This window comes from Streptosporangium jomthongense (genome assembly GCF_042650425.1).
GTDB lineage: Bacteria > Actinomycetota > Actinomycetes > Streptosporangiales > Streptosporangiaceae > Streptosporangium.
The window spans coordinates 97393-138476 of sequence record NZ_JBHSBC010000002.1 but is presented as its reverse complement, the minus strand read 5'-3'; the positions used below and the strand labels follow the sequence as shown (position 1 = coordinate 138476).

39 protein-coding genes are annotated in these 41084 nt (G+C 70.9%); 19 read left to right on the top strand and 20 right to left on the bottom strand.

What is annotated here, in order from left to right; all coding sequences use genetic code 11:
* Both ACFOYY_RS03880 and ACFOYY_RS03875 read right to left on the bottom strand, forming a co-directional pair.
* Nucleotides 1-310, bottom strand: a 310-nt coding sequence (locus tag ACFOYY_RS03880) for an ATP-binding protein (RefSeq protein ID WP_386187887.1), incomplete at its 3' end; no start/stop codon positions are given.
* Nucleotides 311-431: 121 nt separating this feature from the next.
* Nucleotides 432-1208: a SigB/SigF/SigG family RNA polymerase sigma factor gene (locus ACFOYY_RS03875; RefSeq protein WP_386187884.1), complete on the bottom strand. Its 777-nt coding sequence runs from the start codon at nt 1206-1208 to the stop codon at nt 432-434.
* Between the two features lie 191 nt (nt 1209-1399).
* Here ACFOYY_RS03875 and ACFOYY_RS03870 point away from each other — a divergent pair, with 191 nt between their 5' ends.
* Nucleotides 1400-1771 carry an STAS domain-containing protein gene (locus tag ACFOYY_RS03870; RefSeq protein ID WP_352011950.1) on the top strand — a complete coding sequence of 124 codons (372 nt, stop codon included), beginning with the start codon at nt 1400-1402 and terminating at the stop codon, nt 1769-1771.
* Nucleotides 1772-1801: 30 nt separating this feature from the next.
* Here ACFOYY_RS03870 and ACFOYY_RS03865 read toward each other — a convergent pair whose 3' ends face one another.
* Complete coding sequence (locus tag ACFOYY_RS03865) at nt 1802-2506, bottom strand: ANTAR domain-containing response regulator (RefSeq protein ID WP_352011949.1); 705 nt, start codon at nt 2504-2506, stop codon at nt 1802-1804.
* A 133-nt stretch (nt 2507-2639) separates the two neighbouring features.
* On the opposite strand from ACFOYY_RS03865, the gene ACFOYY_RS03860 reads away from it, so the two are divergent.
* The 3 genes from ACFOYY_RS03860 to ACFOYY_RS03850 all read left to right on the top strand — a co-directional run bounded on the left by ACFOYY_RS03860 (nt 2640) and on the right by ACFOYY_RS03850 (nt 6511).
* On the top strand, nt 2640-4499 hold the full coding sequence (locus ACFOYY_RS03860; RefSeq protein WP_386187880.1) for a SpoIIE family protein phosphatase: 1860 nt from the start codon (nt 2640-2642) through the stop codon (nt 4497-4499).
* A 148-nt stretch (nt 4500-4647) separates the two neighbouring features.
* The gene (locus ACFOYY_RS03855) at nt 4648-5799 is read left to right on the top strand and encodes a glycosyltransferase (protein WP_352011947.1); all 1152 of its coding nucleotides are present in this window, start codon (nt 4648-4650) and stop codon (nt 5797-5799) included.
* Between the two features lie 94 nt (nt 5800-5893).
* Entirely contained in the window at nt 5894-6511 is a 618-nt protein-coding gene (locus tag ACFOYY_RS03850; protein ID WP_386187876.1) for an FMN-binding negative transcriptional regulator, read from the top strand.
* A gap of 10 nt (nt 6512-6521) precedes the next feature.
* On the opposite strand, the gene ACFOYY_RS03845 is transcribed toward ACFOYY_RS03850, so the two are convergent.
* Nucleotides 6522-6938, bottom strand: coding sequence for a glyoxalase/bleomycin resistance/extradiol dioxygenase family protein (locus ACFOYY_RS03845; protein ID WP_386187873.1), 417 nt, complete (start codon nt 6936-6938; stop codon nt 6522-6524).
* A 57-nt stretch (nt 6939-6995) separates the two neighbouring features.
* Here ACFOYY_RS03845 and ACFOYY_RS03840 point away from each other — a divergent pair, with 57 nt between their 5' ends.
* Nucleotides 6996-7460 (top strand): MarR family winged helix-turn-helix transcriptional regulator, encoded by a 465-nt coding sequence (locus ACFOYY_RS03840; protein ID WP_352011944.1) that lies wholly within the window; start codon nt 6996-6998, stop codon nt 7458-7460.
* A gap of 74 nt (nt 7461-7534) precedes the next feature.
* Here the strand turns inward: ACFOYY_RS03840 and ACFOYY_RS03835 are convergent, their stop codons facing one another.
* Nucleotides 7535-8602, bottom strand: coding sequence for a PucR family transcriptional regulator (locus ACFOYY_RS03835; protein WP_386187869.1), 1068 nt, complete (start codon nt 8600-8602; stop codon nt 7535-7537).
* Between the two features lie 93 nt (nt 8603-8695).
* On the opposite strand from ACFOYY_RS03835, the gene ACFOYY_RS03830 reads away from it, so the two are divergent.
* Nucleotides 8696-9622, top strand: coding sequence for a proline dehydrogenase family protein (locus ACFOYY_RS03830; RefSeq protein ID WP_352011942.1), 927 nt, complete (start codon nt 8696-8698; stop codon nt 9620-9622).
* Nucleotides 9622-11247, top strand: coding sequence for an L-glutamate gamma-semialdehyde dehydrogenase (pruA, locus tag ACFOYY_RS03825; protein ID WP_362912139.1), 1626 nt, complete (start codon nt 9622-9624; stop codon nt 11245-11247). Before ACFOYY_RS03830 ends, pruA begins: the two co-directional genes overlap by 1 nt.
* A gap of 92 nt (nt 11248-11339) precedes the next feature.
* Here the strand turns inward: pruA and ACFOYY_RS03820 are convergent, their stop codons facing one another.
* Both ACFOYY_RS03820 and ACFOYY_RS03815 read right to left on the bottom strand, forming a co-directional pair.
* Nucleotides 11340-12764: an MFS transporter gene (locus ACFOYY_RS03820; RefSeq protein ID WP_362776099.1), complete on the bottom strand. Its 1425-nt coding sequence runs from the start codon at nt 12762-12764 to the stop codon at nt 11340-11342.
* 62 nt (nt 12765-12826) lie between these two features.
* The gene (locus ACFOYY_RS03815; RefSeq protein WP_362911712.1) at nt 12827-13438 is read right to left on the bottom strand and encodes a TetR/AcrR family transcriptional regulator; all 612 of its coding nucleotides are present in this window, start codon (nt 13436-13438) and stop codon (nt 12827-12829) included.
* Nucleotides 13439-13519: 81 nt separating this feature from the next.
* On the opposite strand from ACFOYY_RS03815, the gene ACFOYY_RS03810 reads away from it, so the two are divergent.
* Nucleotides 13520-14824: a M14 family zinc carboxypeptidase gene (locus ACFOYY_RS03810; protein ID WP_386187863.1), complete on the top strand. Its 1305-nt coding sequence runs from the start codon at nt 13520-13522 to the stop codon at nt 14822-14824.
* 46 nt (nt 14825-14870) lie between these two features.
* On the opposite strand, the gene ACFOYY_RS03805 is transcribed toward ACFOYY_RS03810, so the two are convergent.
* The 3 genes from ACFOYY_RS03805 to ACFOYY_RS03795 all read right to left on the bottom strand — a co-directional run bounded on the left by ACFOYY_RS03805 (nt 14871) and on the right by ACFOYY_RS03795 (nt 17168).
* Entirely contained in the window at nt 14871-15914 is a 1044-nt protein-coding gene (locus ACFOYY_RS03805; RefSeq protein ID WP_386187861.1) for a hypothetical protein, read from the bottom strand.
* A 183-nt stretch (nt 15915-16097) separates the two neighbouring features.
* Nucleotides 16098-16361, bottom strand: coding sequence for a hypothetical protein (locus tag ACFOYY_RS03800; protein ID WP_362776106.1), 264 nt, complete (start codon nt 16359-16361; stop codon nt 16098-16100).
* 30 nt (nt 16362-16391) lie between these two features.
* Nucleotides 16392-17168 (bottom strand): L,D-transpeptidase, encoded by a 777-nt coding sequence (locus ACFOYY_RS03795; protein ID WP_386187858.1) that lies wholly within the window; start codon nt 17166-17168, stop codon nt 16392-16394.
* 90 nt (nt 17169-17258) lie between these two features.
* Here ACFOYY_RS03795 and ACFOYY_RS03790 point away from each other — a divergent pair, with 90 nt between their 5' ends.
* Together ACFOYY_RS03790 and ACFOYY_RS03785 are read left to right on the top strand one after the other, a co-directional pair.
* Nucleotides 17259-17945 carry a response regulator transcription factor gene (locus tag ACFOYY_RS03790; RefSeq protein WP_352011934.1) on the top strand — a complete coding sequence of 229 codons (687 nt, stop codon included), beginning with the start codon at nt 17259-17261 and terminating at the stop codon, nt 17943-17945.
* A complete protein-coding gene (locus ACFOYY_RS03785; protein ID WP_386187854.1) occupies nt 17942-19729 on the top strand; it encodes a sensor histidine kinase in 1788 nt (595 codons plus the stop codon). Before ACFOYY_RS03790 ends, ACFOYY_RS03785 begins: the two co-directional genes overlap by 4 nt.
* A gap of 122 nt (nt 19730-19851) precedes the next feature.
* Here ACFOYY_RS03785 and ACFOYY_RS03780 read toward each other — a convergent pair whose 3' ends face one another.
* The 4 genes from ACFOYY_RS03780 to ACFOYY_RS03765 are packed head-to-tail and all read right to left on the bottom strand — an operon-like array spanning nt 19852 to nt 24688.
* Entirely contained in the window at nt 19852-20619 is a 768-nt protein-coding gene (locus tag ACFOYY_RS03780) for an SDR family NAD(P)-dependent oxidoreductase (protein ID WP_352011932.1), read from the bottom strand.
* Nucleotides 20616-21455 (bottom strand): aldose 1-epimerase, encoded by an 840-nt coding sequence (locus ACFOYY_RS03775; RefSeq protein ID WP_386187850.1) that lies wholly within the window; start codon nt 21453-21455, stop codon nt 20616-20618. Before ACFOYY_RS03775 ends, ACFOYY_RS03780 begins: the two co-directional genes overlap by 4 nt.
* Nucleotides 21452-23248, bottom strand: coding sequence for an ABC transporter permease (locus ACFOYY_RS03770; protein ID WP_386187848.1), 1797 nt, complete (start codon nt 23246-23248; stop codon nt 21452-21454). Before ACFOYY_RS03770 ends, ACFOYY_RS03775 begins: the two co-directional genes overlap by 4 nt.
* 39 nt (nt 23249-23287) lie before the next feature.
* Nucleotides 23288-24688 carry an extracellular solute-binding protein gene (locus ACFOYY_RS03765; protein WP_352011929.1) on the bottom strand — a complete coding sequence of 467 codons (1401 nt, stop codon included), beginning with the start codon at nt 24686-24688 and terminating at the stop codon, nt 23288-23290.
* Nucleotides 24689-24964: 276 nt separating this feature from the next.
* On the opposite strand from ACFOYY_RS03765, the gene ACFOYY_RS03760 reads away from it, so the two are divergent.
* Nucleotides 24965-26125, top strand: a complete 1161-nt coding sequence (locus ACFOYY_RS03760; protein WP_352011928.1) for an ROK family protein — start codon at nt 24965-24967, stop codon at nt 26123-26125.
* A 243-nt stretch (nt 26126-26368) separates the two neighbouring features.
* Entirely contained in the window at nt 26369-27508 is a 1140-nt protein-coding gene (locus ACFOYY_RS03755) for an ROK family protein (protein WP_352011927.1), read from the top strand.
* Nucleotides 27509-27605: 97 nt separating this feature from the next.
* Here the strand turns inward: ACFOYY_RS03755 and ACFOYY_RS03750 are convergent, their stop codons facing one another.
* From ACFOYY_RS03750 to ACFOYY_RS03735, 4 genes are all read right to left on the bottom strand, one after another.
* The gene (locus tag ACFOYY_RS03750; RefSeq protein WP_386187844.1) at nt 27606-28160 is read right to left on the bottom strand and encodes a hemerythrin domain-containing protein; all 555 of its coding nucleotides are present in this window, start codon (nt 28158-28160) and stop codon (nt 27606-27608) included.
* 284 nt (nt 28161-28444) lie between these two features.
* Nucleotides 28445-29401 (bottom strand): MBL fold metallo-hydrolase, encoded by a 957-nt coding sequence (locus ACFOYY_RS03745; RefSeq protein ID WP_352011925.1) that lies wholly within the window; start codon nt 29399-29401, stop codon nt 28445-28447.
* A 29-nt stretch (nt 29402-29430) separates the two neighbouring features.
* Nucleotides 29431-30516, bottom strand: a complete 1086-nt coding sequence (locus ACFOYY_RS03740; protein ID WP_386187841.1) for a mandelate racemase/muconate lactonizing enzyme family protein — start codon at nt 30514-30516, stop codon at nt 29431-29433.
* Nucleotides 30513-31655: an alpha/beta fold hydrolase gene (locus ACFOYY_RS03735; RefSeq protein ID WP_362776124.1), complete on the bottom strand. Its 1143-nt coding sequence runs from the start codon at nt 31653-31655 to the stop codon at nt 30513-30515. The genes ACFOYY_RS03740 and ACFOYY_RS03735 overlap by 4 nt, the downstream gene beginning before the upstream one ends.
* Before the next feature lie 179 nt (nt 31656-31834).
* Between ACFOYY_RS03735 and ACFOYY_RS03730 the strand changes: the two genes are divergently transcribed.
* From ACFOYY_RS03730 to ACFOYY_RS03705, 6 genes are all read left to right on the top strand, one after another.
* Nucleotides 31835-32491, top strand: coding sequence for a peroxiredoxin-like family protein (locus ACFOYY_RS03730; protein ID WP_352011922.1), 657 nt, complete (start codon nt 31835-31837; stop codon nt 32489-32491).
* 233 nt (nt 32492-32724) lie between these two features.
* Nucleotides 32725-33987 (top strand): ABC transporter substrate-binding protein, encoded by a 1263-nt coding sequence (locus tag ACFOYY_RS03725; protein WP_386187837.1) that lies wholly within the window; start codon nt 32725-32727, stop codon nt 33985-33987.
* The gene (locus tag ACFOYY_RS03720; RefSeq protein WP_352011920.1) at nt 33984-34787 is read left to right on the top strand and encodes an ABC transporter ATP-binding protein; all 804 of its coding nucleotides are present in this window, start codon (nt 33984-33986) and stop codon (nt 34785-34787) included. Before ACFOYY_RS03725 ends, ACFOYY_RS03720 begins: the two co-directional genes overlap by 4 nt.
* Complete coding sequence (locus ACFOYY_RS03715) at nt 34784-35593, top strand: ABC transporter ATP-binding protein (RefSeq protein WP_352011919.1); 810 nt, start codon at nt 34784-34786, stop codon at nt 35591-35593. The genes ACFOYY_RS03720 and ACFOYY_RS03715 overlap by 4 nt, the downstream gene beginning before the upstream one ends.
* Before the next feature lie 11 nt (nt 35594-35604).
* Complete coding sequence (locus ACFOYY_RS03710; protein WP_352011918.1) at nt 35605-36504, top strand: branched-chain amino acid ABC transporter permease; 900 nt, start codon at nt 35605-35607, stop codon at nt 36502-36504.
* 73 nt (nt 36505-36577) lie between these two features.
* A complete protein-coding gene (locus tag ACFOYY_RS03705) occupies nt 36578-37627 on the top strand; it encodes a branched-chain amino acid ABC transporter permease (RefSeq protein WP_362776130.1) in 1050 nt (349 codons plus the stop codon).
* A 125-nt stretch (nt 37628-37752) separates the two neighbouring features.
* Here the strand turns inward: ACFOYY_RS03705 and ACFOYY_RS03700 are convergent, their stop codons facing one another.
* Nucleotides 37753-38934: a homogentisate 1,2-dioxygenase gene (locus ACFOYY_RS03700; protein WP_352011916.1), complete on the bottom strand. Its 1182-nt coding sequence runs from the start codon at nt 38932-38934 to the stop codon at nt 37753-37755.
* 182 nt (nt 38935-39116) lie between these two features.
* Nucleotides 39117-39809, bottom strand: a complete 693-nt coding sequence (locus tag ACFOYY_RS03695; protein WP_352011915.1) for an IclR family transcriptional regulator — start codon at nt 39807-39809, stop codon at nt 39117-39119.
* Nucleotides 39810-39988: 179 nt separating this feature from the next.
* On the opposite strand from ACFOYY_RS03695, the gene ACFOYY_RS03690 reads away from it, so the two are divergent.
* On the top strand, nt 39989-41084 hold a 1096-nt coding region (locus tag ACFOYY_RS03690), incomplete at its 3' end, for an FAD-dependent monooxygenase (protein ID WP_386187831.1).

Sequence of the window (41084 nt, the reverse complement as noted above, 5' to 3'; positions counted from 1 at the left end):
TCCACCGCCCCTCGTCGTGCACCTCGACGACGAGGGTGCGGCCCGTGGACCATATCCGCATCACGGCCTTGGCGGTGGGGTGACCGTGTGTGACGGCGTTGGTGGCCACCTCGTTCACCGCCACGAGGAAGTCGGCCAGTCTCTCGCGGGCCATCCCGCCCTGTACGGCCTGCACGGCGGCGAAGTCCCGCACGTCGGGCAGGTCGGGCAGGCAGAAGGCCAGTTCCGCCACGGGGGCTCCGGCGGGGGGAAGCCGGGAACGGTCGCCGCTCGCCAGAAAGCGAGCCGGACGAACACCGTCCTCGTTCACGCGAGATCCGCCTCCCCTGTCCCACCGCGCCGTCTTTCTCAGCACCTGGGGATCATTTCAACCGCACCCTATGCCACATCGCTCCGTCGCCGGTTTGGGTGCCCGATGAGGGCCGGTGTATTCAGCATTCGGCGACCAGGTCGGCGCGAAGCCGGTCCAGAACCTTCCGCAGGATACGGGAAACGTGCATCTGGGAGATTCCGAACTCGGCCGCGATCTCCGCCTGGGTCATGTTCCCGAAGAAGCGCAGCAGCAGGATGTTCTTCTCCCGCGGCGGCAGCTTGTCGATCAGCGGCATGACCGCCTCGCGGTCGACGAGCATGCCCACGGCGTCGTCCTGGTCGGGGATGACGTCACCGAGCGCGGCGGCGTCGTCGTCCGCCCCGAGCGGCGCGTCCAGCGACAGCGCGCTGTAGGCCGCGGAGGCGTCCAGGGTGAGCAGGACGTCCTCCTCGGAGATGTTCATCTTCGCCGCGAGTTCGGCGACCGTCGGGGAACGGCCGAGGTCCTGGCTGAGGTCGGCGACCAGCCGGTTCAGCTCGGCCCTGCGCTCCTGGTAGACGCGCGGCACCCGGATCGCCCAGGTGCGGTCGCGGAAGTGACGCTTGACCTCGCCGGTCATCGTGACCACCGCGTAGCCGCGGAAGGCGTGGCCGAGGTCGGGGTCGAATCCGTTGATCGCCTTCATCAGCCCGACGTAGGCGGCCTGCAGAAGGTCTTCGAGCGGTTCGCCGCGGTAGCGGTAGCGGCGGGCGATCTCCATGGCGAGCGGCCGGTGCATCTCGACGAGGCGCTCGCGCAGCCGCTCGGCGCGGTAGCCGGAGACCTCCGGAAGCGCCATCTCGGCGAGGAGATCCTCGGCGGTCATCTCGGTGATTTCGAGGGCCTGGACAGACATCGCTGCTCCCTGGTGGGACTGTCGAACGACGCCACACGCGGAACAGCGTCCGGGCAGACGGCATCGCCTCGACGTTTCTCAAGGCGAGGCCCTCTGCTGGACCTCGGTTCTAGTATTACCCCGATTCCGGGAGTATTGCTCGCCCGCAGGTAACAGTAAGGTTGCTAATCGAACGGGCTAGGAGGACCTGAGTGACGGTGTCGGAGAACGGTGAGAGAGCGGCGGCGCTGACCCTGACGTCGGCGCTTGTCGGCGGAATCAACGTGATCCGGGTGACCGGCCTGCTCGACGCGACGACCAGGGACCAGTTCGCCGACTACCTGGCCGCCGAGGTGAGCGAGCACGGCCCCGAGATGGCGCTTGATCTGAGCGGGGTGACCTTCATGGACTCCCGCGCCCTCGGCCTGATCGTCCATCACTGGCAGCTCAGCACGAACGCCGAGGTCAGGTTCGCGCTCATCGGCGTCGAGTACGCCAAGACCAAGGTGATGTGGATCACCGGGCTGGCCCAGCGGCTGCCGCTCTACGACACGGTCGACGACGCGCTGGCCGCGTTCGGCTGAGGGTTCCCCGCCGTCGCGGGTCCTGGGACCTCATGAGGAGCGCTGGTTGCGCTGGTGCTCCTCGACCAGCAGCCTGGCCAGGTCGGCCACCTTCACCTGGTGGTGCTGGGAGATCCGGCGCAGCTCGTCGAAGGCGGCCTCGGCCGAGCAGCCACTGGACTTCATGATGATGCCCTTGGCCTGGTCGATGACCGCCCGGCCCGCCAGCGCCTCCTGCATCTGCGCCGCGTCGGTCCTGACCTCGTCGTAGTCCCACATGTTGGCCAGCGCCACGGTCACCTGCTCGGCGAGCATGTCCGCCAGCGGGGGGACGTTCCTGGCCGCGAACACCCCGGGGAGCACGCCGTACAGGCCGAGGACCAGGACGGAGCGCTCGACGGTGATCGGCATGGACAGCACGGTGCGGACGCCGCAGCGGACCGCCATCCCGGCGTAGGCGGGCCAGCGGGAGTCGCGCAGCACGTCCTGGACGATCACCGGGCGGCCGGTCTCACGGACCTCCGCGGAGGGCCCCTCCCCCAGGTCGGCCTCGCTGTCGACCAGCAGGATGAGCTCGCTGTGCGAGGCGGAGACGACCACGCGTTCCCCCCGCCACAGCTCGGCTGAGCCGCCCGCACATCCGGGGACCCCGCCTGCGAGCGTGGTGGTCAGCCCGCGCAGCACGCTCTCACTCGACGTCTCCTCGCTGACCCTGCCGAGGGCGGCGAGGTCACGGGCGAGAATGGGAGTGACCATGTCCATGGTGCGGGTCCCCCTATCTGTTTCGCTAACTTAATCACTATCCGACCGCGCATCGATCCGACCCCGCCGGGTGACGTACCGTCTACGACGGGACCGCCCGGTCCCCGGCCGCCGACGAGGACGAGCATTGACCGACGCCATTGGCCTCAACACGCTGGAGCAGGCGCTGAGCGCGCTCGCCTCCAGGGTTTCCTCCCTGCGCGAGGCTAGGTCCGCCTACCCCGCCGACCCCCGGTCCACACTCGACGCGGCCCTGGCGGAGCTCGACACCGCCCGTGAGCTGCTGGAGTCGGCCCTGCGTGAGCTGCGCAAGGCGCCCAGACGCTCCGGCGACCGGGAGAGCGGCTCGCAGCGGGAGCTCAAGCTGCTGCGGCAGGTCTTCCGCTCCTTCCCGGTGCCGGTCGTGGTGCTCGACGCCTCGGGGGTGGTCAGGCGGATCAGCGCGGAGACCTCGCGGATGCTGGGCAGCCCGGCGGGTTACCTGATCGGCCGGTCCTTCCCGCTGCTGGTCGACGTCTCGCGGCGGGCGGCCTTCCGCTCGCACCTGACGGCCGTGCAGCAGGGAGGGCAGAGCGCGACGTTCCAGACCCGGCTGACCCACCAGGGCCGCGCGCACACGGTGCAGCTGGCGGTCATCCGGCTGACCATGCCCGGCGAGCCGCAGGAGATGACCGCGGTCGTGATCCTGCCGCTGGAGGCGCACGTCGCGGGCGGCCCGCCGGGGCCGGTCGACCGTTCGGACGCGTCCCTGGTCATGGCCGCCGCGCGCCGCCAGGAGCTGCTGGCCAGGATGACCCGCCTGCTGCTCGACGAGGAGAGCCTGCGTCAGCCGGTGACCGTCACCAGGGCGGCGCGGCTGCTGGCCGCGGAGACCGCCGACTGGGTGATCGCCGACGTGGTCCGTGACGGGGTGCCCAGGCGCGCGGTCGTGCTGGGGCCGAGCGACAAGCCGGTGACCGAGCTGGTCCGCCTCGTCGAGGGGCTGACGCCGCTGGCCGCGCCCACCGTGGCCCACGTGCTGACCGGGGGTTCGGGCGTGGTCCACGAGATGCTTGAGGACGAGTCGCTGCTCGGCGAGGTCCCCGGCGGACCGCCGCTGCTGCGGGTCATGGGCGCGGCCTCGCTGCTGGTCGTGCCGATCCAGGGCGAGGCGGGCGCGCTGGGCGCCCTCACCCTGGTACGGCTGCGCGACCGCGAGCCGTTCTCCCTGGCCGACCTGGGGCTGATGGAGGAGATCGGCGCTCACCTGGGGCTCGCGCTGCGCGCCAGGCGCAGTTTCCAGACCCGTTCCCAGGCGGCCGACGCGCTGCGCACCAGCGTGGTGCCCAGGAGCCTGCCGGACATCCCGGGGGTCGAGGCGGCGGCGATCTACCACGCGGGGTCGAGCCCGGTCGGCGCCGAGTTCTACGACGTCTTCCCGGTGCGGGACGGGTGGGGCTTCGCGCTCGGGGGCGCCGCGGGCAAGGGTGAGGAGGCCGCCTCCGTCACCGCCATGGTGCGCAACGGGCTGCGGGTGCTGAGCGTGTGGGAGTCCGACCCCGTCGAGGCCATGCGCAGGCTGAACCACGCGCTGGTCGCGCAGAACAGCGGGATGTTCGTGATGGCCGTCGCGGGGTTCGTCAGGGCCCGCAGGATCATGCTGGCCGGGGCCGGGCACCACCCGGCGGCGTTGCTCCAGGCGGACGGCGGGGTGCGTTTCACCGCGGGAGGAGGCGTGCCGCTCGGCATCGCCCCGGAGGCGGAGATCCTCACCGAGGAGATCACGCTGACCTCGGGCCAGACCCTGGTGTTCTACTCCGACGGGCTGGTCGCCTCGCAGAACGACCAGGGGGAGGCCTACGGTGAGACCCGTCTGGCGGACGTGCTGGCGCGCTGCGCGGGTCAGGCGCCCGCGACCGTGGTCAAGGCGGTCGAGGAGGACCGGCATGCCTTCTCCGGCGGCCGGGTGTGGGACGAGATCGTGATCCTCGCGCTGCGCGTCGTATGACAACCCCATGGAATTCAGGGCAATTCAGAGGTTTGCCCGAGTCTGGGAGTTGGGTATGGTGATGGGCGTCGCAGATGAGTGCCTAAGAAGCAGGCACCCCTGAAGGATTCCAGGCTTTTCCATGCCTATCTCCTCCCAGAGGTGTGCCGTGAACATCGCATTCGTCTCCTCGGACACTCCCTCCGCCCCCCAGGGCAAGGACGACCTCGCCTCGCAGCGGGCCTACCTGATGGCCGTCGCCCGTGAGCTCGGCCGCGAGCACAAGGTCACGATCTACACCCGCAGGCACTCCGACGCCGACAGGCCGAAGGTCCGCCTCTCCCCCGGCGTCACGCTGGAGTGCCTTCCCGCGGGCCCCGCGCAGGACCTCCCCGAGGACGGCCTGCTGCCCTACCTGTCCGACCTGGGCGAGCAGCTCATGCGGCGCTGGGGCCAGGACCGCCCCGACGTCATCCACGCGCACTCCTGGACCGGCGGGCTGGCCGCCATCGCCGGGGCCAGCGGCCTCGGCGTGCCGTTCACCCAGACCTTCGGCGGCGAGGACGGCCAGGACGCCAGGAAGGTCAAGCTGCGGCGGGCGATCGGCCGCCGGGCGAGCGTGGTGATCGCCGGGTGCGGCGACGAGGAGTCGACGCTGATCCGCATGGGCGTGCCGCGCCGCAACATCGCGGTGATCCCCTGCGGCGTCGACGTCGAGCGCTTCCGGCGCCAGGGCCCGGCGGCGGCCAGGGGCACCCGGCCCCGGCTGCTGCACGTGGGGCCGCTGAGCCCGTACAAGGGCGTGCACACCGCGGTGCGCGCGCTGGCGGGGATCCCCGACGCCGAGCTGGTCGTCGCGGGCGGGTCCCCGGCCGGTGACCTGGAGCACGACGCCGACGCGCACCGGGTGATGCTGCTGGCCAAGGAGGTCGGCGTCGAGGACCGTGTCACCCTGCTGGGCCAGGTGCCGCACTCCTCGATCCCCAAGCTGATGCGCAGCGCCGACGTGGTCGTCTCGCTGCCCCGGGAGGCACCGTCCGGGGTCGTGGCGATCGAGGCCATGGCGTGCGGCGTCCCGGTCGTCGCCTCCGCGGTCGGCGCCCACCTGGACTCGGTCGTGGACGGGGTGACCGGGCTGCTGGTGCCCGCCGACCGGCCCGCGCAGGCCGCCCGCCTCACCCGTGAGCTGCTCGCCGACTCGACCCGCCGCACCGCGATCGGTTTCGCGGGGGCGGACCGGGCGCGCTCGCGTTACTCCTGGGAGCGGATCGGCCAGGAGCTGGTCCAGGTCTACGAGAACGCGATGGCCGTCCAGCGCTGAGGCCGCCGCCGTACGGCACGGGCCGGGAACCTCCGGAGGGGGAGGGTCCCGGCCCTTCTTGCCCCGCCCATTGGATAGGCATACGTTTATCCGCATGTTGATTCATCCATGGGACGCGGCGACCGAGGACGAGGCGCTGGAGTTCGTCAGGGCCAACGAGTTCGGCCATCTGATCGCCGCCGGGCGGGGGCGTGAGGTCCCGGTGGTCGTGCCGACCCAGTTCCTGCTCACCGGCGAGCGCACGGTCCTGCTCCATCTGGCCAGGCCCAACCCGATCTGGGCCGCCGTCGAGGAGAACCCCGCCGTGGTGCTCTCCGTCGCCGGCGACTGGGCCTACGTCCCCGGAGCGTGGAAGATCCTGCCCGAGGACGGGGAGGACCCCCGCATGGGCGTCCCCACCACCTACTACGCCGCCGTCCAGCTCGTCTGCGACGCCGAGATCGTCTCCGGCGCGGAGGAGAAGGCGGAGATCCTCAGGGCCCAGCTCGCCCGCCTTGAGGCGGACGGCGCGCTCGTGGACCCGTCCGTGCACGGGCGCCGCCTCAGGGGCATCCTCGGCCTGCGGCTGAGGATCAGGGAGGTCGTCGGCAAGTTCAAGTACGGCGGCAACGTGGACGAGGCGCACCGCCGCCACGTCGCCGAGCGGCTGGCCGAGCGGGGCGGCCCCGGTGACGCCCCCGCTCGCGCCCGCCTCCTGCGCGGACTCGGGTGACCCTCTCCGGTCAGTACGACTGGAGCTCGACCAGGTTGCCCTCGGGGTCACGCAGGTGGGCGGCGCGCAGTGTCGGCCCCCAGCCGGGGAGGGCGCGCGCGGCCGCCACGAGGGTGCCGCCGTGGCGCTCACCGGTCTCGGCGGCGGCCTCCAGGACACCCTCGCCCGCGGGCACCCGCAGCACCAGGACCGTCACGTCCTGCCCCGGGGATCGCGGCGCGGGGGCGGGGGCGCCGACGTCGGCCGCCATCGCCGCGCGGTCGTACAGCGAAAGGAGGGTCTGCCCGTCCAGGTCCCAGCTGGCGTAGGGACCCTCCTCCACACCCCTGGCCGGGGTCGCCCCGGCGACCCCCTCAAGGAGGCCCCGGTAGAAGCGGAAGGTCCCGGGGAAGTCGTCCACGAGCAGTCGCGGATGGAGTGCGTCCATGGTCGTGCCTCATTCGTTGGTAACTACCAATGATTGGAACTATCCTACGGTATGGGCATGACAGTTCCACCCTTCTCCCAGAGCCTCCTGGAGCAGGACGTCTTCGTCCTGTCCAACCTCGCCCTCGCCGTGCGCAGACGGCTGACGGAACGCTTCGCCGAGCTGGGCCTGAACCGCTGGGACGTGGCCGTGCTCGCGGTCCTGACCGACCACGGACCCATCGTGCAGCGGGCCGCGGGCGCCCTCCTGGGCGTCGATCCCAGCGACATGGTGGACATGGCCGAACGGCTCGTGGCGGCCGGATGGGCCGGACGGGAACGCGACCCCTCCGACCGCCGCCGCTACCTGCTCACCGTGACGCCCGAGGGGCGGGAGGTGTTCGAACGCGCCCGCCGGGAGGAACTGCGGGTGCGCGAGGCCCTGCTGGCACCGCTCGGCGAGGAGGACCGGGAGCGGTGGGCCTCACTGCTGCGCCTGCTCCACGGCCACGTGCGCTCGGGCTCCCTCGACGCCCTCCTGTGAGCGGCCCGGCCCGGTGGCGGGGCGAGCCGTCCAGGGTCGCGGCTCGACGCCCTCCCGTGGGCGGGGTCCGGGGCTCAGAGCAGGTGGGCGGCCTTGAGGGCGAGGTGGACCAGCAGCCGTTCCTGCCCGTCGGCCAGGTCACGGCCCGTGAGCCGCTCGGCCTTGCCCAGACGGTAGTAGAGCGTCTGGCGGTGCACGCCGAGCGCGGCGGCGGACTCCTGGACGTGGCCGGCCCGGTCGAGGTACCCCTCGACGGTCCTGGCCGCGTCCGCATCACCGAGCAGCCCGGTGACCTCCCCCGCCAGCTCCCCCAGTTCGGCCCGGGACAGGCGGGTGAGCATCCGGTAGACGCCCAGCCCGGACCAGGCCGCGACCGGGGCGAACTCGGGCACCCGCCCGGCGACCCTGAGCGCCCGTACGGCCTCCTGCCAGCTCCGCCAGGCCTGGGCCGGGTCCTCCCGCGAACCGCCCACCCCGGCGGCCGTGCCGTACATGACCTGGACCCTCGACGCCAGCTCGATCGCCTGGCCCGAGGGGACGAGCAGGGCGGCGGCGGGTTCCCCCGAGGTGAGCGGCCCCGGGTCGGCGAGCACGGTCCTCGGCAGCGTCCAGAGGGCGGCCACCCGGTCGGGCGAGGTCCTGACCGCGACCGCCGTCACCGGGCCCGTCACGTCGAGCCGCGCCAGCGCCTGCGCGCGCTCCTCGGCGTCGGAGGAGAACAGCTCCCGCAGACTCCTGCCCAGGTGCTGACGGCGGCGGGCGTCCTGGGCGAGCGTGGCGGCGGCCTGGGCCACGAGGCCGGAGATCGAGGCGAGCGTGCCGTCGTCGAGGGTGCCGTCGTCGAGCAGCCACAGGTAGCCGTAGGTCACACCGTGGTAGCGCAGCGGCACGCAGACCCTGGCCAGCACGCCGAGCTCGGCGTCGGCGGGGATGCGCACCGGCCCCTTCGCGCCCGCGATGCCGTACCCCTCGAAGTAGGCACGCACCTCCGAGGTCGCGCGGCGGCGCAGAATCGACTCCTGGCGGACCGTGTCGATGTCACCGCTCTGCGCGGCGTAGGCGAGAAGCTGCAGCGAGCGGTCCTCGATGGTGGCCGAGGCCCCGACCCGGTCGGCGATCTCGTCGACTGTCTCCTGTAGCACTCCCCCATTGTTGTACATCTGTATGAAATACGATCACACCGGTCGTGGCAGATGCACATGGGGTTGACGGAACGTCCGTTTTAGTCTAGAAGCATGCTCGGTTCCCTTCTTCTCGCCGGGTCGCGGATGCCGCTGGTACGGCGCGCGGTCTCCGGCGTTCCGCTGACCCGCAAGGTCGTCGACCGCTTCGTGGCGGGTGAGGACGTCCAGCAGGCCGTCAAGGCCATCCGGCGGCTGACCGACGCCGATCTCGCCGTCACCATCGACCATCTCGGCGAGGAGACCCGGGACGCCGACGCCGCGGCCGCGACCGCCAACGCCTATGTCGTGCTGCTCGACGCGCTGCGTGAACTCGATCTCGGCTCCCGCGCCGAGGTCTCCGTGAAACTCTCCGCCGTCGGCCAGGCGCTCGGCGCCGACGGTGACAAGATCGCCCTGGAGAACGCCCGCCGCATCTGTGAGGCCGCGGCGGGCGTGGGGTCGAGCGTGACCTTCGACATGGAGGACCACACCACGGTCGACTCGACCCTCTCCATCCTGCGGGCGGTGCGCGGGGACTTCCCGTCCACGGGGGTCGCCCTGCAGGCCTACCTGTTCCGCACCGAGGACGACTGCCGCGACCTGTCCCACGAGGGGTCGCGGGTCCGTCTGGTCAAGGGCGCCTACGCCGAGCCCGCCTCGGTGGCCCACCAGGACAAGGGCGAGGTCGACAAGGCCTACGTCCGCTGTCTTCGGATCCTGATGGCCGGGCAGGGATACCCCATGGTGGCCACGCACGACGACCGGCTGATCTCGATCACCGAGACGCTCGCCGACCGCTTCGGCCGCTCCCGGGGCGGCTACGAGTACCAGATGCTCTACGGCATCCGCACCGACAAGCAGCAGGCCCTGGCCGGCGCCGGGCACACCATGCGCGTCTACGTTCCCTACGGCGACGACTGGTACGGCTACTTCATGCGCCGCCTCGCCGAACGCCCGGCCAACATCGCCTTCTTCCTTCGCGCCCTTGGAGGCAAATGATGGATGCCATCTCCAACGTCCCGGCACCGGTCAACGAGCCCGTCCTCGGCTACGCCCCGGGAAGCCCGGAACGCTCCGCACTGGAGAACCGCCTCAAGGAGCTGACCGGGGCCCAGCTCGACCTGACCATGACGATCGGCGGCGAGCAGCGGATGGGCGGTGGCGCCCTCCTCGACGTGGTCCAGCCGCACAACCACGCCTCGGTGCTCGGCCGTACGGCTGAGGCGACCGCCGACGACGTGCGGGCCGCGATCGACGCCGCGCTGGCCGCCGCTCCCGCCTGGCGGGCCCTGTCGTTCGACGAGCGGGCCGCGATCTTCCTCAAGGCGGCCGACCTGCTGGCCGGGCCGTACCGCAAGACGCTCAACGGCGCCACGATCCTCGGCCAGTCGAAGTCGGTCCAGCAGGCCGAGATCGACTCGGCGTGCGAGCTGATCGACTTCCTGCGCTTCAACGTGGCCTACGCGCGTCAGCTCTACAGCGACCAGCCCGCCTCCTCGCCCGGGGTGTGGAACCGGATGGAGTACCGCCCGCTTGAGGGCTTCGTCCTGGCCATCACGCCGTTCAACTTCACCGCCATCGCCGGGAACCTGCCGACGTCGGCCGCCCTGATGGGCAACGTCGTCGTCTGGAAGCCCTCCCCCACCCAGCAGTTCGCCGCGCACTTCACCATGCGCCTGCTGGAGGAGGCGGGCCTGCCCCCCGGCGTCATCAACATGGTGACCGGCAACGGCTCCGCCGTCTCCGAGGTCGCGACCACCCACCCGCAGCTGGCGGGCATCCACTTCACCGGCTCGACCGCGACCTTCCAGCACCTGTGGGCGACGGTCGGCACCAACATCGCCTCCTACCGGTCCTACCCCCGGCTGGTCGGCGAGACCGGCGGCAAGGACTTCGTGCTCGCTCACCCCTCCGCCGACCCGGCGGTGCTGACCACCGCGCTGGTCAGGGGCGCCTTCGAGTATCAGGGGCAGAAGTGCTCGGCGGCCTCGCGCGCCTACGTCCCCCGGTCCGTCTGGGCGGCCATCCGTGACGACCTCGTCGGCAGGGCCGAGTCGCTGACCATCGGCGACGTGGCCGCCGACCTGTCCACCTTCATGGGCGCGGTCATCGACGAGCGGGCCTTCGCCAAGCACAAGGCCGCGATCGACCGGGCCCGCGAACTCGACTCGATCGAGGTGCTGACCGGCTCCTACGACGACTCGACCGGCTACTTCGTCAAGCCGACCGTTCTGGTCTCCGGCGACCCGACCGACGAGATCTTCGTCAAGGAGTACTTCGGGCCGATCCTCGGCGTGCACGTCTACGACGACGCCGACTTCGACACGGTCCTCGACCAGATGGAGAGCGTCTCGCCGTACGCGCTGACCGGTTCGGTCATCGCCCAGGACCGCTACGCGATCGCCTCTGCCTCCGAGCGCCTGCGCTTCGCGGCGGGCAACTTCTACGTCAACGACAAGCCGACCGGGGCGGTCGTCGGCCAGCAGCCCTTCGGCGGCGCCCGTGCCTCGGGCACCAACGACAAGGCCGGGTCGATCTTCAACCTGATCCGCTGGGTGAACGCCCGCACGATCAAGGAGACCTTCGTCCCCCCGACCGACCACCGTTACCCGCACCAGGGCTGACCTTTCACACGAGACGGCGCCCGGGACCCACCATCCGAGTCCCGGGCGCCGTCTTCGTCCTCGTAAGCCCGCAGGCGGCCGTTGCGAGGTTCTCATCCCCGGGGGGCGGCGGCCTTCGCCGTCGGACCCGGATCCGGGTGGCCGTCCCGGGTGTGCCGCGCGGCGGCGGGGATCACCAGGGCCGCGCCGACGGCGAGCAGGCCGAGCAGCGCGGAGAGCAGGTAGGTCTTGAGGAAACCGCTCTCCGCGGGGACCCCCGCGACGGCGCCTGACGCCAGCACCATGCCGCCGAGCTGCGCCCCGAAGGTGCCGCCGACGCTCTTGGCGACGAAGACCACGCCGCTGACCCCGGCCGCCCGGTCGGCGGGCACGTCGGCGGCCACGACGTTGAGCGCGGAGGTGAGACCGATGGAGACGCCCAGTCCCACGACCGTCACCCCGGCCACGATCTGCCACGGGGAGGCGTGCCAGAAGGCGAGCATGGCGGTGCCCGCCGGGACGAGCCCGCTTCCGAGCACCAGCACGGCGCGCCGCCCGAGCAACCTGGTCATCGGCCCGACCAGCGGCGCGACCAGGGTGCCCGCGACGCCCAGCGGGAACATGTACAGACCGATCCGCAGGGTGTCGGCGCCCAGGCCGTAGCCGGTCTCCACGGGCAGCGACAACATCATCGGCAGCGCGACCGCCAGCCCGAAGGAGGAGAAGCCGAACACGAACCCCATCGCGGTCACCCCGGCCGGAGAACGCCCGGCCAGCAGCCTCAGATCCACGAGCGGGTCGCCGGAGCGGAGCTCGACGGCCGCCCACAGGCCCAGCGTCAGCACCGCGGCCGCGAGCAGGGCAACGGTGGCGGGGGCCGCCCAGCCCCAGCTCGCGGAGGTGGTGAGGCCCAGCATGAGCAGGGCGAGCCCGCCGCCGAGCAGCAACCCGCCCGCCCAGTCGACGCTCCCGGAGGCCGCGCGGGGTGTGGCGGGTACCGTGCGCCAGGCCCACAGCGCCGCCACCAGCGCACCGGCCAGGGTCAGCAGGAACAGCCACCGGTAGCCCAGCGCCGAGGTGAGCGGCCCGGCGAGGACGAGGCCGAGCGCGCTGGCCAGGGCTCCGACGCCGATGACCAGGCCGTTGCCGGTGGCGCCCTGCTCGGGTGCGAGGGTGTCGCGGAACAGGCCGACGGTCAGCGGCAGCACGCCGAGCCAGACGCCCTGCACCGCCTGGCCGCAGATCAGCACGAGCGCGTTGGGCGCCAGCGCGGAGACGAGGGCTCCGGCGCCGGTGACCGCCATCAGGGTGAGCAGCAGGGCGCGTTTGTCGTAGGTGTCGGCCAGGCGGCCGACGATCGGGGTGCTGATCGCCGAGCTGATCAGCCCGCCCGTGAAGATCCACGCGATCTCGGTGGGTGAGGCGGCCAGCTCCCGCTGGATGAGCGGGAGGGCCGGCGACAGCATCATCTCCAGCAACTGGAAGACGCCGATGAACAACACCGGCGCGCCGATGATGCCAAAGCCGGATCGGGACATGGTCGTGCCTTTCGGGTGGGGGGGGTTGGTGTAGGCCGCGCGTTCCCCGACCCGCGGCCCGGCTAGGCGGGCCCGAGCACCTTCGGCGTGATCAGGGCGTGCGCGACGTCGACGAAGAACTCCTCGGAGCCTTCGTGGACACCGAGCACGACGCTCTGCCCGAGCCCGGACAGCAGGCCCTTGAGCGCACGGGCCAGGCGCACGGCCTGCTTCTCCGTGACAGGTGCCCCGTCGTGCCCGCGGCCGGTGAACAGCGCGGCGAGGCCGACCTCGGTCGACCTGATCGAGGCGTTGAGTTTGCCCAGCAGCTCCGGGTCGTTGAGCACGAGGTCGAGCACGCGCGTCTCGAACAGCAGCTTTCCCACGGCGTCCGGATCGGCCGACATCCGCTGGAACCGGCGGGCGACCTCCGCCACGACCTCCTCCAGTGACAGCCCCGGGCCGCAGGCCTCGATCTGCCGCAGGTCGAGCGGGCCGGTGTAGTCCTCGACCATGGCGACCATCAGGTCGTTCTTGCCGCCGAACAGCGAGTAGACCGCCCCCGTCGTCAGGCCGGCCAGCTCGGCGATGTGCTCCAGCTTCGCCTGTGAGCCCTCCTTCCCGACGACCTCACGCGCCGCGTCGATCAGCGCGCGCCTGTTTGCCGCCTTGCTCTCCGCCCTGGTCAGCCGCATGGCGTCGACCTCTCCTCGTCTGCTGTCCGGCAAACAATAATCTGGTTTACTAGAATAATCCAGATTATCAGGAGGCCGAAGATGAACGTCGACCTGTACATGAGCCGGGTGCCCGACTACACCGCGTTCCCGACCGTGGACCGGATGCACGCCGAACTCGACGAGCTCGCCGCCGCCCACCCCGACCTGGTACGGCTGCGCCGCATCGGCACCTCCCGCCTGGGTGAACCGCTGCGTGTGGCGACCGTCGGCTCCGGCCCCCACGATGCCGTGATCATCGGCGGCCCCCACCCCAACGAGCCCATCGGCTCGCTCACCGTCAGCAACCTGCTGCGCCAGCTCGTCGAGGACGCCTCACTGCGCGAGGGCCTCGGCTACCGCTGGCACCTCATCCCGTGTGTCGACCCCGACGGGGCCCGGCTCAACGAGGGCTGGTACACCCGGCCGAGCGACCGCCGCGCCTACGCCGAGCACTTCTACCGCCCCGCCGAGGCCGACCAGGTCGAGTGGACCTTCCCGCTGACCGGCGAGGACTACTTCTTCGACCGCACGCTGCCCGAGACCGAGGCGCTGATGCGGCTGATGGACGAGGTCAGGCCCACCTTCGTCTACTCCCTGCACAACGGTGAGCTCCAGGGCGCGTTCTACTACCTCAGCAAGGACGACCCCGCGCTCGCCGCCCGCCTGACCGCCATCGCGACCGCCCAGGGACTGCCCCTGCACATGGGGCCGCCCGAGGTGCCGAGTGCCGTCCCGATCGGCCCCGCCGCCTACCGGACCCCCAGAGGCGCCGACCTGGGGCCGGTCTACGGCATCGGCGGCGGAAGCGTCGACTACGCCGAACGCTTCGGCGCCCTGCACCTGGTGACCGAGCTGCCCTACTGGGCCGACCCCCGCGTCGCCGACGAGACCCCGACCGGCCAGGGGTACGGCGAGACGCTCCAGGCCGGTCTCACCGCGCAGCGGGCACTGATCACCGAGCTGGCGCGGTCCATGTCGGCGGTCAGGGCGGACCTGACGGTGCACTCACCGTTCCGCCGCGCCCTGCAGGACTTCCTCGACACCTACGAGGACTTCCTCTCCGAGTGGAACTCCTTGCCCGGCGCGGACCGGCCCGCCACGGTGGCCGAGGTGGTCGGCAGCCGGCAGGTCGCGCACAGCATGCGGCTGAGGTACGGCGGAACGTGCCTGCGCCTGCTGGACGCCGAGATCGCCGCGGGAAACGTGACCCCTGCCATCCGGGCCGAGCGCGCCCGCGTGAAGGCGCTCTTCGACGCCTGGTTCACCGAGGCCGAAGCCGACGCGACGGCCACCCCGATCCCGATCCGCGCGCTGGTCGCCGTACAGCTCGGGGCGGCCCTGCTCGCGGCGGAGTCGGCGAGGTGACCGGCGGCCCGGAGTCCCCTCCGGGCCGCCGGCCGGTACGAGAAGCTCAGCGGCGGTAGGCCCAGATCAGGCCGTCACGGCCGGAGGGCGCCGCGCCGACCGCCCAGCCGGAACCGCCGCTCTCCAGCTGGATCGCGAGGTCGCGGACGGACGCGTTCCGGTTCGGCGGCGCCGGGAAGACGCCCGGCTCGACGCCGTCGACGCCGATGTGCAGGAACGCGCTGCCTCCGCCCTTGTCGTCGTAGACGACCCAGGCCCCGCCTCTGCCGTCGGGCTCGGCCTGGGCGCGCGGCTGGATGCCCGGTTCGCCACGGACCTCGAAGTTCCAGCTGCCCGGGTAGCCGGACAGCAGCAGGGTCTCCCCGCAGAACTTCGCACCGCCGCACGGCCAGGCGGCCCAGCCGACGGCCATCACCCGGCCGGTCTCGCCGTCCATCGCGACATCCGTCAGCTCCGAGATCTGACCCGGACGCGCGGTCGGGAGCGCAGGAAGCTCGACCGCGCGCCAGGCCTTACCGGTCCAGTGGGCCAGAGCCGCCGTGCCCCGCGCCGAGCCCGCCGCCCACGAGCCGTCGAGTCCCTTGACCACGATCGGCGTGGGGACCTTACGCCACACCGACCCGGCCAGGCGCCGCAGTGTGGACCGCGCCTTCCACCCGGCGGCGCCGGCCTTCGGGAACACGTTGGTGTTCTCGACGACCCACAGGTTCTCCCCGATGGAGTAGGCCCGGTCCACCCGGCCGTGGCTCCACGGCCTGACCTGCCAGCGCCTGCCGTCCCACCGGGCGTATCGCGACGCGCCGAACGCCCAGACCCTGGTGTCGGAGGCCGACGCCAGCCGCTTCACCCGGAAGCCCGGCCCGGTGACACGTTTGAAGGCGGACCGGCCGCCCTTCAGCAGGAGCTGCTCCGAGCCTCTCGTCCCGGCGACCCAGACCGCCCCGCCCGGCGTCACCGTCACCGCGTCGTAGGAGGCGCGGCGGTCGTCGTGGACGACACTCCACTGTCCGGCCGGCGCCACGGCGTGGGCGGCGGCCGGCTCCGCGGCGACGAAGAGGGCGACGACTGCAGCGGTGCCGCGAAACAACAATCCCATAAGGGTGAGACGCGCATTCCTGGAGAAAAGTTGCATGCCGACGGGGCGCGACCGGACGGCGAGGGCCCGCGTCGGGCCTGCCGGGGAGGGTACGGCGGCGCCGCCGGGTCAGCGGCGGGACCCGCGGACGCCGGGGCGCGGCGCCGCCGGCCCGGTGGCTGCGGCGCCGCGCTTCGGTCAGCCGGTGTAGGACGGCCTGACGACGACGGGCTCCTGCGGACCGGCCTTCCTGACCGAGGGCCGTTCGTCGGCGGGCACCGGAGCCGCCGTGGGCCGGTCCTCGGCCGGTACCGGGGCGGACGTGGGCCGCTCCTTGGCCGGTGCCGGGGCGGACGTGACGGACGGCTTCTGGTCGGCCGCGGCCGTGCCCGCGAGGCCCCCGAGACCCGCGGTCAGGGCCAGCGCCGCGCCGATGCCGACGAGCATGGCTTTGATCTTCATAGGTTTCCCCTGTTCATTTCGAGTCGGGCCTCAGCCCCGTACGACGACCGGAGTACCGATCGCCAGGTTCTTCGCCATCCAGGTGATGTCGTCGTCGCTGACCCGGACGCAGCCGTGACTGGCCCGCGTACCGATGGCCGAGGGCTTGTTCGTCCCGTGGATCGCGAGCTGCCCCGGGCCTCCCGCGAAGCTCCTCAGCACCGGTGAGAAGCCGCTCAGCCCGAAGGCGTAGGCGCCGTAGGCCCCGTCCTGGTCGACGGGCCTCACCAGCTCGGTGAGGAAGTACCGGCCCGGCGGCGTCGGTGTGCCCGCTTCGCCCGTCGCGACCCTGCCCGTCCTGACGGCCCTGTCCCCGTCGTAGACCGTGAACCCGAACGCCCCGCGATCGATCTCCACCCGGTGGGCGGTCTCCGCGAGCGTCACGTCGGCGGCCTTGATCCAGCCCTTGCTGCCGTTCGGCCGGATCGGCAGCAGTACCTGGAGCCACTTGCCCTCGTCACGTTCCACCAGGAAGACACGCGTCACGCCGTAGTCGTTGGGGCTCGTGATCGTCCTCGTCCGCGCCCCCTCCTTGGCTCCGTAGACCGTGATCCGGGATCCCCTGACGCTCGCGATCTTCGAGCTGACACCGCCCGCCGGTCCGGGCCGTGTGGCACGGCTCACGTCGCCCATCGGCTCGGACCGTGTGGCACGGCTCACGCCACCCGCCGTTTCCGGCCGTACGGCGCTGCTCGTGTCGCCCGCGCAGCCGGTCAGCAGGAAGGCGAGTGCCGCCGCGGCGGCCGTGCGAAGCAGGTTGGTTCTCACCTGCCGCAGCCTGGCGAGAGAATGTGTGAAACCTGTTTGGTTGTCATGCGAATCCCATATGCACCCCCGGCAGGGGCATAACCTCAGCCCATGTGCGCGTACGTGCTGGTCGCCGAGGACGACCCCAAGCAGGCCGAACTGCTCAGCCGGTATCTGGAGCAGGAGGGCCACGAGGTCCTCGTCGTGCACGACGGTCGTTCCGCCATCGACGAGGCACGGCGGACGGATCCCGGCCTCGTGGTGCTCGACGTGATGATGCCGAAGGTCGACGGGCTGGACGTCTGCCGGGTGCTGCGTGCCGAGTCCGACCTGCCGATCCTGATGCTGACCGCCAGGTCGACCGAGGACGACCTGCTGCTGGGACTCGACCTCGGCGCCGACGACTACGTCGCCAAGCCGTACAGCCCGCGTGAGCTGATGGCCCGCGTGCGGACCCTGCTGCGCCGCACCGGGAGGTCCCACGGCGCCGACCGGCAGGTGTTCCAGGCGGGCGACCTCCTCGTGGACCCGGTCAGGCACGTCGTCACCTCGGCGGACACACCGGTGGACTGCACACCCGTCGAGTTCCGGATCATCGAGACGCTGGCCGCCGAGCCGGAGCGGGTGTTCACCAGGAAGCAGCTGCTTGAGCGCATCCACGGCTTCGACAGGTTCATCACCGAACGCACGGTCGACGTGCACGTGATGAACCTGCGCAAGAAGATCGAGCCTGACCCGCGCCGCCCGGTCCGGCTGCTGACCGTGTACGGCGTCGGCTACAAACTGACCCGCGCATGAGGTCGTTGTTCGCCAGGTTGCTCACGAGTTCCGCCGTCGTCGCGGTCTGCTCGATCACGGCGACCGCGTGGCTGGCCGCCAGCAGCACCTCCGGCGCCATCCGGCAGGAGCAGGGCCAGACGCTGGCCAGCGACGCCCGGATCAACAACAGCCTTCTCGGTTACGCCTCCCGTCACTCGGACTGGTCGGGCGTCGCCACGACCCTGCGCGACCTCGCCGCCCAGAACAACCGCCGTATCGCGCTGGTCACCGAGAACGGCGCCCTCATCGCGGACTCGGCGGCCACCGGGACCGCGCTGCCCGCCAGGGTCTCGGCCGTCGTCGACCCGCTGGCCGTGGACGTGACCCTGGTACCGGAGGCGGCCAAGGACCGTATCGACCCACGCGCGGTGGGTCCTTTCCTGCTGTCGGCCCGTGATCGCGCCCGGCTGAGGAAGGCCGCCGACACCTACGCCGCCTGCGCGGGCCGCACCGGGCAGGCCGTACGGGTGGACGTCTCGAACTCCGGCAGGCCCGTCGTCACGCCGCTCGGCCAGGGGGGCGGTCGGGAGCCGACCCCGGCGCCGAGACCGGCCCCGACCGAGGCTCCCACCGTGATGGGCCCCTGCGACGCCACCGCCCTCAGCAGGCCGACGCGCAGCGAGAAGGCCGCGCTGAAACAGCTCAACCTCCTGGTCGGCAGGTGTCTCAAGGGCAAGAGCGGGGAAAAGGGCTCGGTCGGCCTCGACCTCACCTGGGTCTCCCAGGAGAGACAGCCGGCCGCCGAACCCGACCAGACGATCTCCTCCTGCATCGTCACCGCCCGCAGGCAACAGCTCGATCCCTACGTCGCCCCCGCGGCGTACCTGTACATCGGCTCCCCCGCCGAGGGCTCCGGCCAGCGCATCCCGCTGCCCTCGATCGCCGGTGCCGCCCTCCTCGTGCTCGTGCTGACCGTGGGCGTGAGCGTCATGGCGGCCAGACGCCTGGTCAGACCGGTCAACGCGCTCACCCACGCCGCGCAGCGGATGCGCGACGGGGACAGCTCCGCCCGCGTCACGGTCAGGACCACCGGCGAGATCAGCGAGCTCGCCACGGCGTTCAACGAGATGTCGGAACACCTCCAGCACATGGAGGAGCAGCGCAAGGCCATGGTCAGCGACGTCTCCCACGAGTTGCGCACACCGCTGAGCAACCTCAGAGGCTGGCTGGAGGCCGCCCAGGACGGCGTCGCCGAGCTGGACCCCGCACTGATCGCCTCACTGGTCGAGGAGACCCTGCTGTTGCAGCACATCGTCGACGACCTCCAGGAGCTCGCCCTCGCCGACGCGGGCAAACTCCGTCTGCACGTCGAGCCCGTCCACCTCGGCGACCTTCTCGACCAGGTGGCCACCGCCCACCGTGGCCGGGCCGAGGCCGCCGGGCTCACGCTGACCACGACGGTCACCGGCGACCCCCCGCTGACCGCCGATCCGGTACGGCTCCGCCAGGCCGTCGGCAACCTGGTGACCAACTCCCTGCGCTACACCCCACGTGGCGGGCACATCACGCTGGGCGCCCGTCAGGACGGCGACCAGGTCGTCGTCGAGGTGACCGACACGGGGATCGGGATCGGCGCCGAGCACCTCCCCCATGTCTTCGACCGGTTCTGGCGGGCGGAGAAGTCCCGTAACCGCCAGACCGGCGGCAGCGGGCTCGGACTGGCCATCGTGCGCAACCTGGCCGAGGCGCACGGCGGCACGGCCACGGTCGCCAGCGTGCCGGGCGTCCGCACGACGTTCGCCCTGCGTCTTCCGTCGCGGTGACGCCGCGCCGCCGGGGGCGTACGCGGCGCCCGTGGCTCCCGGATCCGAGTCCCCGGCGCCGCCTGCGCCATGCCGCTCGTTGTCCGCTCGCTTGCGCCGCTCCTGGAAAGCCTCCGCCGCTCCTAGAAGAGGGTGAATCCGCCGTCGATCACCACCACCGAGCCCGTCATGAAGCTGGAGGCCTGGCCTGCCAGGAAGACCACCGCCGGGCCGAGTTCCTCAGGCAGGCCGTACCGCTTCATCGCGGCGGGCTCGACGCACCATTCGCGGTACTCCGGCTGGTCCACGGGGGACGCCTCGGTGAGGATGTAACCGGGGGCGAGCGCGTTGACCCGTATCCCGTACGGTGCCCACTCGGCGGCCAGGGCCTTGGTCAGCTGGTGCACCGCCGCCTTGGAGGCCAGATACGCGGGCTGCCACCGGGGCCGGTTGACGATCATGGCCGACATGGAGCCGATGTTGACGATGCTCCCGCCGCCCCGCTCGGCCATCCGCGCGCCGACCGCCTTGCTGCAGTACCAGACCCCGTCCAGGTTGGTGGCCAGCACCTCGCGCCAGAGCTCGTCGGGGGTGTCCAGAGCCGCCCGGCCGATGCTGATGCCGGCGTTGTTGACCAGTACGTCGATCGGGCCGAGCCGCTCGCCGACCAACTCGACCATCCGATCGACCTGGACCGGATCGGTCACCTCAAGACCGACGGGCAACGCGGTGATCCCGGACGCCTGGAGCTCACCGGCCGCTCGCTCGGCGGCCTCGACGGTGCGGGCGGTCACCGCGACCGCCGCCCCCGCCTCACCCAGTGCCTGGGCCAGGGCCCGGCCGATGCCACGGCTGGCTCCGGTGACCACGGCCACCTTGCCCTGCAACGAGAACGAATCCAAGACGGTCATGTCGTCTTCCTGTCGGTTGGCTGTCGTGCGGTCCAGTGCAGCGTCATCGAGAAACGCAACGGTGCTCCGGGCTCGACGATCTGGTAGTGGTCGGTGTTCAGGCCGTTGACCGGCCCGGACAGTGGTTCGACGCAGACGGCGTCGGCTTTGGTCTCACAGACGATCCAGTGACCGGCCGCACTGGCGACGGTCAGGTCAAGCGTGGGCCAGCGAAGGACCGGCGGGCTCGCGACGGCGGTGAAGGAGTCGTCCCACGGCCGCGGGCCGGTGGAGGCGGACAGATGCCGCGGGATGCCGTCCTCGTCACAGACATAGCGCAGACCGGGTTCGAAGCGGTAGGCGAGCTCCGGCCCGCCGTCGATCCTGCGCGCGAACCACGGGTGGAAACCGACGATCGCCGGCATGGCGCGGCGTTCGTTGGTCACCGTGGCGCGTACCGTCAGCGCGTCCGGCGTCAGCTCGAACTCCTGCCGTACGGCGCCGCCGAACGGCCATCGCCCGTCCAGCTCGATGCCGATGGCCGCGCCGACGGCCGCTCCGAGGGTCGCGGTGCCGTCGACGGTCCAGGGGCGGTCGAAGACGAGACCGTGCAGGGCGTGCGGGGCGAGGTTCGCCGGTACCGTCCACTCCCGCCCGGCGAAGGTGAACCGGGCCCCTTCCAACCGGCCGACGAACGGCGCCATCAGGAAACTGCCGTACATGATCCGGTCCAGGCCGGCGGGGCCCGCGCCACCGGCGCCCAGCAGCTCCGCGCCGCCCACTCGCAGGGAGGTCAGGCGGGCGCCGTCTTCGGGGTCCACCCGGACGGCGGCGGCCCCGGCGGTCAGTTCGATCATTTGACGCTCCCCGCGGTCAGTCCTCCCACCAGATGCCGCTCGACGGTGATGAACAGCACCACGACGGGCACCGTCGCTATCAGCGAGGCGACGAAGAGGTATTGGTAGTTGGTCTGGTTGAGGCCGACCAGTTGCTGGATGCCGACCGGCAGGGTGACCCGCTCATGGGTCGGGTCGTTGAAGACGGTCAGCGAGATGACGAACTCGTTCCACACCTGGATGAAGGTGAAGACCAGCGCGGTCACCAGCCCCGGGCGCACCACCGGCAGCATGATGCGCAGCATCCGGCGCATCGGCCCGAGCCCCTCCATCATGGCCGCCTCCTCGATCGCGAAGTCGACGCCGGCGAACTGGCCGTTCATGATCCAGGTGACGAAGGCGAGGTTGAACGCCGCGTTGACCACGACGATCGCCCAGTACTGGTTGACCCCGTCGACGTAGACGACCTCCTGGTAGATGCCGACGACCAGGGCGACCGGGGCGAGGACCTGCGTGATCAGCACAAGGTTCAGGAAACCGGTCCTGCCGGTGAACCGGTTGCGAGCCGTGTAGTACGCGGCCGGCACCGCGATCACCATGACCAGCGCGGTCGAGGCGGCCGCGATGATCAGGCTGTTGCGCAGCAACATGGTGAGCGGCAGCACGTCCCACACCTTCACCCAGTTGCTCCACTCCCAGTGCTGCGGCAGGTAGGTGGCGGGCACCGCGTAGAGGTCGGCGCCATCCTTGAACGAGGCCAGGAACATCACCGCGTACGGGGCCAGGAAGAACGCCGCGACGACCAGCCCGGCAAGCGGCAGCGCCACCGGGCGCACCCGCCGCCACACCCCCCGGTCCGCCCGGCCGGGCGCCACCACCGGGACGGGGCCCGCCGGAGGCCGCCGGCTCCATCGCCGGCCCAGCCGCTCGGTCAGCGCCGCCCAGGCGCGGCCCAGCCACGTCTGCCGTTCCTTGTCACCGTTGACCGCACGCAGGTACAGCAGCACCACGACGATGAGTATCAGGACGTTGAACACCGAAAGCGCGGCTCCCTCCCCTGTGTTCAGCTGCTGCCGGAAAGCGATCTTGTACGCCCAGGTGAGGGTGATGTCCGAGAAGTTCCCCGGGTTGCTCCCGGTGATGACCCAGATCACCGGGAACGAGTTGAACACGTAGATGGTGACCAGGATCGTGGCGATCACCAGGGCCGGGCGGAGCAGCGGCAGGGTGATGTATCGGTATGTCTTCCACGGCCCCGCGCCGTCCAGCTTTCCGGCCTCGTACACCTGCGGATCGATCGCCTGCAACCCGGCCAGCAGAACATAGGTGGTGAACGGGATGGTCACCACGATTCCCACCCCGACCACCGACCAGAAGGCGTACCGGGGATCCTGGTACCAGCCGATCGGCGCGCCGATCACGCCGAGGTCCATCAGGAACCGGTTGACGATCCCATTGCCGCCTTCGAGCATGTACCGCCACACCGTCGAGGTCATCACCAGCGAGGTCGCCCACGGCACGATCAGCGCCCAGCGCACCAGGCGCCGCCCGAAGAACCGCTTGTTCAGCAGCTGTGCCAGGCCGAGCGCGGCGACGATGGACACGCCGACCACGAGCAGCACCCACACCACCGTGTTGCTCAGGACGTTGACCAGCGCCGGTTCGGCGAGCAGGCGGCGGTAGTTGGCCAGCCCGGCGAACCCGTGGCTCACCCCGGTCTCGTCGGTGAGCTGCAGCGACGTCCACACCATGCGCAGTGCGGGCAGCGTGATCACCGCGATGATGAGCAGAACGCTCGGCGAGATCCAGGCCAACGACCGCCATGTGCGGTGCCGCATCCTCGGTGTCACGGCTCAGCCGCCGTTGCCCTGCGTCGCCGCGGTCTGGACCTGGTCCAGAACCGACTTGGTGTCCGCACCGGGGGTCAGCGCTGTGCCGAGCTGCGCCTCAAGGGTGCCCTGCGCCTTCGGGAAGCCGGGGTCGGTCGACGGGTAGAACTTCGCGATCGGCAGCAGATCCAGGTACGGCGCGAAATCGGGCTCGTCCTTCAGGGCGGCGGACGCCGTCTTTGTGGTCGGCAGGAAGCCCTGGCTCGTCAGGAAGCGCACGTAGTTGTCGGTCTGGTAGAAGAAGTTCAGGAACTTCGACACGGCCTCCGTGTTGCCCGGGTTCTTGAACGACACCAGATAGTCCTGCACCCCCAGGGTGAACGGCTTGGTGCCCTTGTTCACCGGGATGGGGGCGATGCCGTAGTCGACGGTGGAGTTCCACTGCTTGAACAGGCTGGGGGCGAAGCTCGCACCCATGATCATGCCCGTCTGACCGTTGGCGAACGGCCGGAAGACCCCGTCGGTGCGGTTCGTCTGACCCGGGTTCGGCTGTGTCACCTGGTAGACGTTGGCGAGGCAGCTGAGGAAGTTCAGGCTCTCGACGTTCCGATCGCTGCTGACGCTCCACTGGTCGTTCGACTTCCAGTCGCCGCCGTTGGACCACATCCACAGGGACCACTCGCCCTGGTTCTCCTCGCCGCCCAGCGGCAGGCCGTACCCGGTGTACCCGGCCGCCTTGATCTTCTGCGCCGCGGCCACCAACTCGGCCCAGGTGGCCGGGGGCTTGTCGATCCCGGCCTTGGCGAAGATGTCCTTGTTGTAGAACAGCGCGCGGGTGCTGGCGATCAGAGGCAGGCCGTACTGGCTGCCCTTGTAGAAGCTGTTCTCCTTGAACGACGGGATGAAGTCGTTCCCGACCTCCGGGGAGACCAGTGAGTCGATCGGCTGGAGCAGTCCGTTCGCGGCCCATCCGGAGAACTTGTTCTGGTTGAGGACGTCCGGATACTGCTTGGTCTGGATCATCGTGCTGACCTGCTGGTCGATGTTGTTCCAGTCGATGATCCGGATGTTGACCTTGTATCCCGGGTTGGCCGCCTCGAACTTGCCCGCGAGGTCCTTCCAGTACGCCTCGGTGGTCCCGGTGTAGGCGCCGCCGACGAAGTTGATGGTCTTGCCGCTCGCCGCGGTCTTGGGCAGCCCGGTTCTGAGCGAGGCCTGCTGGACGTGGAGGCTCCGGCCGTCTCCGCCCGGCCGCTTCGGCGACGCGCCGGCGCCGGCCGCCGCCCCACTCGTGATCTTGTCGCAGCTCGCCTGGTCGAGGGCGGCCCCCGAGGCGGAGGGGCCACCCGCCGCACAACCCGTGGCCGCCAGCACCGTGCACGCACTCACCAGCGAGAACAGCTGAGCCCTGCGCCTTACTCTCATGTCACACCGTTTCCTGCTTGAAGCTCTACCTCGCCGGGGGTGGATCAGAGTCGCGAGGTTAGTTAAGGGTAACTACATACCCACCCCTGTCAATAGGTTTCGGTCTGCCGTATTAGATGGTTTAGGTGTCAACACATCAGGTAGATCGTTTGAGTTACGGATCCATGTCGCCCTCACCCGAACCGGTATGTCAGAATCCCGTACATACCTAGTGAGAGCGGTAGTGCGGTGTGGCCACCTAGCGAGACCCCCCGGTTCGGGCAGCCGACCGTCCTGATGACCGCGGTCAAGGCCGGGCGCGTCAACCAGGGCCGGGTACTGCAGGCGCTTCACGACCTCGGTCCGCTGTCCCGGGCCGATCTGGCCCGGTTGACCGGAGTCAGCCGGGCCACCATCGGATCGATCGTGCAGCCCCTCCTTGAGGGAGGGCTGCTCGTGGAGGGCGAACCACAACGCGGCGCCGCCCCCGGCGGCAAGCCTGCCCGTCCACTGTGGTTCGCTCCGGACAGCCCGCCCCTGGCCGCGGTGCACCTGGTGCCCGGCTGGGTGGAGGCCGCGCTGGTGAGGGCGGACGGCGGGATCCTGGCCGTCGCCAGCGGGCGCTTCCGGGCCACCGCCCCCGCCGCCACGGTGGTCGACTGCGTGGTCGACCAGCTCAACGCGGTCCTCGCGGGAAGCACGGCCCGGGCCCTCGGCGTGGGCATCGCGGTCGGCGGCATCGTCGAGTCGACCAGCGGAACCATCGTCGCCTGCAACCTGATGCCGGAGCTCTCCGGCCTTCCGCTCGGCCCTCTGGTCTCCGAGCGGATCGGCCTGCCGGTCCACCTCGATCTGCACCCCCGGGCCCAGGCCATAGGCGACCGCTGGTCCGGTCCAGGCCGAGGCGAACAGTCCTTCGCCTCCATCTACATCGGTGAGGCGATCGGCGCGGGCCTGTTCCTCAACGGCGCCATCCACTGCGGACCCGCCGGGGCCGGCGGCGAGGTCGGGCACACCGTCGTGGACATCCGTGGACGAACCTGCCGATGCGGCCAGCGCGGCTGCTGGGAGACCGTCGCCACACGCGACTGGCTGCGCGAAGAGGCCGCCCGGCTGCGCCTACCGGCCGCGCGGGCGATGACCACGGCGCTGCTGGCCGGCCTGTCGGCCGCGGGCGACGCCGACGCCAGGGAGTTGTTCGAGCGGTACGCCCACAACATCGCCCTCGGTGTGGTGAACCTGCAGCAGATCCTCGCCCCGGGCCTGTTCATCCTGCACGGCGACGTGACCGCCGGTGGCGAGGCGCTGCGCGGCCGCGTCGAGCGGCAGGCACGCAGCCGCCTTCCCGCGCGGTCGGCGGCCGGACCGCAGATCACCTTCGGCCCCGCTCATGACCGCACCACCCTGCTCGGCGCAGCCGGTCTGGTGCTGTCCCGATCCTTCCCGCTCGTCGGCTGAACCCGCGCCCGGAGGAGGAGCACATGTCAGCGATCGCGTGTCACAACGGTCACCGGCGCGAGCCGTATATTGAGGCGGGGGAAAGATCACGCACGACCACGCCCTGCCTGGGCGCGCCGCATTGGGTATTCCGTCTGGATCGAGAGGGGCTGTAGCGTGCCGTCGGATTGGACGCGCCCGGAGACACCTGCTCCGCCGCCCCGGCCTTACTCACCGCTGATCTCCCCGAACACGGTCAGCCAGGTGAACCGCGCCCGGGTGCTGCAGGCGCTCTACGACGTCGGCCCGCTGTCCCGCGCCGACCTGGCGCGGCTCACCGAGGTCAGCCGGGCGACGATCGGCTCCATCGTGCAGCCGATGATCGACAGCGAGATGCTGGCCGAGGGCGACCCCCAGCCCAGCAGCGCGGCCGGCGGCAAACCGTCACGCCCGCTGTGGTTCTCTCCCAACAGCCCGCCCATCGCCGCCGTCCACCTGCTGCCCGGACACGTCGAGACCGCGCTCGTCAGCGCGGGCGGCACGATCCTGACCACGGCGAGACGCGAGTATCCGGCGGACACCCACGACACCGGCCTGGTCGTCGGCGCGGTCGCCGACGCGCTGGAGGAGCTGTTCGCCCCGAACCGACCGGCCGCCCTCGGCGTGGGCATCGCGGTCGGCGGCATGGTCAACACCGACAGCGGCACCATCGTGCAGGTCAACCTGGCTCCCGGTCTGGCGGGCCTGCCGCTCGGCCCGCTCATCGCCGACCGCACCGGCCTGCCCGTCTACGTCGACCTGCACCCGCGCGTCCAGGCTCTCGGTGACCGCTGGTTCGGGCAGGGACGCGGCCTGTCCACCTTCGCCTCGCTCTACGCCGGAGAGGCGCTCGGCGTGGGACTGGTGCTGAACGGTTCGGTGCACCGCGGGCCCGGCGGCGCGGGCGGCGAGATCGGGCACAGCATCGTGCAGGTCGACGGCCTCCCCTGCCACTGCGGTCAGCGCGGCTGCTGGGAGACCATCGCCACACACCGCTGGTTACGCGAGGAGGCGGCCCGGCTCAATCTGCCCTCGGCGCCCACGTTGACGGTCGGGCCGCTGACCCGCCTCGCCGCCAAGGGTCACCCCGGGGCGGCGCAGCTGTTCGACCGGTACGTCGACAACCTCGCCGTCGGTATCACGAACATCCAGCAGATCCTCGCCCCCGGCCTGTTCATCCTGCACGGCGACGTGGTCGCGGGCGGCGAGGCGCTGCGCGGCAAGATCGAGCGGCAGGTACGTCAGCGCACCGCCGCCCATCCGGGCAGCCAGCCGCAGATCGCGTTCTCCGCCCTGCACGACGACTCCACCCTCCTCGGCGCCGCCGGGCTCGTGCTCTCCCACTTCCTCCAGCTCACCCCCTGAGGCGGCCTCCCGGGACCGGACCCACGAGGACGTCCGCGCGCCGTACGGCCCGCGGCCGTCGGGAAGCCGTAGGGGGCACGGACCGTTCGCCGACGCCTCAGCCTCCGAGGACGGCGAGCAGTTCGTCCTTGGTCATGGAGCCGTAGCCCTCGACGCCCTTCTTCCTGGCCTGTTCGACCAGTTCCTCCTTGGTGCGGCCCTTCGGCCTGGGCGGCTTGGCGAGTTCCTCGGCCTTGGCCTGGCTGAAGGCCCGGCCCATCGCGGCCAGCCTGTCGGCGGAGAGGGCCTTTGCCATGGCGGGGAGGATGTCGCTCTCCTCCTCCTCGACGTGGTGCTTGACCGCCTTGACCAGCCGCTCCAGCGCGGTCGTGAACTCCGGCCGGTCGGGGTCGGCCTCCATGAGGGCGGCCAGGAGTTCCTCGGCCTCGTGGTGTTCCCCGATCCCGTGGCGGACCTCGCCGCGCTCACCGGGATCTGCCTTGGCCAGTTCGGGGTAGACCCGGGTCTCCTCGGCTCGGGCGTGCGCGACGAACTTCGCGGCCAGTTCCGCCACCAGGGCGGGCCGGTTCTCCGGCTGGCTCCTCAGCCTCTCGAAGATCGTTTCGACGTCGCGGTGGTCGGCCATGATCAGCTCGATGACGTTCTGGGGCATGTTCGTCTCCTCAGTCTCAGGAACGGGCCCTGGCGGACACCCGGCGATCGGCTTTCTTGATCGCCTCAACCGGTTCCGCCCCTACCCGCCGTCGCCTCCTGAAACCTCCGGAGCCCGGCCACGCGGTGTGCTCCTTCAGACGGCGGTCCACGTGCTCCGCCGCGGACTCGGCCGGGTCCGCGGCGGGCCGCCCTCTCCTGAGGCCGGACGTACCGGCACCCTCACGGGCCACGTCCCAGGTCGTGACCGGGCGGGGTGCCGGAGTCCGACCGGCCGGGCGGCGCTCAGCCCGTAAGGCGGTCCCAGACCTGGCGGTCACGCTCCGGGGTCCAGATGCCGGGGGCCTGTCCGTCGAGTTCCTCCCAGGCGCGCCAGGTGTCGAAGACCATGGCGTGCTCGAAGACCGGCATGCCGCCGTATACGGGCAGCAGGGCCTCGCGGGCCGCCACGTACGCCTGTTCGACCGTGCCGCCGCCCTCCTTGACCTTCTCCACGGCGGTCATCAGCGTGCTGAGGAAGTCACGGGTCAGCTCGACGGCACGCTGGGAGGCGGCACGGTCATGGGCGATCTCGCCGCGTCCGCCCACCAGGATCTCCACGTCGAGCGCCTTGACCCGGTCGAGCGTGGTGGTCATCCACTCCCGGTGGTAGGCGTCGCCGGTGTAGACGGCCGAGCCGTTCTCCACCAGGTCACCCGCGAAGAGGACCTTCGACTTGGGCACGTAGGCGTAGATGTCACCGGAGGTGTGCGCGTTGCCCGCCCAGGCCAGTTCGACGGTGCCGCGGTCGCCGCCCAGTTCGATCGACATGTGGTCGTCGAAGGTGAGGGTCGGCCAGGTCAGGCCGGGGATGGTCTCGTGCCCGGCGAACAGCCTCGGCATCCGGCCGAACTCGACGTCCCAGTCCTCCTTGCCGCGCTCGACGATGAGCCGCCTGGTCTCGGTGTGCGTGATGATCTCCTGCGCGTCGAACCCGGCGGCACCGAGCACGCGTACCGCGTGGTAGTGCGACAGGACCAGGTACCTGACCGGCTTGTCGGTGTGCTGACGCAACTGCGCGAGCCAGCGCCTGGCCATCACGGGGGTGGCACGGGCCTCGAAACAGACCAGGAAGTCCTCGCCCTCGATGGCGCCCACGTTCGGGTCGCCGCCCGTGGTCAGGGCGTACACGCCGTCGGCGAGGACCTCCAGGATCTCGGGCTTCTCCTCGGTGTCGCCGGTGGAGGCGAATGGCTTGGACACGGTGTGCTCCTTCTTGTCGTGGTGGTTCGTCAGGCGTGCCGGAGGCGGTCCAGCGCGGCGCCGTCCCACAACATCCCGTGGCCGGGACGGTCCGGCGGAGCCGCCACACCACCGCTGACCGGCAGGGTCTCGGCGAGCACCTCGTCGATCAGCGGGAAGTGCTCGACGTATGCGCAGTTGGGTACGGCCGCCGCCAGGTTGATGTGCAGCTCCGGCAGGAAGTGGGGGGTGAGCACGGCGCCGAACACCTCGGCCACCGCGCTGATCCGCAGCCATTCGGTGACGCCCCCGCACAGCGGCACGTCGGGCTGGAGCACGGACGCGGCGCCCTCGCGCAGGTAGTTCGCGAACTCGTGCCGGCCGTGCAGGTGCTCGCCGACCGCGACGGGGACGCCCTGACGGGCGGCGAGCTGGGCGTACCCCGCCAGGTCGTCGGAGGGCAGCGGCTCCTCGATCCAGTAGACGCCGAGGTCGTCGAGGCGGCGGCCGAGCCACACCGCGGTGGGCAGGTCGAGCCGCTCGTTGCAGTCGACCATGATCCGCAGGTCGTCGCCGAGCGCCTCGCGTACGGCGCGCACCCGCGCCACGTCCTCCTCGGCGCGGCGGGCGCCCACGCGCAGCTTCACCGCGTCGTAACCTTCGGCGACGTACCGGCGGGAGCCCTCGATCAGCTCGTCCACCGTCATCGCGTGGGTTGAGCGGCCGCTGCCGTACACCGGGACGGTGTCGGTGTGCGCGCCGATGTAACGGTAGAGGGGCAGCTCGGCGCGGCGGGCGCGCAGGTCCCACACGGCGATGTCGGCGGCCGAAAGCGCGGGCAGCGCGACGCCCCTGCCCAGCCTGCGGGTCGCGGCGGTGATCTCGTGCCAGCGGCGCGGCCAGGCGTCGAGGGGGGTGCCCTCGGCCATCTCCTTGACCAGGCCGGTGAGCAGGGCGTACAGGGCTTCGGCGCCGCCGGTCAGCGCGTAGGTGAAGCCGGTGCCCGTGGCGCCCTCGTCGTCGGTGAGGGTGACGTGGAGCAGGTCGACCCGGGTGGCGCCGGAGCCGCCGCGTCCCGCGCCGAGCGGGACGCGCACCCAGGCCGTGCTCAGGTCGGCGATCGTCGGACGGTTCACAGGACCTTTCCAATCCAGCCGATCAGGGCGTCGGCCATGACCGCGGTGAGCTCGGGCTGGCCGTTGAGGTAGTGACGGCCGCCCTCCACCGCGGTGAGTGTCTTGTTGTCGTGCGGCACCGCCTCGTACAGCTGGCGGGCGTGGGAGGGGAAGCACGCCTGGTCGGCGGTGCCGTAGATGACGTGCACGGGGACGTCCACGGTGGCGAGCCGGGCGGGGCCGTCGCCGTTGGAGGTGCGGATGGACCACTGCGACAGCCATGAGCGCAGGCTGGTCAGGTGGCCGAGGGTGGTGGGCCGCAGGTTCGCCTCGTAGGGCTCCCCCCACAGGGTGCCCGGCGCGCGGTCGGACGGGTCGATGGACAGGTCCACGTTACGCGGGTCGGCGCAGGTGGCGTGGATCCTGATGGGCAGGTCGGTGACCCTGCCTCCGGCGCGCTCGGTGAGCGCGTCGAGCCGGGCGACGACCGCGTCGGTGATCCGCTCGTTGCGCGCCCGCTGCGCCTCGCGGTAGCGGGCCAGCCACTCCTCCCCGTACGGCGGGCCGTTGTGCGCGGCGAACATGTCGAGTTCGGGGTCGCGGTCGAAGGGGTCGTCCTCGTCGCGTACCGCGGGGTCGAGCCATTCGACGAGAAGGTTGGCCCGGCCGGGGTGGGCCATCAGCATGACCAGGGCGTCGGCGGGCGGCAGGTGGGCCTTGGTCAGGTCGGGGCCGCCGCCGTATGGCGCGGAGGTGATGGTGGCGTTGCGCGCCTGCTCCTGGTAGAGGGCGACGAGCCCGCCGCCGCCGGAGTTGCCGACGAGGACGACCTTCTCGTACCCCTCGGCGCGCAGGTGGCCGACGACGGAGGCGATGTCGAGTACGCAGTTCTCCAGCAGCAGCACCGAGTCGTTGCCGAGGTAGCGGGTCGTCATGGCCACCGCGTCGACCCCGCGCTCGGCCCACGCCCCGAGCGCGTAGTGCCCGAGGAAGTTGGAGGAGGGGTGGACCACCACCACGGCGGTGTCGGCGCGCCGGCCGGGGTTCGCGCGGACCCGGGAGCACCACAGCACTCCCGCCATCCGGGCCACGCCCGAGTAGACCTCCGAGGCCGCGGCCGCCGTCCCGATGGGAACGGTGAGCAGCTCCCGCTCAGCCATGTCCTGACCACCTCACCCGCGTTCGATTAACGGTTACTGTCACCATATATCGGTATCGCTCACCCTAGCGCACACCCTCACGTCTTGACAGGGGCGCGACCGGGTTCCGAGGATGCACGTAACCGAAGTGCACAAAAAACGAACATCGCAACCGAATAACGGTCAAGGAGTTGGCGCCGGTGCAATCGCTCAACGAGATCCTCGCGGCCAAGGCCGCATCGGTCCAACGGCCCGAGGAGGCCAAACGCGCCATCAACGAGGCGTTCGCCGAGATCGAGGCCGCCGGCCTCGTCCCCGGGGTGAAGGTCGGAGAGCAGGCGCCCGACTTCACGCTGCCCAACGCGGTGGGAGCCAAGGTACGGCTCCGCGACCGGCTCGCCGAGGGACCGGTCGTCCTGATCTTCTATCGCGGTTCATGGTGCCCGTACTGCAACCTTGAGCTGGCCGCCTACCAGGCGGCCCTGCCCGAGTTCCGTGAGGCGGGGGCACGGCTGGTGGCGGTGAGCCCGCAGCTGCCCGACGACGCGCTGTCGATGCAGGAGAGGCACGACCTGGCCTACGACGTGCTCTCCGACGCCGACCAGGAGGTCATGGCCGCCTACCGGGTGCGGTTCGAGCTGCCCGAGGAGATCAAACCGCACCTGCTGGACGTCACCGCGGCGGCGCTGGCCCGCCAGCAGCCCGACGGCCGCTGGAGCCTTCCCGTGCCCGCGACGTTCGTGCTCGACCCCTCCGGCGTGGTGCGGGCCCGGCACGTGACGATGAACTACCGGACGCGGATGGAGCCCGCCGACGCCCTGCGGGCCGTACGCGAGATCCGCGCGTCCGCCGGCTGATCACCTCCCCTCCCTCGGGGCGGTGAGACGGCCGTTTCACCGCCCCGCATCATTCCTGTTGCCGTTCGGCCACCCTCTTGACACACCAGATGGGCCACAGCACGATAGTCGAACGGTTTAACCGAATATCGGTTGCGGGCCGTTCTCTCCCCATCGACCACAACGTGATCTCTACTGCCTGCGGCCACGCGTTTCCGACGGACGCGGACCCGTACCGGCACGAAAGGGGACGCATGCCATCCCACACGCTCCGCATGGCCGCCGCGCTGGGCGCCGCGGCTCTCGCCATCACCACCGTGACCGCCTGTTCCACCAAGGCGCAGACCAGTTCCGACACCTCCGGTGGCATGCCCACGGGGCCTGGTGTGGACGGCTCCACGATCAACCTGGGTCTGCTCACCGACGTCACCGGCCCGTTCGCCGCGATCGACAAGCAGCAGAACCTGGGCGTGAAACTCTACTGGGACGCCAAGAACGCCGCAGGCGGCGTCTGTGACGGCCGCAAGGTCAACCTGGTGACCCGGGACCACGGATACGACCCGCAGAAGGCGGTGTCCCTGTACTCCGACCTGTCGCAGCAGGTCCTCGCCCTGCAGATCACCGTCGGCTCGCCCACCACGCTCGCCGTACTGCCCAAGTTGGAGCAGGACCGCATGCTCGCGGTGTCCATGGGCTGGTCCCCCAGCGTCAAGGACAGCGAATCGATCATCATCCCCGGCACCACGTACGACATCGAGATGGTGAACGCGGTCGACTACCTGATCGAGCAGAAGAAGCTCGCCAAGGGCGACAAGATCGGTTACATCCACCTCAAGGGCGACTACGGCGAGCCCGGCCTGGCGGGGGCCACCTTCGCCGCCGAGGCCAACGGCATCTCCGTGGTCAGCCAGCAGATCGACCCGACGGTCAGCGACCTCTCCGGGCAGGTCAAGCAGATGGCCGGGGAGGGCGTCAAGGCGCTGTTCCTGAGCGCGTCAGGACGGCAGGTCTCCTCCGCGGTGGCCGTCGCCGACGTGGAGGGCCTGGACGTGCCGATCGTGGCGGCCTCCCCCGGCTTCTCCCCCGAGTCGCTGACCACCGGCGCGGGAGCGGCCATGGAGAAGAACATGCTCGTGGTCAGCTCCGCCGCGCCGTTCGCCGGTGAGGGCCCCGGCCCCGAGCAGGTCAGGAACCTGTACGCGAAGTCCGGCGAGAAGTCGATCACGCCCAGCCTGTGGGTGACGCTCGGCTACGCGGCGTCGAGCGTGATGGACCAGGCCATCACCCAGGCGTGCGAGAACAAGGACCTCACCAGGGAGGGCCTGGCCAAGGCCTTCCGGCAGAAGGGCGTCTACGACACCCAGCAGACCACCGTGCCGCTGGACTTCTCCAAGCCGGGCGTCTCGCCGTCCGCCAAGACCTTCGTCATGAAGCCGTCCAAGAGCGCCGAGGGCGGGCTGGAACTGGTCCAGAGCGGCTACACCGGTCCGGACACGGCGAAGTTCCAGGCGCGATGACCGCTCGGGCCACAGACGATCCGCTGCTCTCGGTGCGCGGCCTCGGGGTCCGCTACGGGGACGCGGTGACCGCCCTGCGGGACGTCAGCGTGGACGTCCCGCACGGCGGCATCGTGGCGGTGCTCGGCAGCAACGGCGCGGGAAAGTCCACGCTGCTGCGCGCCGTCTCCGGAGTGCTGGCAGGCCAGGCCGGCCGGATGACCGGCGGTGAGATCACGTTCGCCGGCGCCCGCATCGACGGTGTGGGCGCCGAGCGCCGGGTCAAGTCCGGCATCGTGCAGGTCCCCGAGGGACGTCGTGTGTTCGGCCGCCTGACCGTCGAGGAGAACCTGCGGGCGGGCAGGTACGGCAACCCGAAGGGCAGGCGGCCCGGCGACCTGGAACGGGTGTACGAGCTGTTCCCCGTGCTCGGCGAGCGCAGGGGGCAGACCGCGGGCCTGTTGTCCGGCGGCGAGCAGCAGATGCTGGCCATCGGGCGGGCCCTGATGGCCGAGCCCCGGCTGCTGCTCCTGGACGAGCCGTCCCTGGGACTCGCACCCAAGATCATCGACAGGATCGTGGACCTGCTGCGCGAGATCCACAGGCAGGGCACGGCGATGCTCGTCGTCGAGCAGAACGCGGCGGTGGCGCTGGAGCTCGCCGACCACGCGTACGTGCTCGCCGTGGGCGAGGTGGCGATCGAGGGCCCGGCCGAACGCCTGCGCGGCGACGACCGGGTGCGCCGCCTGTACCTGGGAGGAGAGCCCGACGAGGAGGACGCGGCCACGATTCCCGCCGAAGCACAGGGAGGGACGGCATGACGGCACCCGGAGCCCGCCTGCAGGTCAGCGACGTCACCGTCAGGTTCGCCGGGGTGACGGCGCTCGACGGGGTCACCTTCACCGCCGAACCCGGCACGATCCACGCGGTGATCGGCCCGAACGGAGCGGGCAAGTCGTCCCTGTTCAACGTGCTGTCCGGGATCTACAAACCCGCCCGGGGCAGCGTGCTCGTGGACGGCGGCGAACTGGTCGGGCTCGCCCCGCATCGGGTCACCGGCCTGGGAGTCGGCCGGGCGTTCCAGAACGCGTCCATGTTCGCGGGGCTGACCGTGGAGGAGAACCTGCTGCTCGGCCGGCACCGGCTGGGCAGGGGCGGGGTGTTCGGCGCCGGACTGCGCCTTCCCCATGCCCGCCGCTCCGAGCGGGAGGCCAGGGCCAAGGTACGCGAGGTCGCCGAGTTCCTCGGGGTCGACCACCTGCTCGCGCTGCCCGCGGCCGAACTCCCCTACGGCGAGGCCAAGCGGGTGGACATCGCACGCGCCCTGGCCACCGAGCCGCGGCTGCTGCTGCTCGACGAACCGGCGGCCGGCATGCACACGCACGAGAAGATCGCCGTCCGCGACACCATCCGCAGGATCGCCGCCGAACAGCGGATCACGGTCCTGCTGGTCGAGCACGACATGGGGCTGGTGATGGGCATCTCCGAGCAGGTCACCGTGCTCGACTTCGGTCAGGTCGTGCTCACCGGGCCGCCCGACCAGGTGACCGCGCACGAGGCGGTCATCGCCGCCTACCTCGGCAGGGCCGCAGAAAAGGAACGTTCCGAGTCCGAGCCGCCATCCTAGGAGCCGGTTTCATGGCACAACTTCTCTCGATGCTGGTGGAGGGCGCGTCACTCGGTGCCGTGTACGCGCTCGTCGCCCTGGGCATCGTCGTCGTCTACAAGTCCTCCAGCGTGGTCAACTTCGCCCAGCCGAGCCTGCTGATGTTCGGCACGTACGTGCTGGCCAGCGCGTACACCCTGCACGGGCTGTCGTTCTGGGTGGCGCTCCCGCTGGGCGTGGCCGCGGCCGCGGTCCTGGCCGTGCTGATCGACCGCCTGCTGGTCAGCAGGTTCCGCAAGACGCACGCGGTGGTCGCGGCGAGCATCATGACCATCGGCCTCGACGTGGTGCTGCTGACCGAGACCGACCGGCGGATCGGCTCGCAGATCCTCACCACCGGTGACCCGTGGGGCAACGCCGTGGTGCGGTTCCTGGGCATCGGCGTCGCCGAGGCGCGGATCGCCGCGCTGGTCGTCGGCGCGCTGCTGCTGGTGCTCTTCCAGCTGTGGCTGCACCGCAGCGACTTCGGCGTGGCGATGCGGGCCACCGCCGAGGACCCGGAGACGGCGTCCCTGATGGGCATCCGGCTCGGCCGGGTCTCGGCCACGGCGTGGGCCGTGGCCGGTGCCCTGGCCGTGTGCGCGGGGCTGTTCATCGTGGCCTATCCGAGCCCGGGTCTGGACACCTCGGTCGAGGCCGTGGCGCTGCGCGCGCTGCCCGCCGCGATCATCGGTGGCCTGGACTCCACCACCGGCGCCATCGCCGGAGGGCTGCTGGTCGGGCTGAGCGAGGTCCTGGTCCGCGGGTACGGCGAGTACCTGACGTTCCTCGGCCAGGGGTTCGAGGAGGCCGCGCCGTACGTGTTGATGCTGGTGGTGCTGTTGATCAGGCCCGCCGGGCTGTTCGGGATACGGGAGGCCGTCCGTGTTTAAGCCGGCGAACACATCAGAGGAGACACGGCGCGGTGCGCGCGCGGGGGTCCGGTGGCGCACGCCGGTCGCGGTCGTGGCGGGCGTCGTCCTGCTCGCCATCCCGCTGTACGCCGACCGGTTCTGGCTCAATCTGGGCTCCTTCGCCTTCGCCGCCGCCATCGGCGCGGTCGGGCTGATGATCCTGGTCGGCCGGGTCGGTCAGCTCTCCCTCGCGCACTCGTTCTTCCTGGCCGTGGGCGCCTACGGGTACATCTGGCTCGGCTCACCGGCGAAGGAGGGGTCCTGGGGGCTCGGCCTGCCCAGCCTGCCCGCCGCGGTGATCGCGGTGGCGCTGGCAGGACTGGCGGGGCTGGCCTTCAGCCCGCTGGCCGGCCGGTTGAAGGGCATCTACCTGGGGGTCGCGTCGCTGGCGCTGGTGTTCATCGGCCAGCACGTGCTGTTCACCGCCGAGCCGCTCACCGGTGGTTACAACGGGCGTAACGTGCCCGAGCTGACCGTCGGCTCGTTCCAGGTGCTCGGCGCCGAGCCCGAGCTCTCGCTGCTCGGGGTGCCGCTGCGCCAGGCCGAGCGCGGGTGGTACGTCACCCTGATCATCCTGGTGCTGACCACGGTGTTCGCCGTGCTGGTACTGCGCAGCCGGGTGGGCAGGGCGTTCGCCGCGGTCCGCGACGGCGAGGTGCACGCGGCGGCGCTCGGCGTGCGGGTGGCGTGGTACCGGTCGGTCGCCTTCACCCTGTCGAGTGTGTACGCGGGACTCGCCGGCGTGCTGCTGGCCCTGCTGTTCCAGCGGGTGGTGCCCGAGTACTGGGACCTGTTCCTGTCGCTGGAGTACCTGGCGATGGTCGTGATCGGCGGGCAGGCGTCGGTGGCGGGAGCCATCGCGGGCGCGGCGTTCGTGTCCTCGCTGCCGCTGCTCCTGCAGCGCTACAGCGACGCGATCCCGGGCATGGGCGGCGCGGTGTCCGACTTCGGGCCCGCCTACGTCGCGCAGATCATGTACGGCGGGCTGATCGTGGTCATCCTGTTCTACGAGCCCAGAGGGCTGGCGGCGCTGGCCACCCGGGCGCGTAAGGCGCTGACGTCCCGCCGCCCCGTCCCGGCCGACCACGCGGCGCCGTCGTGACGGCCCTCATGGGCCCGTCATGACGCCCTCATGACGGGCCCATGAGGGCATCATGACGGCCTTCCCGCTCAGAAGGGCCCCGCGACCGTGGTCGCGGGGCCCTTCTGAGCGGGTGGGCGGGCGTTTCACCCGCCGACGTCGACACCGGCGCCGCGGGCCCACGACCAGGCGTAGCCGGGGTCCTCCGCCTCGTCGAGGTGGGGGCCGAGGTCGAGCGGTTTGAAGGTGTCCACCATGACCGCGTACTCCTCGGTCCTGGTCACCGTCATGCTCTTCTCTGCGCTGCCCGGCTGCGGGCCGTGGATGTAACCGGCGGGGTGCAGGGAGATGGACCCCATGCCGACGCCCGTGCCCGCACGGCTCATGAAGTCGCCGCCGCAGTAGAACAGCACCTCGTCGGAGTCCACGTTGGCGTGGTTGTAGGGGACCTTCACCGCGTCCGGGTGGTAGTCGTACATGCGCGGCACGAAGGAGCAGATGACGAAGCCCGGCCCTTCGAAGGTGATGTAGGTGGGCGGCGGCAGGTGCAGCGCGCCGGTCGAGGGGGTGAAGTCACGGATGGACAGCGCGTAGGGGTAGTTGTAGCCGTCCCAGCCGACCACGTCGAAGGGGTGGTAGGCGTAGGTGTAACGGGTGACGCCACGCCGGTGCCTGACGTACACCTCGGCCGGTCCGTCGGCGGAGGTCAGCTCCTCGGGGCCGCGGATGTCCCGCTCGTTGTACGGCGAGCCGTCCAGGAACTGCCCGAACGGCGACATGAACCGCTTGGGCGGCCTGATGTGCCCGCCGCCGGACGCGGTCACCACGAACAGCCGTAGCTCGCCGCCGAGCAGCCGCCAGCGGTGCGTCGTGGAGGTGGGGATGACGACGTAGTCGCCGTCGCCGACCTCCATCCGGCCGTAGGGGGACTCCAGCACGGCCGAACCCGCCTCGACGTAGACGAGTTCGTCGCCGACCGCGTTGCGGTACAGGGGGCTGTCGGCGTCGGCGGCGACGTAGGAGATCGTCAGGTCGGAGTTGCCCATCAGGACCCGCCGGCCCAGGATCGGGTCCCCGCCCGGCTCGAAGGCGTGGGTGCGCAGGTGCCGTGGCAGCAGCGGATCGTTGGGCCGCATCGGCCCGCCGTCGTCGGCATGGCTCTCCGCCGCGGTGATGGCGGTCGGGATCCTGCGGTGGTACAGGAACGACTGGGTCCAGCTGAACCCCTCCTCGCCCTGCATCTCCTCGTGGTAGAGGGCGCCGTCGGCGCCGCGGAACTGGGAGTGCCGTTTACGTGGCACCTCGCCAAGACGCCTGTAGTAGACCATGCCCACCTCAATCCGGGGTCGAGCCCTGCGCTCTGTTGGCGTTCTATTATCGGTTACATAGACCGTATATCGGCGATCCTTGCGCACGGACAGAGGGTTGTCAATCGCCCGGACATGCGAAAGGCCCCGGTGCCCGCTCGGGGCTCCGGGGCCGTCGCGCCTGCGTCAGGGCAGGCCGGAGGTCAGGTCAGGCCGAGTGCGATGCGCCCCGCCAGGGCGATCACCTCGCCGGCCAGAACCTTCTCGTCGTGCTTGCGCTCCTTCGGGATCACCACACCGACACTGGCGTCACACCAGCCGTTGACCACGATCGGGGCGGCGATGCCGGTGAAGTTGGGGACCAGTTCGCCGGTGGTGACGACGTACCCCCGGCTTCGCCCGTGGCTGACCTTGTCGCTCTCGCCGGGCTCGGGGGGACGCCCGGCCAGGATGGCGATACCGGTGGCGGCGGTGCCCAGCGGATGCCGGGAGCCGGTGCGCAGGCCGATGTGGAAACTGGCCCGCTTGGGCTCGACCGAGGCCAGGGTGACGGCCCCGTCCCCGTCGGCGACATGCATGACGGCGGTGGCGTCGAGCCGCTCGGCGATCTCGGTGAGCAACGGCCCCGCGACCACCATGAGATTCTGGGAGACCTGGCGCGCCAGGGTGAACAGCCCCATGCCCAGCAGGTAACGTCCCTCACGGTTGCGCCGGACGAATCCACGGTGCAGCAGGGTCGCCAGCAGGCGGGCGGCGATGGAGCGGTGGACGCCGAGCCGGGCGGCGGCCTCGGTCGGCGACAACCCCTGGTCCACCTCCGCGAGGATCTCCAGCAGGCGCAGCCCCCGATCGAGCGTTTGCGCGATTTCGCCAGATCTGGCCGGTTCCTCGGTCACGGTCTCACTCCTAGTCGAAAATCGGGCTACACGAGCGATTATCGCGCCTCCCCCGCTCGCACGCCAACATCGATTCGCGTCGCATCCCGTCGCCCCTCTTGAAGTCCCGCCGCAAACAGGGCAATCTATGACCAATATACGGTCGTAGTAACCGGATATCGGTCACTTCGGAGGTGGCGATGGTTCTGCCGGACAGCTCAGGTTCTTTCCCGCACGTGGTGATCGTGGGCGCGGGGCCCGTGGGCATGGCCACCGCGATCCTGCTCGCCAGGCAGAACGTGCGCTCGGTGGTGCTGGAACGCCGTGACCAGCCGAGCTGCCGGCAGTCCAGAGCCGTCACCGTGCAACGCGACATCCTCGCGCTGTACGACCGTCTCGGCGTGGCCGACGAGATCGTCAACGACGGGATGAGCTGGTCGCTGGGCCGCACGTACTACGGCGACAAGGAGATACTCCAGCTCAGGTTCCCGCCGCACGGCGAGGAGATCTACCCGCCGTTCGTGAACTTCCCGCAGTTCCGCATCGAGGAGATGCTCCACGACGCGGCGCTCGCGACCGGTCTGGTGGACATCCGGCTGGAGCGCACGGTCACCGGCTTCGAGCAGGACGACTCCGGCGTGCGGGTCACGGCAGACGGCCCCGAAGGACCGGAGACCCACACCGGCGCCTACCTCGTCGCGGCCGACGGCATCGGCAGCGGCGTACGGCGCCGCCTGGGCATCACCTTCGACGGCTGGCAGACCAAAGGACGCTTCCTCGTCGCCGACTTCGAGGCCGAACTGCCGTTCAGGCGGGAGCGGCGGCTGTGGTTCAACCCGCCCTTCTATCCCGAGGGGATCGTGCTCATGCACGGGGTGAGCCAGCGACTGTGGCGGCTGGACTGGCAGATCCCGCTGGACGCCGACGCCGACGTCCTCACCGAGCCCGAGCGGGTGCGGGCGCGGATCGCCACCGTGATCGGCGACCACCCGGTGAAGGTGGTCCGCAGCAACACCTACACCTTCCAGCAGTGCAGGGCCTCGGCCTTCCGCAGCGGCCGCGCGTTCCTGGTGGGCGACGCGGCACACGTCGTCTCGCCGTTCGGCGCCCGCGGCATGAACAGCGGCATGGAGGACGCGGAGAACCTGGCCTGGAAGCTCGGCCTCGTGCTCAACGGCAAGGCGGGGCACGCGCTCCTGGACAGCTACGAGACCGAGCGGGCGGCGGCGGCCGACCACAACCTGGAGCTGACCGGGGCCTCCATGAAGTTCATGACCCCCGACGGCGAGCCGGGCC

Coding starts and splice junctions, on each gene's coding strand:
- ACFOYY_RS03875 (WP_386187884.1), bottom strand. CDS start 1,208: ATGTCTGTCCAGGCCCTCGAAATCACCGAGATGACCGCCGAGGATCTC.
- ACFOYY_RS03865 (WP_352011949.1), bottom strand. CDS start 2,506: ATGGTCACTCCCATTCTCGCCCGTGACCTCGCCGCCCTCGGCAGGGTC.
- ACFOYY_RS03850 (WP_386187876.1), top strand. CDS start 5,894: ATGTTGATTCATCCATGGGACGCGGCGACCGAGGACGAGGCGCTGGAG.
- ACFOYY_RS03845 (WP_386187873.1), bottom strand. CDS start 6,938: ATGGACGCACTCCATCCGCGACTGCTCGTGGACGACTTCCCCGGGACC.
- ACFOYY_RS03840 (WP_352011944.1), top strand. CDS start 6,996: ATGACAGTTCCACCCTTCTCCCAGAGCCTCCTGGAGCAGGACGTCTTC.
- ACFOYY_RS03830 (WP_352011942.1), top strand. CDS start 8,696: ATGCTCGGTTCCCTTCTTCTCGCCGGGTCGCGGATGCCGCTGGTACGG.
- pruA (WP_362912139.1), top strand. CDS start 9,622: ATGGATGCCATCTCCAACGTCCCGGCACCGGTCAACGAGCCCGTCCTC.
- ACFOYY_RS03820 (WP_362776099.1), bottom strand. CDS start 12,764: ATGTCCCGATCCGGCTTTGGCATCATCGGCGCGCCGGTGTTGTTCATC.
- ACFOYY_RS03815 (WP_362911712.1), bottom strand. CDS start 13,438: ATGCGGCTGACCAGGGCGGAGAGCAAGGCGGCAAACAGGCGCGCGCTG.
- ACFOYY_RS03810 (WP_386187863.1), top strand. CDS start 13,520: ATGAACGTCGACCTGTACATGAGCCGGGTGCCCGACTACACCGCGTTC.
- ACFOYY_RS03800 (WP_362776106.1), bottom strand. CDS start 16,361: ATGAAGATCAAAGCCATGCTCGTCGGCATCGGCGCGGCGCTGGCCCTG.
- ACFOYY_RS03790 (WP_352011934.1), top strand. CDS start 17,259: ATGTGCGCGTACGTGCTGGTCGCCGAGGACGACCCCAAGCAGGCCGAA.
- ACFOYY_RS03785 (WP_386187854.1), top strand. CDS start 17,942: ATGAGGTCGTTGTTCGCCAGGTTGCTCACGAGTTCCGCCGTCGTCGCG.
- ACFOYY_RS03780 (WP_352011932.1), bottom strand. CDS start 20,619: ATGACCGTCTTGGATTCGTTCTCGTTGCAGGGCAAGGTGGCCGTGGTC.
- ACFOYY_RS03775 (WP_386187850.1), bottom strand. CDS start 21,455: ATGATCGAACTGACCGCCGGGGCCGCCGCCGTCCGGGTGGACCCCGAA.
- ACFOYY_RS03765 (WP_352011929.1), bottom strand. CDS start 24,688: ATGAGAGTAAGGCGCAGGGCTCAGCTGTTCTCGCTGGTGAGTGCGTGC.
- ACFOYY_RS03760 (WP_352011928.1), top strand. CDS start 24,965: ATGACCGCGGTCAAGGCCGGGCGCGTCAACCAGGGCCGGGTACTGCAG.
- ACFOYY_RS03750 (WP_386187844.1), bottom strand. CDS start 28,160: ATGCCCCAGAACGTCATCGAGCTGATCATGGCCGACCACCGCGACGTC.
- ACFOYY_RS03735 (WP_362776124.1), bottom strand. CDS start 31,655: ATGGCTGAGCGGGAGCTGCTCACCGTTCCCATCGGGACGGCGGCCGCG.
- ACFOYY_RS03725 (WP_386187837.1), top strand. CDS start 32,725: ATGCCATCCCACACGCTCCGCATGGCCGCCGCGCTGGGCGCCGCGGCT.
- ACFOYY_RS03720 (WP_352011920.1), top strand. CDS start 33,984: ATGACCGCTCGGGCCACAGACGATCCGCTGCTCTCGGTGCGCGGCCTC.
- ACFOYY_RS03715 (WP_352011919.1), top strand. CDS start 34,784: ATGACGGCACCCGGAGCCCGCCTGCAGGTCAGCGACGTCACCGTCAGG.
- ACFOYY_RS03710 (WP_352011918.1), top strand. CDS start 35,605: ATGGCACAACTTCTCTCGATGCTGGTGGAGGGCGCGTCACTCGGTGCC.
- ACFOYY_RS03700 (WP_352011916.1), bottom strand. CDS start 38,934: ATGGTCTACTACAGGCGTCTTGGCGAGGTGCCACGTAAACGGCACTCC.